Raw genomic sequence first — 43,944 nt, 5'->3', positions numbered from 1 at the left:
CGCGCCAGCGCCTCCAGCAGCACGCCAGGCGCGAGCCGTTCGGCGGCGCGGATCGCGGCCTCGTCGGCACGCCGCGCCTCGGGCACCTGCCACGCATGCGCCAGCACCAGGCGCGTGCCGGTGTCGATGTCGGCCATCACGAGGGTGGTGCGGCGCGCCTCGCCGTCGCGCTGCGTGCGCGCGCCCAGGCACATCAGCCTGACCCGGTCCAGCGCGGTCTCTCCCGCCTGGCCGATGCCCAGCACGGCGCCGGCATGGCCAGGCAGGCCGCCCGCGGCCTGCCGCAGGCCCAGCTCGGCCAGCAGGTCGACGCCCTGCGCGGCGTCGTACAGCGCGCGGCGCTTCGCGTAGCCCTCGCCCCAGGTCTCCAGGTCGGCGAGCAGCAGCGACAGCCAGGCCGCTTCGGTCGCGGCGATGCGTGCGGTCGACAGGCCTTGCATCCATGCATCGGCGCCTTGCGACACGCCGTGCCGCGCGATCGCCTCCACCAGCTGCTCGAACGGCGCGCGCTCGACCGCGTGAGCCTGGCCTGCCGAGCCCAGCCGCACCGTGAGCTGCGGTGCCGCTGCATCCTGTTCGCGTGCGGCGCGGAACGCCCACACGCCCAGCGCGACGTGCTCGCAGGCCGCCGCGCGCACGCAGTCGCAGCGCGCGGTCTCGAGTGCGGCACCGCCCCAGTAGCGCACGGTCGCGCTCGGCAGCCGCGCGGTGTCGCACGGGTCGCCGCCGCCGCGCTGCCGCACCTCGATGCTGATGCCGGCATCGCGCAGCAGGCCGGCCTGCGTCAGCAGCGTGGCCGGCACGACGCGGGCCAGCGCCGCATCGTCGGCATCGGCCACGGGTGCTGCGACCGGCAGCGGCGCGGCCGCCTGTTCCGCCTGTGCCGAAGCCGATTCGCGGTACGCCAGCGCCGCGATCACGCGGTGCCGGCACACGCCGGCCGCGTTGCAGCTGCAGCGCGCATCCTGGATCGCCACGCCCGCCGGCCAGCGGCACGACACGCCATCGTCGAACACCGCCTCCAGCAGCCCCTGCGCGTCCACCGACAGCCGCGGCCGGTAGCCGCCGGCCAACTCGCGCACCGCACGCTTGACGATGCCGGCATTCGCCGCATGCGACAGCGCCTCGGGCGACAGGTGCAGCAGGTCGTCGCGGACGATCGCCCCCACCGCGCTCACTTCAGCTTCTCCGCGAGCCAGGCGGCGAGCTGCCCCGGCGTCATCGCGCCGACCTGCGCGCCGGCCTCCACCAGCCGGCCGGCCAGCTCCTTGTCGTAGACCGGGTCGGCCCGCTCGTCGAGCGCGGCCAGCCCGAGCACGGTGCTGCCCTGCGCCACCAGCGCGCGCACGTGGCCGATCAGCACGTGCTCCGGCATGCCCTCGTAGAAGTCGCTGACGATCACGACCACCGCGCGCCGCGGCACGCTGATGCGCTCTGCCGCGTAGCCCACCGCCTTGCCGATGAAGGTGCCGCCGCCGAGCTGCACGCCCATCAGCACCTCGACCGGGTCGGTGACGCTGTCGCTCAGGTCGACCACCTCGGTGTCGAACGCGATCAGGTGCGTCTTGATGCCCGGCAGGCCCCACAGGCAGGCGGCCGTCACCGCCGAATGGATCACCGAGTTCAGCATGCTGCCGCTCTGGTCGACCAGCAGGAAGACCTGCCAGGGCTCCAGCACGCGCCGCGTGTTGACGTGGAACAGCGGCCGCTGGATCACGAGCCGGCCGCGCTGCACATCGTAGTGGCGCAGGTTGCGCTTCAGCGTCTCGCGCGCGGCGAACTGGCTGACTGCCCCCTGCAGGCTCAGCTGCTGCGGCTTGCGCGCGCCGCTGAAGGCGCGCTGCACCTGCTTCGCGAGCTTCTCGACCAGCTCGCGCACCACCTTGTCGACCAGCTTGCGCGCCATCGCCAGCACCTGCGGATTCATCAGGTGCTTGGTGCGCAGCACCGCCTGCAGCAGCGCCGGGTTCGGCGTCGCGCGCTCCAGCACGTCGAGGTTGGTCACCACCTCGTCGATGCCGTAGCGCTCGATTGCGTCGCGCTCCAGGCGTTCGATCGTCTCCTTCGGGAACAGCTCGTGGATGCCGTTGATCCACTCCGGCACCGTCAGCTGCGAGGCTTCGCTGCCGCCGTGGCGGTCGAGCGCGTCGTCGGCGTGCCGGCCGTCCTGCGACGGGTCGTCGCGGCCGTACAGCCACGCGAGCGAGCGGTCCATCGCGGCCGCGTGGCCGCCGGCCGCGCCGAGGCTCGCGTCGGCGGCCTCGCCGAGCAGCAGGCGCCAGCGCTCGGCGGCGTCGAGTTCGGGCAGCGGCTTCGTCATGACAACCCCTCGCTCGATGAGTACATCGATCGATCCCCCGAGGGGATGCGGGCCGGCTTGGGAGCGGCCCGGCGCTCGGCCCGCCTCATGTCAGCAGCCCGATCTGGTTCGCCCAGGCCATCGCCTGCGCCTCGACGCGGCGCGCATCGAGCAGTGCCTCGGTGCCGTCGTGCAGCCTCAGCAGGCGCTGCCGCTGGCCGGCGTCGAGGCCGAGCAGCCGCGCGACGTGGGCCGCCAGCGCGCCGCGCTCGCGCGGCGGAAACCAGCCGAGCGCCGAGCGCAGCGCCGGCAGCGCGACCAGGAAATCCTCGACGCCCATGCCGTCGAGCGCCGCATGGATGGCGCGCACGATGCCGTCGCTCTCGCTCGCCAGCGCCCGCGCGCACGAGAACAGGCCGTAGAGGAAATCGCCGAGCGCGTCGCGCGGCGGCATCGCACGTGTGATCGCGATCACCTCGTCGCGCGCGGCCTGCGCGCCGTCGGCCCTGGCGTCATCCACCAGCGCGTCGTGCTGGAACGCGACACCGAGCGCCGCGCCGCGCAGTGCCGGCGGCTTCGAGGGGCTGCGCGCGAGGCGGGCCATCGTCTGCCGCACGAAGCCGCCGTCGAGCGCGGGCAGGTGCAGCCGCAGCAGCGTGTCGAACACGGCAGCCGCGTGCACGTCGGCCTCCAGCAGCTGCGGGCTGCCGGCGCCGTCGCGGCCTTCGAGCAGCCACAGCAGCTGGCCGGCCATCAGCGCCAGCGTGTCTTCGAGCAGCGCGCGCGGGTCGTCGCCCCAGAAGCCGGCCTCGACGATCGCGGCCAGCGACTGCGCGGCACGCGCGAGCGCGCCGTGGTCGTGGCTGCTGCCGATCCCTTCGCGCAATTGCTGCGCGAGCTCGTGGCCCATGTCGAGCAGGCCGGCGCGGATCGCCTGCATCAGGCACTGCGCCAGCACCGTGGCGTCTCCCTGCGCATCGGCCACCTGGCGCAGCAGTGCCTGGCGTGCCGCGGCCTCGAGCGTCGCGCCATGCATCGCGGCCTCGATCAGGTCGGGGTACCAGCGCTCGGTCTGCTGCAGCCGCCAGTGCTCCTCGTAGGCCAGCTCGCGGGCCAGGCCGCGCGCGGCACGCGGTGCCTTCGTCTCGACCAGCTGCACGCCGCTGACCTGCAGGCAGCGCAGTTGCCACAGCAGGTGCGCGCGCGGGGTGTCCTCGGCGCGGCGGCGGTCGAGCACGAGCTGGTGGGCGGTGCGTTCGATCTGCAGGTTGAGCGCGGCCAGCCGTTGCCGCACGTCGTGCAGCAAGGGCGGCAGCGGCGTGTCGCCATGCAGGCGGCCGGCACCGTCGCCGGTCAGCGCGAGCAGGGCCTCGCGCAGCACCGGGTGGTGGTGCGCGCCGAGGCGGCGGTCGTTGCTCCACGGGGCCGGTACCTCCAGCGCCTCCTTGACGACGGCCGATTGCAGTGCATCGAGCAGGTCGACGCGCAGCGGCACCGCGTGCCCGCGCAACGCGGCCAGCGCGGCGGCGCTGCGCTCGAAGGCCAGCAGGTCGGCGGTCGACAGCGGCACCTGCGCACGGCGCAGCCGCGCCACCATCGTCGCGACCGCGCGGTCGCCGGCCGGCCGCAGCCCGTGCTGCCACACCCACTGGTAGTACATCGGCGACGGCAGCCCCGCGGCATAGCCGCCGAGCGCATCGACCTGGCGGAACTCGAACGGCACCAGGTAGCAGCCGGCGGCGCGGTCATCGGCGGGTTGCGGCACCTCGGGCTCGCCCCCCCGTTCGCCCTGAGCCTGTCGAAGGGTCCGCTCCAGCGCCGGCTTGTGCCAGCCGCCGCACACCACCAGCACGCGCTCGAAGTTGGCGGCCGCCCACGCGATCCACTGCGCCATGTGGGCCTCGCGCGCCTGGTCCTGCGGGGTGCCGGCCTCGTCGCCGCGCAGCTCGGCGAAGTACAGGTCGAGCTTGCGCGACAGCTCGTCCGGCGACGCGTCGGCGGGCTGCGATTCGAACAGGTGATCCCACAGCGCGTCGTCACTGTCACAGCCGAAGCGGCGGCACAGGTGGTCGACCACCTGCGYGTAGCGCGAGCGGGCATTGCGCCGCCCGGCGGTGCGGCGCTGCGCATCGGGCAGCGCGCGGTAGCGCCAGTGCGGCAGGTCCATGAAGCGCAGCGCCGCGCCCACTGCCCGGCCTTCGCGCAGCGCCACCCACTCCGGCGAATGGTCGAGCAGCGGGAACCAGCACTGCGCCGCCTGCCCGTCTTCGTTGGCATAGCTGTACAGCGCGAGCGGCAGTTCATGGTCGAGCAGCAGCTCGCCGAGGCGCGGGTTGAAATCGCTCGGGCCTTCGATCAGCACGGCCTGCGGCCGCTCCTGCGCGATGACCTGCGCCACCAGCCGCGCGCAGGCGGGGCTGTGGTGGCGCACGCCGACCACGCGGACGGGGCCGGTCGGCATCATTCCGGCAGCAGGTGCCGCGCCGCGTGGAAGGCCTGCCAGTGCTCGCCCTTGCGGCGGCTGGCGCGCTGCTCGATGTAGCGGCGGATCTTCTTCAGGTCGTCGGCGTTGTCCTTCGCGGCGGCGCCGGCCAGCGCCTCGACGATGTCGGCCGGCTGGCCGGCATCGCCGCGCAGGTAGTGGCCGCGCAGCGCGACCGCATGCGCGACGCTGACCGCCTCGGCGGTGCTGACGACGGTCGACAGCCGCTCGCCGGCATTGCCGTCCTTGTCGAGCCCGGTGCGCAATTCGCGGAACGTGGTGACCAGCACCTCCAGCACGTCGTCGGACGGCTGCACCGCGATCTGGTCCTGCGCCAGCAGCCGCGCCAGCTCGGCGCGCACCAGCGCGAGCTCTTCGTCGTAGTCGGCGATCGGGAACACCGTCTCGAACGCGAAGCGCCGCTTCAGCGCGGCCGACATCTCGTTGACGCCGCGGTCGCGGGTGTTGGCGGTGGCGATCAGGTTGAAGCCCTGCGCGGCGAACACCGCGTTGTCGTCGGCGAGCTCCGGCACCATCAGCAACCGCTCGGAGAGGATCGACAGCAGGCCGTCCTGCACCTCGGGCGGGCAGCGGGTGATCTCCTCGAAGCGCACGATGCGGCCGTCGCGCAGCGCGCGGTACAGCGGCGACGGCACCAGCGCGCGCGGGCTCGGGCCGTCGTTGAGCAGCAGCGCGTAGTTCCAGCCGTACTTGATCTGGTCCTCGGTGGTGGCGGCGCTGCCCTGGATGGTCAGCGTGCTGGTGCCGCTGATGGCCGCCGCGAGCAGCTCCGACAGCAGGCTCTTCGCGGTGCCCGGCTCGCCGACCAGCAGCAGCGCACGGTTCGACGCCAGCGTGACCATCGCGCGCTCGAGCAGGCTGGGCGCGCAGACGATCTTGCGGCGGATTCCCGGCGCGCCGCCGATGAAGCGCATCACCGCCTTCATCGACAGGCGCCAGCCTGGCGGCACCGGGCCGCTGTCGTGCTTCGCGAGCTGGGCCAGCTCGTCGGCGTAGAGCAGCTCGGCGGGCGGGCGCTGGCTGCGGATGGCGGTGGTGCGGTCGGTCATGGCTGAGGCTGTGAAAGGGCAGGGTTCAGCAGGTCGATGTCGCGCAGCATCTCGCTGGCGGACACCGGGTCGAGTGCGTCGAACGATAGCGCTTCGACGGTGCCTTCGGCCGAGCGGCGCGCGAGCGTGAGCCACTCGAGCGACTGGCGCGCCTCCAGCACGCCGCCGGCGACGAAGATGCCGGGGCTGAAGCGCAGCGTGATGCGCAGGCCGCCGGGCGCGTCGCGCGCGTACTCGCGGACCATGCCGCCGTCTTCCGCGCCGCCGCGCTCCCAGCCCTTCTGGTCGAGGCCGATCACGGCGCCGGTCGCGACATCGCGGTTCTCGAAGCGCTTGACCGTGCGCTGCTGCTTCTCATGCGGCGTCAGCGCGTAGGTCTCGCGCTGCAGCTGCTTGAACGGCTGCAGGATCTCGTAGTCGCCGAACAGCTGGCCGAGCTGCGCCTTCACCGACGCGTCGAGTTCGAGCACGTGCAGGATGCCGATCTGCGCGGCCTCGGGCAGCGCGAGCTGTTCGTCCGCCGCATCCGCGAGCGTCCAGTCCTCGGCCACGCGGAAAGGCTGGCGCAGCGTGCCGCCGTCGTAGGTGGCCCAGGCCAGGCGCGTCGCCAGGTGGCGCATCAGCGGATGGGCGAGGAAGAAGCGCCGGAACTCGGGCAGCGGCCAGCGACGGGCGTTGCGCATCGCGCGCTCCAGCCGCGTGATCTCCAGGCTGGCGATGGCGCGCACGTCCTTCTTCAACTGCTTGAAACGCTCGGCCGCCGGGCCGGCGAGCGTGGCGTCGTCGCCCTTCAGCGGCTTGGGCAGGTCTTTCAGTCGCAGGCTGCGTGCGTCGCGCACGACGGGCTTCAGGCTTTCGTCGAAGCTGAGGGAGAACTTGCGCGAGCCGAAATCGAAGATCGCCGCATCGGGTTCGTCGAGGCCGAGCGTCGGCGCCAGCCGGTCGCCGAGTTCATCGAGCGTGAGCCCGCGCGCATCGGCCACCGTCGCGATCATCCCGGCGGCGCGCAACTGCACGCGCTTGTGCCGGCCCTTGGTGGCCTGCGTGTTCAGCAGCATCAATGCCACGTCGGTGCCGATGGCGGCCAGCAGGTCGAGCGCGGATTCGGCGCGGCCGCGGGTGCCTGGCGCGCTCGCCCAGTCGTTGATGCGCGGGATCAGGCGGCGGGCCGTCTCGTCGTTGCCCAGCAGGCCCAGCGTGCGGAAGGCCCAGCCGTCCTTGCTGGGTGCGCCGGCGCCGGCCCAAGCCTCATGGAGGTCCCAGGCGAACTCGGCCAGGCTCGCGGGTGTGCACGCGGCCTGCACGAGCGCGACGCCAGGGTAGGGCGCATCGGGCTGGCCGATCATCAGCATGCGCACCAGGTGCCCGGTGGCGGCAACGCTGAGTGCGCCGCCGGCGAGCAGGTGCGGGCGGCGCATCGTGGCCACCTCGCAGAAGGCCGGCACCGGCGGCATCTCGCCCGGCAGGATGTCCAGCGGGTCGGTGGCGAGCAGCGCGGTGGCGGCCTGGGTCATCGCCTCGCCATAGGCTGCAGCGGCTTCGAGCAGCGCGGTGCGCCCGCCTGCCTGCTCCGCCATCCAGCGCAACGTGTAGCGCGCGTCGTCGCGCTCCGCGCTGTGCTGCGCCGAGAACGCCGCGGGCAGCGCATGCGACAACACCGTGCGGGGGAACTTCGCGATCCACTCGGCGGCGGCGCTGCGGTGCACACGCGCTTGCCGCAGCAGCTTCGCCATGCGCGGCACCAGCAGCGGCGTGTCCATCAGCAGCGCGATGCGCGGGCCCTTGCCCTGGTGGGTCGACAGCACCGCGACCATGCCGGGGATCGCTGCCACGCCGAGGCGGGCCAGCACCTGTTCGGCGTCGAGGCTCCAGGGGCTGAGCATCCAGCGCTCGGGCGGGAAGCTGTTCCACAGCGTGAGCTGCGCGGCCTGCGGCGCGTCGAACAGCAGCGACATCGAGGCATAGGTCGCCGAGGTGTCGCCGTCCTGCAGCGGCTGGCCCGCCAGCAGGCGCTGCGCGCCCGCATCGGTGAGCTTCAGCTCGGCTGGAAAGCCGTGTGCATCGCGTTGGGGGTTCAACTGGCGCGGCGCGGACTTCAGGCGCTCCAGCAGATCCTGCCGCCATGCCAGCGCCTCGGGCGTCGCGATGGCAGCAACCTCCAGCACCGGCAACTGCCCCGGCCGATCGGCGCGCAGCCACGGTGGTTCGCGCAGGATCGGCGGCACGGCCTCGTCGGGCGCTTCCACCGGATTCAGCGCCGCCACCGCGCCCTCGAAGCGGGTGCGCAGCGCCGGCTCCAGCGCATCGAGCGCCGCAGGCAAGGCCTCCGGCCACTCATGCGCCAACCGCAAGGCCCAGGTCTCGGCGGCCCGGCTGCGCCCGGCCATCGCCTGGCGGATCACCGTGAACAGCACCGCCACCGGATGGGTCTTCGCCAGCTTCTCCAGCGCGTCGCGCACCTTCTTGTGGTCCGATTGCGCCGCGAGCAGCGGCAGCAGGCCGGGCACCTTCATCTGCGCCGCGAGCTTGAGGGCCTGCGTCCCGATCTTGGGATCGCGCGAGCTCAGGCGCGTGCGGATGAACCACGCCAGCACCTCCAGCGCTGCCTCGCCATGCAGCTTCAACTGCAGCAGCACGCCCTTCGTCAACGTGGCGTGATCGAGCCAGGGGTGTGCCGCGGCATGCGCGAGAAAGTCGGCCGGCTGCATCGCGGACCAGCACAGCACCGCATGCCCCCAGGGCTCCTTGCCGTGCGCGGCCAGCCATTCGGCCGTCCACTCGCCGAGGTGCGGGAAGACGAAGGCGCAGGCACGGGCGGCCGGCGAAGAACCCGTTCTGCCGCGCTGCGCCACCGCGAGCGCGGCTTCGTACGCGGCCTCGTCGGCGCAAGCGACCGCGTCACGCAGCGGCTCGAAGCGCGCGAACCACTCCGCGTGGGCCTGGGGCAGCGGGTTTCCCAACGCGGCTTCCAGCGCGGCGGCAGGGCTCTGCGGGGCCGACGGTGCGGATGAAGGCAGGTGAACGCCGCGCATCACCGGCAACAGCGCCAGCCACTCGGGCGTCCACTGGAAGCCGCCGGTGGGCCAGACCAAGCCGAGGGGTGCCTTCTTCATGGCAGCGGCGCCAGCAGGTCGGCGTCGCGCAGCACCTCGCTCGCGATGATCGGGTCGAGCCGCTCGAATTTCACATGGCCTTGCTGGGCCCAGGTGCCGGCCTCGCGCAGCACGATCTTCGGGATGCGCTGCTTCGGCTCGTAGCTCAGGCCGCCGATCACGGTGCCGGGGTCGAGTTCGAGCTCGACCTCCAGCCCGCCGGCCACGCGCTTCGTGAACCAGCCGACCCAGCCGCCGTCCTGCGCGGCACCACGCTCCCAGCCGCGGTTGACCAGGCCCATCACGCTGCCGGTGGCCACTGTCTTCTGCTCGAAGCGCTTCAGCTCGGTGCCTTGCAACTCGTCGGGCGTGAGCCGGTAGGTCTCGCGGCCGAGCTGCTTGAACGGCTGCAGGATCTCGTAGTCGGCGAACACCTGGCCGAACGCGGCCTGCATCGCTGCCGGCATCTCCAGCACGTGGACGATGCCGACGTTGGCCTCGTCGGGCAGCGTGGTCTGCACGTCGTCGCCGTCGGCGAGCGTCCAGTCCTCAGCGACGCGGAAGGCGCTGGCCAGCATGCCGGCCGGATCGCCCTCGCGGGCTTCGTACACGCCCCACACCACGCGCGCCGCCAGGTGGCGCATCAGCGGGTGATCGAGGAAGAACAGCTTGAAATCGACCGCCGTCCAGCGGCGCCGCTCGACCATGCTCATCTCGAGCCGCGTCACCTGCAGGCTGGCGATGGCCTTGGCGTCCTTCTTCAGCTGCTTGAAGCGATCGGTTGCCGCCTCGGCCAGCGCGGCGTCGTCGCTCTTGATCGGCTTCGGCAGGTCTTTCAGGCGCACGCCCTGCGCATCCTTCACGAACGGCTTCAGCGTCTCGTCGAAGCCGACGAAGAAGCGGCGCGGCCCGAAATCGAGCGCCAGCGCGCCGTGCTCGTCGAGCCCCAGGTCGGGCACCAGCCGGTCGGCCAGCTCGGCGGCGGTGAAGCCGCGCACCTCGGCCACCGCGGCGATCTTCTCCTTCGCGCGGTCCTGCAGCGCCTTGAACTTGACCTTGCCGGCGATGCCGTTCAGGTGCATCAGCGCGACATCGCTGCCGATCGCGGCCAGCAGGTCCAGCCCGGTGACCGCACGCTGGTGCGCCGATTCGCCGGGCCACTCGCGGATGCGCGGCGCGAGCCGGCGCGCGGTCTCGTCATCGCCCAGCAGGCCGAGCGCGGCGAAGGCCCAGCCGTCCTTGCTCGGCGCGCCGGCGGCGATCCAGGCCTCGAACAGGTCCCAGGCGAACTCGGCCAGCGAGGCCGGCGTGCAGAGCTCCTTGACGATCGCGAGGCCGGGGTAGGGCGCCTCGAGCCGGCTGATCGCGAGCATCGAACCGATGTGCTCGATGGCGCTGGTCGGCAAGGCCTCGCCGCCGTCGCGCAGCAGCGGGCGGCGCAGCGCAGGCGCGACGAAGAACACCGGCAGCTTCGGCATGCGCGCCGGCAGCACCAGCAGCGGGTCGGCGTCGAGCAGGGCTTGCAGTGCCTGCTGCATCGGGGTGCCTTCCGTCGTGTCGTACGACTCGGCGATCTTGCGGGCCTGCGCCTCGAAGCCGTTGGCCATCAGCCAGCGCAGGCCGAACTGTGCGTTCTCGCGTGCCGTGCGGTCCTTGCCGAAGGCGAGCGGCAGAGCCTGTGTCAGCGCGGTGTCGGCGTGCGCGCGCAGCCACGCGATGGCCTGCGCCTTGGCCTTCTTCAGGTTGCGCAGCGCATGCAGGGCAATCGGCACGAGCTGCGCGCTGTCGACGTCGATCGCGAGCGACAGCCCGCCTTCCGGATACGACTGCACGTAGCCGACGAAGCCCGGCACCGCGGCCTCGCCGTGGCGGGCGAGGATGGCGCGAATCGGCGCATCGACATCGCTGTACGAATACCAATGCTTCGATGGGTAGCTGTTCCACAGCGCGAGTGCGGCGGGCTCGGGGAACAGCAGCAAGAGGCCGGGCGCCTGGCCGTAGAAGTACTGCTTCGTGATCTTGAAGTCCTCGGGCAGCAGCGGCTGGCCGGCCATCACGCGCGCCTGGCCTTCCGCCGTGATCTGCATCTCGGTCATCGCATGCGCGGTCGGGCTCGGCAACTGCTTGGTGTACCAGGGATTGACCTGGAGGGAGGCATGCCGCTTGCGTTCATCGGCGGTCCATTCGATGCGATCGGGCGTCGTGCGGGCCACGATGTCGAGCGTTGGCAGATCCGTGGCGCGCGCCTTGCGCAACCACGGCGGCTCGCGCAGCAGCGGCGGCAACTGCTCGGGCGCGGCCTCGGCGCTCTGCAGCGCATCGAGCAGCGCCTGGAAGCGCTCGCGCTCGCCGTCGGCCAGCGTGGGCAGGGCCTGCGCCAGCGCGGCGGGTTCTCTCAGCGCGAGCCGCACCGCCCAACCTTCGGCGAGCCGAGAGCGCGTGGCGAGAGCATGGCCGATCACGCACTGCAGTGTGGCGGCCGGGTAGCGCTCAGCCAGCTTGTCGAGCGCGGCGCGTGCCTCCTTGCGCTCGATCAACTCAGTCAACAGCGCGATGCTCTGCGGCACGCGCATGCGCAGCACCAGCGCGATGTATTTCTCACTGTTGTCGCGGTCGCTGGCTCGGCGCAGCAGGTCGGCGAGCAGCTCGAAGGCATCGACGCCGTGCAGGCGGATCTGCAGCAGCAGGGCGTCTTTCAGCGCGTAGAAGTACGGCGCGACCGGCTTCAGATAGCGCCGCATCGCGTCGGCCGGCACCACGCAGTCGCGCAGGAAGGGCCAGTCGCTGCCAGGAGCGTCGGCCATCGCGGCGAGGGCCCAGTCGGTGCGATGCGGGCACAGCACGGCACGCAGCAGCCGGTCGAGCGGCGTCGAGCCGGCCTGGCGCTCCAGCGTGGCGACGGCCGCATCGTGTTCGGCCTCGTCGGCCGCGGCGATCACGTTGCGCAGCGCCTGGAACTGCGACTGGATGACGCGGCTCAGCGTGTACTCGTGAGGGTGCACGCCGCGCGCGAGGTCGAGCGCGATCTCGAGCATGAACGGCACGCCGTGCAGCGCGATGCCGACGTAGGTGCTCCAGTGCAGGCCGTGGTTGCCGTAGTGGTCGCCCTGGTGCAGGACGTTGGCGTGCAGGCTCTGCGCACAAAGCTCCAGCCAGGCATCCGGATCGGCCTGCGCCAGCTGCGCGGCCTGGGTCTTCTCGGCGAAGGTGGCGGCGCTCCACGGCGACCAGGGGCGGTTCAGGCGCGTTGCGAGTTCGGCGAACTCCTGCTTGCCGTGGGAGTACTGGGTCTCGTAAACGCTGAAGGGCGAGGCCAGCAGCACGTGGCCGTCGATCGGTGTCGGCGCATGGACACCGCGTACCACCGGCACGTCGCTGCGCAAGGCATCGTTCCACTCGAAGCCGCCGTGCGGCCACTCGATCGGCGCGGCATCTGCGGTGGGGGCGGCTGCAGGCGGCGGGGCCTTGGGTGCCGCGGCCGGTGGCGGCGCGACGGGGAGTGTCGCTGCCACGGCGGCCTTCGGTGCCGCAGGCGCCGCAGCGGCTGCCGCGACCGCTGCCAGCGTCGCCCCCGCGGCCACGCCGGCCTCGCGATAGCCCTTGCCGGTCTTCTCCTTCACCAGCGCATCGTGCTCGGTCTGCGCTGCCGCGGCGCTCGCGAACGATTTGGTCTTGGTCTGGCCGTTGGTGCCGATGCGGCCGAAGCGCACCGTCACGTCGCTGCCGGCCACGGCCACCTCCCAGAACTTGCTCGATGTTCCCTCGACCAGCTCGAATCGGCGCATGCCCCGCGTCCTTCCTGTCTGCTGCGTACAGCAGAGGACTATATCGGGGCACTACCTCACGGCGAGTGCGTAGCGCAGCTCGGACTTCGCGACGTTGTACACGCCGAAGTCGCAGCTGTAGACGGCCCAGGCTTCGCTGCTGTCGGCGGCGCTCGTGGTCGACGACCAGTAGTAATCCGAGACGATGAAGTTGTCGAACACCGCGGGGCCGGTGACCGCCGAGCCGGCCTGGTACTGGCCATTCAGGTACGAGGCCTGCGGGAAGGTCGGCGCGCGGTCCGACAGGCTCAGCATCTCGGCGCGGTTGGGCAGGCGCCACTGTCCGGCGACCGATCCGTCGGCGAGGCCGCATTGGCCGCTCGCGAGCGCGTTCACCGCCGCCAGTGCGCCCGACCAGGGCTGCTGGATGCAATCGGCCTTCTTCAGCCAGGTGAGGCCCGTCACCGTGTCGGCCAGCGTGCCGTCGCCGTTGTCGATGAAGCGCGGCGAGGTGAGGGGCGCGCCGGCCTGCAGGGCGGCGTCGTCGGCGGTGCCGAACGAGCCGCCGCCGATGCCGGCGTACACGCCGGTGGCCAGCAGCTGCACGGCGCCGGCGGCGCCGGAGCGCACCGCCCACAGCGAGTTCACCGAACCGGCCTTCACGTTGCTCATGCCGCCATCGGCTGCATTCGCGCCGTTGATCCAGCGCCCGTCGCTGAAGCGGATGGCCATCGCGCTGCTCGTCAACGCCATGTAGGTGGTCGAGCTCCAGTACGCGTTGGCAACGGCGATGCCGGTGAACGGATGGCCGCTCGCCACCGCCGGGCCGGCCTGCGACACGTCGACCAGGCTCTCCAGCTCGTTCGCGTTCGGCATGCGCCATTGCCCTGCGGCCGAGCCGTCGCTCAGGCCGCAGGCGCCGCTGGCCAGTTGCGCGGCCGCGGCGAGTGCGGTCGGCCAGTCGGTCGCGTTGAAGCAGCCGGCGTTCTTCAGCCACACCAGGCCGGTCAGCGCATCGGTGACGGTGCCGTCGGCGTTGTCGATGAACCGGGTGCCGGGCCACGCGACGCCATGCGCGAGCGCGCCGTCATCGCCGGCCGCGAAGCTCGTTGACTGCCCGGTGCGCGGCAGGCTCGCCATCCGGTCGCCCGCGCGCGAGGCTGTGAAGTCCGCGTTCGCGACATCGTGCGTCGGCAGTGTCGCGAAGCGGATCACGGTGCGGTAGAGCCCGTTGAAATCCATCTTCGTGACCGAGCCGGCCGCGTCGCCGATCGACGGGTAGAAGGCGAGCCCGGCCTGCTGCGCGTAGACCGCGTAGTCCGCATTGACGCCGGCGCTCAGCCCGGTGATCGCATAGCGGCCGTCGACGCCGGTGGTGGCGGTGCGGGTCGTGTGGTCGTTGTGATGGAACACGGTGACCAGCACGCCCTGGATCGCCACGCCGTGCTTGTCGGCCACCACGCCCGACACGGTGCTCGTCGCGGGTGCGTTGCCGATCGAGTTGCCGGTCATCGCGGTCGTGGTGCTGCCGCTGCCACCCCCACCCGAGCCGCCGCACGCGGCCAGCACGCCGATGGCGGTGCCGATCAACAACTGCCTGATCCGTGTCATCGCCGCTTCCCTTGTGTGCACAGGTGCCCGCGTCCGGGAATGGACGGGGGCTGCGGACATATCGGCCGTTTCGGCCTGCGGCTTGATCGACAAGCGGCACACGGCGTGAAGCGCGTCACCAACTGCGCAGCGGCGTGGCCGGCGCCCGACCGACGGTCGCTCGCTCCTCTCGGTTGATGATGGAAGTGCAGGCGTGTGCTGACTAATCTGTGGAGGCTCCTACCGGCAGCATCCAGGAGATTCGCATGGGCACGTCACGCAGCAGTCATGGTGGTGGATCGACGTCTCACGGCAAGCCGATGGCCAAGCCCTTGTGCAGCACGCCGCCGCGGCCCAGGCCGAAGTTGTCCGATGCGGTGATGGCCGATCCGCGGCGTGCCGCGGCGATCCTGTCCGGTCGCTCGAAGTGGGCGAACCGCACGGTGCTGCACTATTGCTTCTTCAGCGGCGGGTCGCACTATGCGGTGCCGAAGTCGCAGGCCGATGCGGTGCGTCCCGCCTTCGACACCTGGAAGGCGGTCGGCATCGGCCTGGAGTTCGTCGAGGTCGATTCGCTGAGCGAGGCGGAGGTGCGCATCGGCTACTCGCTGGCCGACGGCATTTCCGCATCGGCGGTGGGCCGCGACGTCCTGAAGATCCCGCTCACCGAGCCGACCACCGTCTACGGCTGGGACCTCACGACGCCGTACGGCAGGGGCACGGCATTGCATGAGCTCGGCCACGTGTTCGGCATGGAGCACGAACACCAGAACCCGTTCGCCGGGATCAGGTGGCACGAGGAAGCGGTGTATGCCTCGCTGGCGGCACCGCCGAACAACTGGTCGCGCGCGACGACCTTCCACAACATCCTCGAGAAGCTCGACACGCAGCAGGTGCAGGGCTCGGCCTGGGATCCCGATTCGATCATGGAGTACGAGTTCGAGCCCGGCCTGATCGACGAGCCGCAGAAGTACGACCTGGAGGGCCTGGTGCCGCCGGGCACGCTGTCGAGTGCCGACAAGGCCTGGGTCGTGAAGTGGTACCCCGGCAATGCGCCGGTGCCGACGGTGCTGCAGCCGTTCCAGTCGATCGCTGCCGACCTGGCGGCCGGCCAGCAGATCGATTGCACCTTCAAGCCGACGGTGTCGCGCAAGTACACCATCGCGACCAAGGGCGCGACCGACACCTTGCTCGCGCTGTTCGAGGAGATCGGCGGCAAGCCGAGCTTCCTGGCCGCCGACGACGACAGCGGCGAAGACCGCAACGCGAGCATCACGTACAAGCTCTTCAAGGGCCGCACGTACCACGTGCGCCTGCGGCTGTACCAGCCGGGGCAGTCGGGGACGACGTCGCTGATGGTGACCTGAGCGCGGGGCCTCGACGATCAGGTGTCGGTGAGCTTGCTCAGTAGTAGACGTACACCGTCACCGTGGCCACGACGGCTGCGTCGTAGGTGGAGGTTGCGGTGAAGGTCAGTGCGACCGGCGTGCTGAAGGCACTGGTGTCGAAGGTGTCGACGAGGATGCGTGATGCGCTGATCGTGTCGATGGTGACGCCGATGCCGCCGTAGTACACCGTGGTGCCGCTGCCGCTGACCGAGGTGCCCGCGACCTGCAGCGACCACACGACCGGCTCGCTGGCATCGAGCTGCAGCGAATCACCGGCCCAGACCGAGATGCTCTGCGACGAGCCGGAGTGGATGTACCCGCTGCTGAGCGGCTGGCCCGCGACGATGACGCCGATGTCGAACGTGACGCTGCCGTCGTCGCCACCGCCACCGCAGGCGGTGAGGGCGAAGGCCAGGCAGGCCGCGGCGGCGAGCCGCGACAGGATTCGGGTGACGGGGTGCATGGGCGCATCCGGAGTCGTTGATGGGACATCCAACGGCTCGGGTGGCTGGTGTGTTGACCGGCGAGGTGTAACGCTTGGAAGGGCGAGGTTGTCGGATCGCTGCACCACATCATCGTGATGAACGCGCGGTCCAGTTCCGCCTCGCCGGCCAGGTCCTCCTGCGTCATGCCCAGCTCCTGGCGACGTTCCTTCAGAACGACGCCGAGGGCTTGCACGAGGAGGGCATTCCCACCCCACGCACCGCGCGATCACCCACGTCGGCCTGATGTTCACCCGCGTCGGCTCGCTGATGTGGCAGCTGCCCGTGGCCGCCGCCATCGAGCTGATCGAAGCCGGCGCGCAGCGCCTCTACTTCATCGACCCGATCTCCTGTCGCCGTCGCGAGGTGGCCGTCGAGCGCTCCCGCGGCCGCCGACCGCACCTGCGTGCCCGCAACCGGACAGGCTGGACCGACGACCTGCTGAACCTGCCCGTTTTCGTCTACCCACCGCACTGCGAGGGCGTCTTTGCGCCGCCGCGGCCCACACCGCGCGCGCCTTGCAACGAACGGAACATTGCGTAGCAACCTCGGCGGGTCGCCGCCGCTAGCATCCATCGAAAACACAGGGAGGACCGTGCCATGGCACTGATGGAAGAGATCACGCTGCGCAAGCTGGAGATGCTGCTCGCCTACATGGAGAGCAGCAACCTGCGGCGCGCCGCCGAGCAACTGGATGTGAGCACGGTCAGCGTGCACCGCGCGCTGCACTCGCTGGAAGACGCGCTCGACTGCGCGCTGTTCCGCCACGAGGGCCGTGATCTGCTGCCCACCGAGGCGGCCCGCGTGCTGGCCGATGCGGCGCGCAGCGCGCTGAAGCTGATCGACGACGGCGTGCAGGCCGCGCGGGCGGCCGGTGGCTGGTCAGGCGCACGCATCCGCATCGGCTCGCTCTTTTCGCTGGGGGTCGAGACAGTGCCGCGGCTCGTCGCCGACATGCGGCAACTGCGCCCGGACTTGCAGGCCGAACTGGTGATGGGCTCGAATGCCGAGCTGCTTGCGCAACTGCGCGCGGGCACCACGGATGCCGCGCTGATGGCGATCCCGCCGGCCGAGCCGGACATCGAATCGCTCGCGCTGTTCGAAGACCCGATGTATTTCGCGGCGCCGATCGGCTCGCGCCATGCCCGCCTCGGCGCGGTCGACCTGCAAGCCTGCGCCAATGAGCGCCTCATCACGCTGCGCAAAGGCTTCGTCACGCGCGACGGCTTCGACGCCGCGTTCCGCAACGCCGGTTTCGTGCCGAAGCTCGCGATGGAGGTCGGCGACATCTTCACGCTGATCAACCTGGTCGGCGGGGGCCTCGGCTGCACGCTGCTGCCGGGCCGCGTGCGCGACGTGCTCGGCGGCAAGGTGGAACTGATCCCGCTGCAGTCGCGCTACCAGGTGCGCCAGCGCATCGGGCTCAACTACCTGCGGGCGAGGCAGCGCGACCCGAACCTGGTCGCGCTGGCCTCGGCCTGCCGCCCGGTGCCAAGCCTCGCGGCCTGACGAACAGCGCGGCCCGGTGGGCGGAGCTCAGTTGGCCGTGCGGGCCGACGGGGCTTGCGCCGTCATCGACTTGTCCTGCAGGCGGGCCAGTTCGGTGCGGTATTCCGCGCCGCTGCGCCATTGCTTGTACTGCGCCAGGCGGCTGGCGATGTCGGGACGCGTCGGGTCGAAGCTTTCGCGGCCGGCGGCGGCTTCCAGGCCGGCACGCTGCCACAGCGCCAGGTCGGCCTGCACTTCGGCGCGCGTCAGCGTCGACGGCGTGTTGTAGGCCCGATCGGCGGCGGTGTCGGTGTCGGCGCGCGCGGCTTGCGACAGCACGGTGAGGCCCAGGGCGGCGATGCTCAGTGCGAGGGTTGCTTTCATGATCTCGGTACCTTTCACGAATGGGTTGGGAGTGAAGGCATCTTAGAAATCGGCCCCGCACAGGACCCTGTCGCGCAGATGACGTTTTTGTCAGGTGGCGGTCATGTGGCCGTCAGCGTGAACCCGAAGGTGTTGCGCCCGGCCTGCGAGCGCGCGAACACCGAGCCGCGGTGCATCAGCGCGATCGCCTTGACGATCGCGAGGCCCAGCCCGTGGTTGCCACCCGGATTGCGGCGCGCGCTGTCGACGCGGTAGAAGCGGTCGAACAGGTGCGTGAGGTGCTGCTCGTCGATCGGGCCGCCGGGGTTGCTGACCGCCACGCGGATCTGCTCCGGCGCGTCGAGCAGGCGCGCGATCTCGACGACGATCTCGTCGCCGTGCTTCGAATGCTCGATCGCGTTCTGCAGCAGGTTGCCGAGCGCGCGCCGCAGCAGCGCCGTCTCGACGCAGCCGCGCTCGTCGCCCTGCACGCGGATGCGCACGCCGCGCTCGTCGAGCAGCGCATCGAGGTAGTCGGCCACCTTGTGCACCTCGTCGGCGATCGAGGTGTCGGCATGGCGCGACGCGGCCGCGCCCTGGTCGGCGCGCGCGAGGAACAGCATGTCGTTGACGATGCCCTTCAGCCGCTCCATCTCCTCGAGGTTGGAGCGCAACACCTCCTCCAGCTCGCCGGCGCTGCGCTCGCGCGTCAGCATCACCTGGGTCTGGCCGATCAGGTTGGTGAGCGGCGTGCGCAGCTCGTGCGCCACGTCGGCATTGAAGGCCTCCAGCTGCTGGTAGGCAGTCTCCAGCCGCGCCAGCGCGCCGTTGAACGAGGCGGTCAGGTCGCACAGCTCGGCGGGCATCGGCTGCAGGTCGAGCCGCTGCTCCTGGTGGTTCGGGTCGAGTGCCTGCGCCTGCCGGCTCAGCCGCTGCAGCGGCCGCAGCCCCACGCGGGCGATGCCGTAGCCGAGGAAGGCCACCGCCAGCACGCCGACCGCGCCCAGCCCGATCAGCGCGAAGCGGAAGTCCTCCAGCGTCTGCAGGAAGCGCAGCGGGTCCTTCACGAGCACCAGCGTCACCGCCGGCCGGTCGCCGTCGGCGGGCAGGTGGCGGGTCCAGGTCAGCAGCTTGCAGGGGTGGCCGGGTTCCTCCAGCTCGCCGAAGCCGCCGGCCATCGCCAGCGCCTCGATGTCGGCGCGCCGCGGGCCGTAGCGGAAGGTCGAGACGTCGCTGATGACCCACAGCCGCACGTCGCTGCGCTCCATCTCCAGCGTGTTGAACTTCGGCGTGAGCCACAGCCGCCACTGCGATTCGTCCTGGACGCGCAGCACGATCGATTCGGCCCAGCCGGCGCGCAGCCGCATCTCGCCGCGCACCTGCTCCATCATCCCGCCGTTCAGCATGCGGTGCAGCGCCCAGCCGCCGACCAGGAACACCACCGCGGCGCAGCCCGCGAACATCAGCGTGAGCCGCACGGCGAGCCGGCGCGTCATGCCGTGCCCTCCGCCGCGCGCGCCTCGAGCACGTAGCCCATGCCGCGCATCGTGTGCAGCAGCTTGAGCGGGTAGGGGCCGTCGAGCTTGGCGCGCAGCCGCTTCACCGCGACCTCGACGACGTTGGTGTTGCTGTCGAAGTGGATGTCCCACACCAGCTCGGCGATCTCGGTGCGCGACAGCACCTGGCCCGGCCGGCGCGCCAGCGTGGTCAGCAGCGAGAACTCCTTGGCGGTCAGGTCGATGCGGTCGCCGCCGCGCTGCACCTTGCGGCCCAGCAGGTCGAGCACCATGTCGCCGATCGTGATGGTGGTCGGCTCGGTCTGCCGGCTGCGGCGCGAGAGGGCATGCAGCCGCGCGCTCAGTTCGAGGAACGAGAACGGCTTGACCAGGTAGTCGTCGGCGCCGTCCTGCAGGCCGCGCACGCGGTCCTCGATGCCGTCGCGCGCGGTCAGCATGATGATCGCCACCTGCTTCACGCGGCGCACGTCGCGCAGTATCTCGAAGCCGTCGATGCCGGGCAGCATCGCATCCAGCACGATCACGTCGTGCCGGCCCTCCAGCGCCGCGTGGCGGCCGTCGATGCCGTTGTGCTCGACGTCGACGACGTGGCCTTGCTCGGTCAGCCCGCGGCGCAGGTAGTCGGCGGTTTTCGGTTCGTCTTCGATGATCAGGACGCGCATTCCCGGGAGTTTAGTGACGAGGCCCGGGCCGCTGGCTGACGTGCAGATGACAAATCTGTCATCTGCAGGGGCTTCGACAGGCTCAGCCCGACCCTTCGACAGGCTCAGGGCGAACGGAGGGGCGTCAGGGCGTCCCGAACGTGACCTGYGTCGCGACGATCCGCGTGCCGTCCAGCGACGGCACGCCGGTCACGGTGGCGCGCCGGCCGTCCACCAGGTCGGCTGCCACCCCGCCGCTGAACGTGGTGCCATCGTCGAACACCACCGGCGTGTTGCGGATCCGGAAGCTGCGCGCCGCCGCATCGAGCTCCTGCACCGCGCCGACCAGCGCGAAGCTCGCGATCGCCGGCACGCTGTCGTCGTGCACGATGACGCGCGCCGCCACCAGCGTGCCGGCCAGTGTGGCGCCGAACACGCCGACGCGCGCGCCCAGCACCACCTTGGCCTCGTCGCCATCGAAGTGCGCACCGACGGCGTCCACCGCGATGCCGTTCACCTTGAAGCTGCGCGAGCTGACGATCTCGGTCACCGTGCCCTCGACGCGCGCCACCGGGTGGTCGGCGAGCATCAGGTCGGCGGTGCGCACCGAGGTGGCGGCCAGTTGCGCGTTGTCCGGCAGCAGCCGCACGCTGAGGAAATCGCCGATGTCCGCCGGCGGCACCGCGTTGCCGGCCACGCTGCCGACACCGATCACCTCGCTGCCCAGTGTCAGGCTCGGGGCCTGCGGATCGCGCGCCGCGACCACGCCGCGGATCTTGTAGAACGACGCATCGGGCAGTTGCTCGACCCGCGTGGCCGCGTACTGGCGCGTCAGCGGGTCGTACTGCGAATACACCTGCACCGTCATGCCCGGCACCAGCGCGCTGAAGCCGCCGGTCAGGCTGCCGTCGTACAGCGTGCGCGCGCCGACGATCACCGTCTGGCCGAGCACGACGAAGCTGCCGCCGACCGCATCGACCGATGCCACCGGGCCGACCAGGTCGCTGACGACGCGGATCGCCAGCGCCGTCGAGGTGGCCTGCGTGCCGCTGGTGTCGAGCGTGCCGCCCTCGACGATCACCGTCATGCCGAGCTTCAGCTGGTCCTTCGTGAGCAGCGCGCCCTGCTCGTCGCGGATCTCGGCGCTGTCGTCGTCGAAGCGCACGTCGTTGACGAAGATCGAGCCGAGCCCGCTGATCGGGCCGGACGCGATGATGCCGGTGCCGCCGCTGTCGACGCCGCCGCCGCAACCGGCCAGGTGGGTGATCAGCAGCGCGGCGGCCAGGAGCCCCGCGGTCAGGCGGCGGCGGCGCGAGTGGCTCGAGGGGCGGTTGTTCACGATGGGTCGGGCTCGTCGGGTGAAGGGGCTGCCGCCGCGGGCGCGTCGGCATGGAAGGTGTACAGGCCGATGCGCGCCCGGCGCAGCGGCGGGTCGCCGGCCTGGTGCGCGCGCTCGTCGGCGTCGATCATGTCGGTGAGCTGCGGCACCAGGGCGGCCATCAGCCCGCGCCATTGCTCGGTGACCAGCCCGCGCAGCTGCGCGACCGAGTCGGCACTGAGGCCGTCGGCGAACAGCGCCTGCTCGAAGTGGGGCGGCTTCTCGCCGGCGCTGCCGGCCGCGAGGTTGGCGACCGCGGCCGCCAGGTGGTCGCCGACGTTGTGGCCGACGAAGCCGAGCAGGCGCGACTGGTCGGCGCTCGGCACGAAGGAATCGCGCTCCAGTGTCACGGTGTCGGTCACCGGGTCGAAGCTCGCGAGGCCGAGCCGGCACAGCTCCTCGAGCAGGCTGCGCGGGTGCACGTCGCGCGTCACCGAGCGCGCCAGCTCCTCGAAGCTTGGCGCCTTGCCCTGGCGCGGCAGCGCCTTCGGCCGGCCGTCCTTGTCCTGCAGGCGCCGGCTGCCCATCCACTTCGTGAAGACCTGGGTGGCCGGCGAGCTGCGCGCGGGCACCTCGGCCGGCGGGGCGTGCGTGATGCGCGTCACCTCGCGGCGCGTCAGGCCGGTGGTGGTGCTGATGCGGCTGATGTCGCGGCTCGCCTGCGCGCCGGAATGCGCCTCGCGCGCGGCGGCGACCAGCGATCGCTTCAGCGCCTCGGCCAGCAGCGGGAAGCCGTGGCCCCGGTCGAGACACAGCTGCGCCAGCGGCAGCAGCAACCGCTCGAGCGCCTGCTGGAAGGCGGCCTCGGTGTCGTCCGGCGTCGTCATGGCTTCAATGTGCAACATGCACATTTGATCACGCTTTCGCAATCCCCGGTTTCCCGGGGCTTGTCATCGTGTGTCATGGAATCTACAGTGAATGTGCTAATTGCACATTTGCACATTCACTGGAAAAGCTTCGATGAACACCTTCTTCACCCGCCGGGCCATGGCGGCAGCGACCCTGCTTGCAACACTGGTGGCCGCCGTGGCGCTGCCCGGCTGCGGCGGTGGCTCCGGCGACGACGGCGGCGGGACCGGCCGGGTGCGCCTGGTCAACGCGACGACCGACTACGCGGCGCTCGATTTCTACGCCAACGATGTGCTGCAGACCAAGGACACCGCGTCGTTCACCGCCGGCGCGTACTCGCCGGAGATCGGCGCCGGCACGGTGACGATGGCGCTGAAGCGCAGCGGCTCGGCCTCCACCGCCGTGAGCGTGAGCCGCACGGTGGCCGGGAACGGCAACCACACGCTGGTGGCCTACAGCACCGAGACCTCGCTGCGCGCGATGTACCTGAACGACGCCGAAGCGGCGCCGGCAGCGGGCCAGGCGAAGCTGCGCCTGTTCAACGGCGCGGTCGAGGCCGGCGCGCTCGACCTCTACGTGTTCCCGGCCGATGCCAGCCTGGCCGACCAGAGCGCGGCGCTTTCCGCGATCCCGACTGACACGCTGAGCGTCTACAAGGAGTTCGTGAAGGGCGCGTGGCGCATCGTCGTGACGGGCGCCGGCAACAAGGCCGACGTGCGGCTGGACCTGCCGTCGGTGACCTTGGCCGACCAGCAGATCGTCACGCTGGTGGCCACCGCCACGCCGGGCGGCGTGCTGGTGCACGGCCTGCTGCTGAACCAGCGCGCCGAAGCGGTGGCGCAGAAGAACACGCTGGCCCGCGTGCGCGTGGTGGCGGGCGTGGCGGCCGGTGGCGCGGTCTCGGTGCAGGCGAACGGCGTCGCGCTGGCGAGCGGCATCACGTCGCCGGCGATCGTGCCGTACACGACGATGCCGGCCGGTGCGGTGACCGGCGAACTGCGCGTGAATGGTGGGACCGCCATCGCGCTGCCGGCGTTCACCGCGCAACCCGGTGCCGACGTGACGCTGATGGTGCTGGGCACGGCGGCCGCGCCGAGCGCCTTCGTGCTGCAGGACAACAACAAGCCGGCCGGCGCCGGCAACGCGAAGCTGCGCCTGGTGCACGGCGTGAACGGCCTGGGCGGCAACGCGACGCTGACCGCCGACTACGGCCTGGTCGCGAGCGACATCCCGTTCGGCCAGGCGTCGGTGAGCGCGAGCCTCGTGGTCGGCAACCCGATCCGGCTGGAAGTGACTTCGCCGGCCTCGGCCGCGCGCTTGTTCCTCAACGACGAGGCCAACCTGCAGGCGACCAAGGTCTACACGGTGTTCATGCTCGGTGACGCCGCCGCACCGGTCGGGACGCTGGTGCGCGATCGCTGAGCCCAGTGCGACAGCGGCTGTCGCCATCCGGTGACAGCCAAAAAGTCGTTGCGCGACAGGCACTTGGCGAAGACGCTGGGTTGCGCTGTCGCTGCATGGCGACAAAAACACCGGTCCGGACGACCGTTTGAGCGTCAGATACGGGCAAACCCTTTGTTACTCGCGGCAAGTCGTTGATAGCAAACGACTTTTTCTGCTGGCACGCGCGTTGCGCTGTCATGGCATCGCAGCCGTTTTCACGGCCTTGTTTTGCCAGACAGGAACCTCGTTTTGTCCGTTGCCCGCCGTCTCCCCGCGTTCTTCGCCCCCGCCATTCGCCGATCCGCGACAGGGGTGCGCGCGCTGCTGCTGCTCAGCCTCGCCGGCCTGGCCCACCAGGCCCATGCCTTCGGCTTCGACGATGTCGCCGAGCGTGCCCGCCAGGCGGCCACCCGCGCCTACGCGCCGGTCACGGTCAAGCTGCCCGATGAGCTGAAGAACCTCGACTACGACCAGTACCGCGACATTCGCTTCAACCCGCAGAAGGCGTTGTGGCACCGCGAGAACCTGCCGTTCGAGCTGGCCTTCTTCCACCTCGGCAAGTTCCAGACGCAGCCGGTGTCGATCAACGAGATCGCGCCGGATGGCCGCGTCAACCACATCGCGTTCGACCGCAACGACTTCGACTACGGCAAGAACAAGCTGACGCAGAAGGGCTGGGGCGACCTCGGTTTTGCCGGCTTCCGCGTGCACTACGCGCTGAACAACCCGGCCTACAAGGACGAGCTGGTCGTCTTCCTCGGTGCGAGCTACCTGCGCGCACTCGGCAAGGGCCAGCACTACGGCATGTCGGCGCGCGGGCTGGGCATCGACACCGTCGGCGGCAGCGGCGAGGAGTTCCCGCGCTTCAGCGAGTTCTGGATCGAGCGCCCGGCGCCGCAGGCGACCACGCTGGTGATCCACGCACTGCTCGATTCGCCGCGCGCGACCGGGGCGTACCGCATCACGCTGCGCCCCGGGGAAGAAACAGCCATCGACGTGCAGGCCCGCCTGTTCCTGCGCGCCGGTGTCGCGACGCTCGGCTTGACGCCGCTGACCAGCATGTTCGCGCACGGCGAGAACCAGCCGAAGGCCGGCGACTTCCGCCCCGAGGTGCACGACTCCGACGGCCTGATGCTGGCCACGGGCGACGGCAAGGGCGGCGGCGAATGGCTGTGGCGCCCGCTGGTCAACCCGAACCGCACGCTGGTGACCTCGTTCTCGATGGCCGAGCTGAAGGGCTTCGGCCTGATGCAGCGCGACCACGCCTACACCAGCTACGAAGACACCGAGGCGCAGTACGAGCATCGCCCGAGCGTGTGGGTCACGCCGCAAGGCAAGTGGGGCCCGGGCCGTGTCGAGCTGCTGCAGCTGCACACGCCGGACGAGACTGACGACAACGTCGTCGCCTACTGGGTGCCGGACAGCGTGCCGGCGCCGGGCCAGCCGATCGATTTCTCTTACCGCATGCAGTGGCAAGGCGAGCGCCAGCAGCGCCCGCCGGCCGGCTGGACGGTGCAGACCCGGCGCGGCCACGGTTTCGTCGACCGCAAGACGGTGCTGGATCCGCGCGAGGTGCAGTACGTCGTCGACTTCGACGGCCCCGCACTGCGGGCACTGCCGGCCGATGCGACGGTGAAGGCCGTCGTCAGCGCCGGCAGCAACGCAAAGATCGTCGAACGCAACGCCTATCGCAACCCGGCGACCGGCACCTGGCGCATGACCGTGCGCGTCAACCGCCTCCAGCTCTCGCAACCCGCCGAGCTGCGAGCCTTTCTCCAAACCGGCGACAACGCCTTGACCGAAACATGGACCACGATCATTCAACCCGAGTGAGCGCCGACCGATCCGCACCGGGCGCCAGCATGCCGCGCATGAACCGCGGCTCGATGGTGGCTCAGCCGTGGCGTGGTTTCACGCGCAGCCTGGGCGACCTGCTGGTCGGCTCGCTGGCCGGCCTGGGGCGCCTCGTTCAACCCGGCGCACGCGCCGTCGCGGCTGAGCCGCCGGCGGCCCCCGAAGCCTGGGAGCTGGCTGCCAAGGCGCGCCGCCGCGTGCTGCTCGGCCTGGTCGCGTTGTCGGCCGCCGGTGCCACCGCGCTGCTGGCCACCGTGCTGCCGCAGCACGAGAGCGCCTGGCTGCGCAACCTGCAGATCGGCCTGTACGCGCTGCTGTTCGCCTGGGTGTCGGCGGGCTTCTTCACCGCGATGATGGGCTTCTGGGTGCTGTGGCGCGGCGACCGGCATGCGATGTCGGCGGCCTCGGTCGGCAACGAGCCGATCCACAAGGGCGCGCGCACCGCGATCATCATGCCGATCTGCAACGAGCAGGTCTCCACCGTGTTTGCCGGCCTGCGCGCGACCGTCGAGTCGCTGGCCGCGACCGGCGCGTCGAGCCTGTTCGACGTCTACGTGCTGTCGGACACCAACGACCCCGAGATCCGCGCTGCCGAGCTGGCCGCCTGGGCCGAACTGCGCGCCGAGAGCGGGCTGGCCGATCGCATCTACTACCGCTGGCGCACCATCCGCACCAAGCGCAAGGCCGGCAACGTGGCGGATTTCTGCCGCCGCTTCGGCCGCGACTATCGCTACATGGTGGTGCTGGATGCCGACAGCGTGATGAGCGGCGACTGCCTCGTGAAGCTGGTGCGGCTGATGGAAGCCAACCCTAACGCCGGCATCCTGCAGACCGCGCCGCAGGCCTGCGGTCTCGACACGGTGCATGCACGCTCGCAACAGTTCTCGGGCCGCGTCGCGGGCCGGCTGTTCACCGCCGGCATGCAGTACTGGCAGCTGGGCGAATCGCACTACTGGGGCCACAACGCGATCATCCGCGTCGAGCCGTTCATGAAGCACTGCGGCCTCGCGCCGCTGAAGGGCCATGGCGGCCTGAGCGGCGAGATCCTGTCGCACGATTTCGTCGAGGCCGCGCTGATGCGCCGGGCCGGCTACCACGTGTGGCTGGTGCACGACCTGCACGGCAGCTACGAGCAGCAGCCGCCGAACCTGCTGGAAGAGCTGCAGCGCGACCGCCGCTGGTGCCAGGGCAACCTGCAGAACGCCCGCCTGATCGCCGAGCCCGGCCTGCACGGCGTGCACCGCGCGATGCTGCTGACCGGCGCGCTCGCCTACCTGTCGGCACCGCTGTGGCTGGCCTTCGTGCTGCTGGGCGCGGGGCTGTGGATGTTCGGCGGGCACCCGGTGTTCGGCGCGGCGCGCGAGCTGCCGGTCGAGATGGCGCTGCTGTGGTTCGCCACCGCGGTGATGCTGGCGATGCCGCGCGTGATGGGCGTGGCCGCGATCGTGATGACGAAGCAGCAGCACCGCTATGGCGGCACCGCCGCGTTGATCCAGGGCGCGCTGCTGGAAGGCGGACTCTCGGTGCTGCAGGCGCCGGTGCGGATGATGGCGCACACGCTGTTCGTGATCGTCGCGCTGACCGGCCTGAAGCTGGACTGGAAATCGCCGCCGCGGGAAGCGAGCGACATCGGCTGGGCCGATGCGGCGCGCCGCTTCATGTTCATCAGCGGTGGCGTGGCCTTGCTGTCGGCGCTGGTGCTGTGGGTGCAGCCGCAGGCCACGCTGTGGCTGGCGCCGATGGGCCTGCCGCTGTTGCTGGCGGTGCCGCTGGTGGTGCTGACGAGCCGTTCCGGCCTCGGCCAGCGCCTGCTCGCGAACAAGCTGCTGCTGACGCCGGAAGAGCATTCGGCACCGACCGTGCTGCGCCGGGCCTGGGCCCATGCGCGCCGCGCAGCGCCGCTGCGTCAGTTCCGCGATGCGTTGAACGACCCGTGGCTGTTCGACGTGGTGCGCGGTGCGATGGGCCCGCGCAATACGGGCTGGGGCAGCCGTGGCAAGGCGCGTCGCCTGCTGGTGAAGGGCCTGCTGGCCGACCAGGACACCGAGCGCCTGAGCAAGGCCGACCGGATGCGCCTGCTGAGCGAGCCGCAGACCATCGTGCGGCTGCGTGATCAGCTGGCGGCGAACGCGAGCCTCGTTCGCACCGAACGGCGCGCCTGATTCACCGCCGGGCGGCGCGGGGCGTGCCTTCGAGGTGCCGCCCCCACGCCCGGCGCAACTGCAGGTCCGACGCGAACCCCGCGTGCTCCGCGGCCCGCGTGACGCTCGCGCCGCCCGACAGGGCCTGGCGCGCCCGCTCGAGGCGGATCTTCTCCACATAGGTCATCGGCGACACCGCCGCATGCTCGGCGAACAGCCGCAGCAGGTGGCGTGTCGTCACATGCGCGGCGTCGGCAAGCGTGCCGAGCGTCCAGTCGTCGCCAGGCCGCTCGCACACCGCATCCTGCGCGCGGTGCAACGCCGGGTGGATGTGGTGCCGGTGCGCGAGCAGCGGCGACAGCTCGGGGTCGTTCTGCGTGCGGCGCAGGTAGACCACCATGTCCTTCGCGACCCGCGCGGCCAGCGCATCGYCGCAGGCCAGCGCGATCAGGTGCAGCGCGAGGTCGATGCCGGCCGTCACGCCGGCGCTGGTGGCGAGCGCGCCGTCGAGCACGAACACGCGGTTGTCGACCACTTGCGCTTCGGGCGCGAGGCGGCGCAGCATCTCGATGAACGCATGGTGCGTGGTGCAGCGCCGCCCGCCGAGCAGGCCGGCGCGGGCCAGCAGCAGCGTGCCAGTGCAGACGCCGACGAGGCGGTGGTCCTCGCCCGGTTGCAGCAGCGGGCCGATGTCGCGGCGCAGCCAGTCGACGGTGGCCAGCGTCGCCGCATCGGGCCGGCCGAGGGCGGCGGCGGGCTGGCCGACCACCATCAGCCAGGTCGGCGCGGCGAAGCGGTCGGGCAGCGGTTCGAGCCCGGCGACCTGCAGCCCGACCGAACTCGCGGCCTGCGCCTGCGGCCCGACGAAGCGCAGCCGGAAGCGTTCTGGCCGGCCCTGGTCCGCGAGGTGCGTATCGGCCAGCCGGAAGGCCTCGGCCGGCCCGGCGACATCGAGCAGCAGCGTGCGCGGCGGCACGACGATCGCGATGTCGACGCGGGTCATCGCTGTTCGGGTGGCACGCCGCGCAGGCGTTCACGCAACGCGGCCTGCGTGGCGGGGTCGACCGGGCGGTGCTTCACCATGGTCTCGGCGGGGTAGCGGGCCAGGTGGTTGCTGCCCTTCCAGTCGTTCACCGGCCGCACCGGGCGCGGCACGAAGCCGCCGCCGCAATTCGGGCAGACGTTGCCGAGCACGTTGTCGACGCAGTTCGCGCAGAAGGTGCATTCGAAGCTGCAGATGCGCGCATCGATCGATTCCGGCGGCAGCGCGGTGTTGCAGTGTTCGCAGGTGGGGCGGAGCTGGAGCATGGCGGGCTTTCGTGGCGGGAGGATGCCACGATAGGCCGGCAGGCCCGATTCGTCGCCGCGTCCGCCGACCTGGATCGATCAGTTCCGGACCAAACCCGCTGCCAGTCCCCGCACCGCCGCCCCCGCCGCATCGCGCGCCTGCTCCCACACCTGCTGCTTCCACTGCGGCGTGTCGACGTAGAACGCGTCGCGCGTCTGCTGCTTGATCTGCGCGCGCTGGTCGGCCGGCGCCTCGGGGTGGTTCTCGACCCACTGGTCGGCCCGCAACGCCTCGATCATCTGCATGATCGGCAGCGTCCCGTACTCGAGCGCGATGCCGGTGTACTCGGCCTGCGGGCATTCGTCGTAGGCGGCCGACCACATCAGCCCGGTCAGCAGCGGCGAGCTGGAGCTGCCGTCGTAGATCGACGTGATGCCGTCGCCCCACCAGGCGCGGGCCCGCTGCAACGCTGCCGCATCGTCGCGGCACGCGAAGATGCGCTCGCCGACGCCGGTCGGCCCGAGCCCGGTGTGCAGGTCGATCCAGCCGAGCCGTGCAGCACGCCGCCCGTGCTGCTGCAACACATGGCGCAGCGTGACGTGGCTCCAGGTCGGGTTGCGCCCGCCGTAGAACAGGCCCTCGGGGTGGTCGTACTGGCCGCCCGAGACGGCTGCCTGCAACGCCTCCATGCCGCGCTGCTGCACGAACTGGCCGACGCGCATCATCACCTCGGGCGACGGCGGCCACATCGGCGGCACCAGCAGCCCGGCCAGTTCGTCGTAGCCCGGGTTGGCCGGCAGCGGCCGGCTGAAATCGTGGAAGTTGCGGTTCAGGTCGACGTTCTCGTGCGTCGTGCGGCGCCACCACGAGAAGCCGTAGGGGTTCAGCGCGTGGATGTAGAGCACCGCCACGCCGGCCGCGTGCGCCGATGCACGCCACGCCGCATCGCCGAGCAGCCCGACCTGGATGCCCGAGCCGCAGAAGCCCTCGACGCCGTGGCAGGCGCTGCTGATGATCAGCAGCCGGCTCGCATCGGCCGGGCCGTCGCGCACCACGTCCATCGCGAGCGTCTCGCCGTCGCGGCCGAGCAGCGGGTGCACATGGGTCTCGACGTCGAGCTTGGCCGCTTCGGCGGCGGCCAGGAACTTGCCGCGCGCCTCGGCGTAGGTCTGCGCGAACAACGCTTCGGTGTTCATCGTGCCGGCCTCAGCGCCGCGGCTGCGAGAGCCATTGTTCGGCCAGGCGCACCCACAAGGTGGCGCCGAGCGGAATCAGGTCGTCGTTGAAGTCGTAGCTCGGGTTGTGCAGCATGCACGGGCCCATGCCGTGGCCGCCGATGCGGTGGCTGCCGTCGCCGTTGCCGATCAGGAAATAGCAGCCGGGCTTCTCGAGCAGGAAGTAGCTGAAGTCCTCGGCGCCCATCGTCGGCTCGAACTCCTGCACGTTCTCGGGCCCGACCACGTCGGCCATCACGCCGCGCACGAACTCGGTCTCCGCCGGGTGGTTGATGGTGGGCGGGTAGTTGCGGGTGAACTCGAACTCGCAGCTCGCATCGAACGCGGCGCACAGGCTCTCGCTCACCTCCTTCATGCGCTTCTCGATCAGGTCGAGCACCTCGAGCGTGAAGGTGCGCACCGTGCCCTGGATCTCGACGCTGTCGGGTACCACGTTGGTGGCCTCGCCGGCATGGATCATCGTCACCGAGATCACGCCGGCATCGATCGGCCGCTTGTTGCGCGTGATGATGGTCTGGAAGCCCTGCACCAGCTGGCAGGCGATCGGCACCGGGTCGATGCCGTTGTGCGGCATCGCGGCATGCGAGCCCTTGCCGCGGATCACGATGCGGAACTCGTTGCTCGACGCGAAGCACGGGCCGTTCTTCAGTGCGAACTGGCCGACCTTCATGCCGGGCCAGTTGTGGGCGCCGAACACCGCCTCCATCGGGAACTGCTTGAAGATGCCGTCCTTGATCATCTCGCGTGCGCCGCCGCCGCCTTCTTCGGCGGGCTGGAAGATCAGGTAGACGGTACCGTCGAAATGGCGGTTCTTCGAGAGGTGCTTGGCAGCCGCCAGCAGCATCGCGGTGTGGCCGTCGTGGCCGCACGCATGCATCTTGCCCGGCGTGGTGCTGGCGTGCGCGAAGGTGTTCTTCTCGGTCATCGGCAGCGCGTCGATGTCGGCGCGCAGGCCGACGGCCCGGTCACTCGTGCCTGCGGTGCCCTTGACGATGCCGACGACCCCGGTGGTGCCGAGCCCACGGTGGATCGGAATGCCCCAGTCGGTGAGCGCCTTCGCGATCACATCCGCGGTGCGCTTCTCCTCGAAGCAGAGTTCGGGGTGGGCGTGGATGTCACGTCGGATCGCCGTGACGGCCGCGGCATCGGCCAGGATGGACTCGATCAACTGCATGGAAGCGCTCCCTCAGAAGGAGCAAAGCAGTTTACAGGCCTGCCGTAGCCCGGATGCCAATCCGGGGAAGAGTCCGACCGACGCGCACCCGGATTGGCATCCGGGCTACCAGACTCAATGCCGGACTTTGCCTTCCGCCGTCAGGATCGTCATGTCGACGTACTTCGAGCCGGCATGCGACCTGTCGTTGAAATCGATGAAGAAGCCGCCGAGGTTCAGCTCGGGCATGTTCTCCAGCGCCGTCACCAGCGTCTCCGGCGTTGCGTTGCCGCCGGCCGCGCGCAGGCCCTCGATCATCGTGCGGGCGGCGACGAAGCCTTCGATGCCGCCGTAGTTGGGCTCGAACTTCGCGCCCAGCGCCTTGCCGGCCGACAGGTAGTCGGCCGAGATCGGCACGGTGGCGCTGAACGGCAGCGGCATCACCTGGCTGATCGCGACGCCGCGGGCGTCCTGGCCGAGCTCGGCGGCCAGCGCCTGCGTGCCGACGAACGAGACGTTGTAGAAGCTGCCACTGAAGCCCTGCTTGCGCGCCTCGCGGATGAACGCCGCGCACGACTTGTAGGCGCTGATCAGCACGATCGCATCGGGTTTGTCGGCCAGGATGGTGCCGACGCCGGCCGCCACGTTCACCGTGTTGCGCTCGACCGTGCCCAGGCCCACCGGCTTCAGCTTGTGCGCCGTCAGCGCCGCCGTCATGCCGTCCAGGCCGGCCTTGCCGTAGCTGTCGTTCTGGTAGAAGACGCCGATGCGCTGCATGCCGATCGAGGTGATCTGCTTGACGATCTCGGCGGTCTCGTCGTTGTACGACGCACGCACATGGAAGGCCATGCGGTTGAACGGCGAGCGCAGGGCCTCGGCGCCGCTGAACGGCGCGAAGAACGGCGTGCGCGCCGCGGTGGCCAGCGGCAGCGCGGCGACCGACGTGGGCGTGCCGATGTAGCCGAACAGCGCGAACACGTCGTCTTTCAGCAGCTTCTGCGTGTTCTCGGCGCAGCGGTCGGGCTCGTAGCCGTCATCGACGCTGCGCAGCTCGATCGTGCGGCCGTTGACGCCGCCGCGCGCATTGACGCGCTCGAAGGCGAGCAGCGCGCCTTCCTTGAAGCGCTCGCCCAGCGCGCTGGCCGGGCCCGAGAACGCGGCCGACTGGCCGAGCACGATCTTGGTGGAGGCGGCGGTCGCCAGCTTCGGGAAGGCCAGGGCCACCGGTGCAGCAGCACCCAGGCTCAGGAAATGACGAMGTTTCACACTAACTCCAATTCGATGGGAACTACAACTGAGGAGCTCGGCACAACGTGCCCGAGCCCATCAAGCGGACGCCGTGGAACCGGCTTTGCCGGGCCACTGGCGGCGCCCCCTTGAGGGGGAGGCGCGCAGCGCCTCGGGGGTGGGCCTACCGGCGGACTTTTCCGTCTTCGGTCAGCATGGACACGTCGACAAAACTGGAGGCGACGTGGTCCTTCGCACCGAAGTGCACATTGAAGCCGCCGAAGTTCGCGTTCTGGATCGACTCCAGCCCGGCGATCAGCGCATCGCGCGACGGCGCGCGGCCGGCGCGCTTCAGGCCTTCCGCGAACACCTTCGCGGCCAGGTAGCCTTCCATGCTGGAGTAGTTCGGCGTCGCGTCGCCGCCGGCCTTCGCCACCGCATCCAGGTACTCGCGCGAGATCGGCGTGGTGGTCGAGAACGGGAACGGCATCACCTGGCTGATCATCACGCCGCGGCCTTCCTTGCCGAGCTCGTCGGCCAGCGCCTGCGTGCCGACGAACGACACGTTGTAGAAGGTGCCGCCATAACCGGCCTTGCGGGCCTCGCGGATGAACGCGGCGCACGACTTGTAGGCGCTGATCAGCACCACCGCATCGGGAAACTTCGGGACGATGTCCTTCACCGCCTGGCTGACCGCGACGGTGTTGCGCTCGACCGTGCCCAGCGCCACCGGCGCGAGGGTCAGCGGCTTCAGTGCGCGCGTCACGCCTTCCAGGCCGGCCTTGCCGTACGCGTCGTTCTGGTAGAACACCGCGACCTTGTTCAGGCCGAGCTGTGTCAGGTTCTTCACGATCAGCGCGGTCTCGTCGTAGTACGAGGCCCGCACGTGGAAGACCGATTTGCTGAACGGCTCGCGCAGCGCCTCCGCACCGGTGAACGGCCCGAAGAACGGCATCTTGCTGTCGTTGACCAGCGGCAGCGCGGCCAGCGAGGTCGGCGTTCCCACATAGCCGAACAGCGCGAACACGTCTTCCTTGATGAAGCGGTCGGTGTTGGCCTTGCAACGGTCCGGCTCGTAGCCGTCGTCCAGCGTCTTCAGCTCGATGGTGTGGCCGTTGGCGCCACCGGCGGCATTGAAGGCATCGAAGAACACGCGGGCACCGCGGTTCATCTGGATGCCCAGCTGCGCCGCCGGGCCGGTGAAGGCGGCGGACTGGCCCAGCACGAGCCGGCGGTCACTTTGAGCCAGCGCAGGCAGCGCCAACACAGCGCTGCCGGCGGCGACGCTCTTGAGAAGTTCACGACGTTTCATGGGGCAAGTTCCGTTGACAAATTTGTTGCAGCTTGTTACGACTCAGCGGGCCGTTTGCTGGGCCGTAAGGATATCCGTCGATATCGGTACAAAACTTACGGTTCATGACCTAGCGGGCACATACATCCGGAAGCATGTGCAATAGTTCCGCGATGAGTTACCGAACTGTTGCGGCAGCGTGCCCGCATGACTGTCCAGACACCTGCGCCATTCGCGTGACCGTTGAGAACGATCGTGCGATCCGCATCCAAGGCGACCCCGATCACCCGACCACGCATGGTGCGTTGTGCACCAAGGTGTCGCGCTACACCGAGCGAACCTACAGCCCCGATCGCGTGCTGCATCCGTTGAAGCGGGTGGGGCCGAAGGGCAGCGGGCAGTTCGTGCCGGTGAGCTGGGACGAGGCGCTGTCGGACATCGCCGCGCGCCTGTCCGAGATCGCGTCGCGCGCGCCCGAGGCCATCGTGCCGTACAGCTATGCCGGCACGATGGGCCTGCTGCAGGGCGAGAGCATGGCCGGGCGCTTCTTCCACCAGCTGGGCGCCTCGCTGCTCGATCGCACGATCTGCGCGTCGGCCGGTGCCGAGGCGCTGATGGCAACGTATGGCGGCAAGGTCGGCATGCACGTCGAGCATTTCGCCGAGAGCAAGCTGATCGTGATCTGGGGCAGCAACTCGATCGCGTCGAACCTGCATTTCTGGACCTTCGCGAACGCGGCGAAGCGCAACGGCGCGAAGCTGGTCTGCATCGATCCGCGCAAGACCGAGACGGCCGACAAATGCCACCAGCACATCGCGCTGCTGCCGGGCACCGACGGCGCGCTCGCGCTCGGGCTGATGCGCGAGCTGGTCGTCAACGACTGGCTGGATCCTGACTACATCGAACGCCACACCGAAGGCTGGCCGGCGCTGCGCGAGCGCGCGATGGCCTGGACGCCCGAGCGCACCGCCGAGACCTGCGGCATCAGCGCCGACGAGGTGCGTGGCTTGGCGCGCGACTACGGCACGACCAAGCCGGCCGCGATCCGCCTGAACTACGGCATGCAGCGCGTGCGCGGCGGCGGCAATGCGGTGCGGCTGGTGGCGATCCTGCCGTGCCTGACCGGCGCGTGGCGGCAGCGCGCGGGCGGCATGCTGCTGTCGGCGTCGGGCTGGTTCCATCCCGACAAGGCCGCGCTGCAGCGGCCCGAACTGCTGGCCGGCCGGCGCCCGCGCACCATCAACATGAGCACCATCGGCGACGACCTGCTGCGCGAGGGCTCGGCGGCATTCGGCCCGAAGATCGAGGCGCTGGTGGTCTACAACAGCAACCCGGTCGCGGTGGCGCCCGAATCGCCGAAGGTGGTGAAGGGCTTCGCGCGCGAGGACCTGTTCACGGTGGTGCTCGAGCACTTCATGACCGACACCGCCGACCACGCCGACTACGTGCTGCCGGCCACCACGCAGTTGGAGCACCTGGACGTGCACACCAGCTACGGCCACACCTACGTGCTGATCAACGAGGCGGCGATCGCGCCGGTGGGCGAGGCGAAGCCGAACACGCAGATCTTCCGCGAGCTCGCGGCGCGCATGGGCTTCGATGCCCCGTGCTTCAGCGACAGCGACGAAGCGCTGGCGCGCCAGGCCTTCCGCCGCGATGTCGTCGACTTCGACGAACTGCGCGAGAAGCACTGGGTGAAGCTGCAGATCGCGGAAGCACCGTTCGCGAACGGCGGCTTCCCGACCGCGAGCGGCCGTTGCACGATCGATGCGCCGGGCTGGGGCGTGCCCGACCACGTGCCGAACTACGAATCGGCCCGTTCGACGCCCGAGCTCGCGAAGCGCTATCCGCTCGCGATGATCTCGCCGCCGGCGCGCAATTTCCTGAACTCCAGCTTCGTCAACGTGCAGAGCCTGCGCGACATCGAGGGCGAGCCGGTGCTGGAGATCCATGCCGACGATGCGCAGCGCCGTGGCATCGCCGGCGGCGAGTTGGTGCGGGTGTTCAACGACCGCGGCGAGTACTGGTGCAAGGCCGTGGTCAGCCAGCGCGCGCGGCCCGGTGTCGTCAACGGCCTGGGCATCTGGTGGCGCAAGCTGGGGGTGCGTGGCAGCAACGTCAACGAGCTGACGCACCAGCGGCTGACCGACCTGGGGCGCGCCCCGAGCTTCTACGACTGCCTCGTGGACGTGTCGCGGGAATGACGCAGGCCGGCCGCGCGGCCGGTGACGGGCTTCACGATTTGCAGCGATGTCTTTGGCGGTGTCGCCCCCGGGACAGATGTCCATCGAGGCTGCCCCCAGAGTGGCTGCTTTCGCCTGGAGTCGTTGCGATGAAGCGTCGGTTGTTCTTGCGTTCGTGTGTGCAGGGGATGGCGGCAGCGAGCGGCGCCGCGTGGGTGCAGGTCGCGCGCGCGGCCGACGAGGGGCTCGGGGCCACGCAGGTCACGCTCGGCAGTTCGGCCGCGCTGAGCGGCATCCTGGCCGGCGCCGGCCGCGACCAGAACTCCGGCATCTCGGCGGCCTTCGCAGCGATCAACAAGGCCGGCGGCATCCACGGCCGCGAGTTGCGCCTGCTGATGAAGGACGACGGCTACGTGCCGGCGCGCACCGTCGAGAACGTCAGGCAGATGCTCGAGGGCAACACCGCGTTCGCGTTGATCTCGTGCATCGGCACCGCGAACAATGCCGCGATCATCCCGGCGATCGAGCAGGCGGGCGTGCCCTATGTCGGGCCGATCACCGGGGCATCGTCGCTGCGCCAGCCGGGCCAGCGCAACGTCTTCCATGTGCGCGCGAGCTACACCGACGAGGTGACGCGCGTGACCCAGCAACTGGTCGCGATGGGCCTGAAGGACATCGCGCTGGTCTTCCTCGACAACCCGTTCGGCAAGGAGGTCGCGAAGGACGCGACCGCCGCGTTGCAGGCGGCCGGGTTGCAGGCGGTGGCGACCGTGCCGGCAGCCGTGGACGGCTCCAACGTGGCGCAGGTCGTCGACCAGTTGCTCGCGGCCAAGCCCAACGTGGTGTTCTTCGGCACCACCGGCACGACCAGCACGGCGCTGATGCTGCAGCTGCGCGCACGCATGGCCGGCCTGCCGATGGTCGGGCTGTCGGTGTCGGTGATCTCGTCGGAGCTGGCCAAGCTGGGGGCCGCGTCGCAGGGCATCGCGTTGTCGCAGGTGTTTCCGGATGCGCTGTCGCAGAAGCTCGAATCGGTGCGCAACTACCAGGCGGCGATGCGTGCGATCGGCCGCGATGACTTCGGCGCCAGCAGCTTCGAAGGCTACGCCAACGCGATGGTGGTGGCCGAGGGCTTGCGCCGCGCCGGCCGCGACGTGACGCGCGACAAGCTGCGCCAGGCGCTGACCGGCCTGAAGCAGCTGAACCTGGGCGAGTCTTCGCTCGGCTTCGGCGGTGCGGCGCCGTACGTCGCATCGCGCTATGTCGGCCTGGCGGTGCTGGGGGCCAATGGGCGGCGGCTGAGCTGAGCCTGCATGGCTCGCCTAGACTCGCGTGATGCGAGTCTCGGTGAAGAAAAGATGGTGGGTGGCAGTGGGCGTGGTCGTGCTGCTGGGTTCGCTCAGCGGCTGCGGTTCGGTGCGCTACCTGGCGCAATCGGTCGGCGGCCACCTGAGCCTGCTGAACCAGGCCAAGCCGGTCAGCGACTGGCTCGCCGACCCGGCCACCTCCGACCCGTTGCGCGAGCGCCTGCAGCTGACGCAGCGCATGCGCGACTACGCGGTCAGCGAGCTGAAGCTGCCGGACAACGCGAGCTACCGGCGCTACGCCGACCTGCACCGCAGCGCCGCGGTGTGGAACGTGGTGGCCGCGCCCGAGCTGAGCCTGCAGTTGAAGACCTGGTGCTACCCGGTGACCGGCTGCGTCGGCTACCGCGGCTACTTCGACCAGGTGGCGGCCGACGAGCAGGGCGATGCGCTGCGCACCGAAGGCCTGGAGGTCAGCGTTTACGCGGTGCCGGCCTATTCGACGCTGGGCAAGCTGCCGGGCGGCTTCTTCAGCGACCCGCTGCTGAACACCTTCATCCGCTGGCCCGAGGGCGAGCTGGCGCGGCTGATCTTCCACGAGCTGGCGCACCAGGTGGCCTTCGCGAAGGACGACACGATGTTCAACGAATCGTTCGCGACCGCGGTGGAGCGCATCGGCGGCACGCGCTGGCTGGTCGAGAAATCGACCGCCGCGGCGCGCGACGAATACGAGCGCTACGACAAGCGGCGCCAGGAGTTCCGCGCGCTGACGATGCAGGCGCGCAATGACCTGGATGCGATCTACCGCAGCGGCCGCAGCGACGCCGACAAGCGCGCCGCGAAGGCCGAACGCATGGCGACGCTGCGCGCCGACTACGCGGCGCTGAAGGCCGGTGCATGGCAGGGCTACGCCGGCTACGACAGCTGGTTCGCGCGGGCGAACAATGCATCGCTGGGCGTGCTGGCGGCCTACAACGAGTTGGTGCCGCAGTTCGAGCGGCTGTTCGAACGCGAGGGCCGCGATTTCGACCGCTTCTACGCCGAGGTGCGCCGCATCGCCGCGTTGCCGCGCGACGAGCGGCGCGCGACACTGCAGGCGGCCGGCGCCACCGTTGCCGCCACCACAGCGACCCCATGAGGACCCGAGGAGACCGACATGCCCGACATCCACATCCACCGCGACCACGACCTGGGCCTGGCCCGCGCGCGCGAGATCGCGTGGAAATGGGCCGAGGAGGCCGAGAAGAAGTTCGAGATGGAATGCACCGTGATCGAGGGCGAGTACAGCGACACGGTGGAGTTCAAGCGCTCCGGCGTCAGCGGCGAGCTGGTGGTCGCGGCCGACCACTTCGACCTGCAGGCGAAGCTCGGCTTCCTGATGGGGGCGTTCGCCGGCACGATCCAGGGCGAGATCGAGAAGAACCTGGATGCGCTGCTGGCGGGGGGCAAGGCGCCGGCGAAGAAGGCGGCGGCGAAGAAGACCAAGGGCGGGTGAAGCTCAACCGGCCCCGACCGGCGCGCTGCGCGACGCCATCTTGTCCGCATCGAACTGTCGCGGCACCCACCGATCCCGCAGCCGCATGAGCGGCGTCTCGACCAGCTTGAACAGCAGCCAGCCGCCCAGCAGGCAGGCGGCCGAGATCACGACCACCAGCAGCGGCGCCGGCAGCGCCCACGGCTTCAACTGCCGGTTCACGATGAATGCGATCGGCTTGTGCGTCAGGTACAGCGCGTACGACCGCAGCGCGAGCGAGGCAGCACCCGGCACCTGCCAGCGCTGCAGCGGCGACCCTTGGCTCAGCGCCCCGAGCAGCAGCAACGCCCAGGCCATCGCCATCAGCGAGTAGCCGAAGCCGCTCATCAGGTAGCCGTACCCGTAGCCGTCGATCTCGTAGAAGTTCATCAGCCCCCACAGCATCGCGAGCGTCGCGGCCAGCCCGAGCCCGAACAGGGCCTTGCCGTGCTGCATCAGGCGCGCCCACACCTGCGGATGGCCATTCTTCAGCAGCGCGAGCGCAACGCCGGGCAGGAACTCGTCGAGCCGCGACAGCGAGCCGTAGTACACCGTCGGGTAGTAGCGCTCGATCGCGCCGCCGGCCTCGCGACCGTACTGCAACCACAGCGCGCTGCGCCACGCGATGGCCGCCAGCACCAGCGCGGCGATCAGCGCCCAGGCCAGCGCAAGCCGGTGCCGCAGCCGCGTCACGCCCCACAGCGCCAGCGGCAGCCCGAGGTAGAACTGCTCCTCGATGCACAGCGACCAGGCATGCGAGAAGGCGGTGCCGGGCTGCAGATCGATGTTCTGCGTGAAGGTCAGGAAGCGCCACAGCGGCGGCGGCTCGCGCCCGCCCATCACCGCCGGGAGCAGGAAGTACAGCGCCAGCACGACCCAGAAGTTCGGCAGCGTGCGCAGCGCACGCCGCGCATAGAACGCGCCGAACGACAGCCGGCGCTCCTGCAGCAGCCCGCCCAGCAGCTGGTTGGCGATCAGGTAGCCGCTGAGCACGAAGAACAGGTCGACGCCGGTCCAGCCGATCGCGCTGGCCCAGCCGAAGGTGTCCTGCCCGCTGACGAACACCCGGTAGTGGTAGGCGAAGACCAACAGGATCGCCAGGGCCCGCAGCGTGTCCAGCCCGGGCTGGCGATCGCGGGTCATTCCTTCAGCGATTCGATCAGGTCGACGTACTCCTGCATCGCCTCGTCGGACGACTTGCCCTTGACGGCATCCCAGGCGTCCCACTTGGCGCGGCCGACCATGTCGGTGAAGCCGGGGCGCTTGCCGTCGACGTCGCCGCTGCTCGCCTGCTTGTACAGCGCGTAGATCTTCAGCAGCGTCATGTTGTCGGGCTTCTCGGGCAGGTTCTTCGAGTCGGCCACGGCGGCTTCGAACAGGGACTTGAGGTCGGCCATGAATGTCTCCGGGGATGCTTGGGTGAAAGTCGGCATTGACGCGGCGAATGTTACCCATCATCGTCGCTCGCACAACAAGATTCATCCCCCAGGAGACCTCGACGATGCCCACCTCCCCCCACGTCAGCGCCCAGCGCATGTCGCGCGTCGACACCGCCTGGCTGCGCATGGACAACGACGTGAACCTGATGATGATCGTCGGCGTCTGGCTGCTGCAGCCGGCCATCACGCACGCCGCGCTGTGCGAGCGCGTCGAGGACAAGCTGCTGAAGTACGGGCGCTTCCGCCAGAAAGTGGTCGAGGACGCGATGGGCGCGAGCTGGGTCCACGACCCGGCCTTCGACCTGCAGCGCCACGTGCTGCACGAGCCGCTGCAGCGCGCGCGCGGCCAGTCGGCCCGCCAGGCGCTGCAGGAACGCGTTGCCGAGCTGAGCACCACGCCGCTAGCCCGCGCACACCCGCTGTGGCAGTTCCACCTGATCGACGACTACGAAGGCGGCAGTGCGCTGATCGCCCGCGTGCACCATTGCATCGCCGACGGCATCGCGCTGATCTCGGTGATGCTGTCGATCACCGACGGCGGCCAGGATCCGCCGCCGCGCCGCACGCGCGGCAAGGCGGATGACGAGGAAGGCGATGCCGATTGGCTCTCCGACGCGGTCGTCAAGCCGCTGACCGACCTGACCGTCAAGGCGATCGGCATGTACGGCGGCGGCATCGCGAAATCGATGGAGATGCTGGCCCATCCGCAGCAGCCGCTGCTGGGTTCGCTCGACATGGCGCGCACCGGCTACCAGGTGCTGAGCGACGTCGCCGCGCTCGCGCTGATGCCCGACGATTCGCCGACCTCGCTGAAGGGCACGCCGGTCGGCCGCAAGCATGTGGCCTGGGGCGAGCCGATCCCGCTCGACCAGGTGAAGGCGATCGGCCGCGCGCTGAACTGCTCGGTCAACGACGTGCTGCTGGCCTGCGTGGCCGGTGCGATCGGCGGCTACCTGCGGGCGCGCGGCGAGAACCCGGACGGACAGGAGATCCGTGCGATGGTGCCGGTGAACCTGCGCCCGCTCGAGAAGGCGCACCAGCTCGGCAACCGCTTCGGGCTGGTGCCGCTGGTGCTGCCGATCGGCATCGGCAACCCGGTCGAGCGCGTCTACGCGGTGCGCGCGCGCATGACCGACCTGAAGGGCAGCTACCAGCCGCTGCTGGCGTTCGCGGTGCTGTCGGTGGCCGGGCTGCTGATCAAGCCGGCCCAGGATGCACTGCTGAACCTGTTCGCGAAGAAGGCGACCGCGGTGATGACCAACGTGCCGGGGCCGGCCGTGCCGCTGAAGTTCTGCGGCTCGACGCTGCGCCAGACGATGTTCTGGGTGCCGCAGTCGGGCCACATCGGCGTCGGCGTCAGCATCCTGAGCTATGGCGGCGGCGTGCAGTTCGGGCTGGTCACCGACGATGCGCTGTGCAACGACCCGCAGGCGATCGTCGAGCGCTTCGAGCCGGAGTTCGAGAAGCTGCTGATGGTGACGCTGATGCTGCCCTGGGAGTAGGCCGGCTGCATCACCTGCGGAACTTGCCGTCGTTGCCGATGATGGACAGGTCGGCGAAGTCGAGCCCGGTGTGGTCGGTGGCGCTGTAGCTGATCTCCATGCCGCCCATGTCGTAGCGGGTCAGGCCGTTCAGTGCGGCCACCAGCCGCTCGCGCGTCGGCGCCGGGCCGGCGCGGCGCAGGCCCTCGACCAGCACCTTCGCGGCAGCGAAGCCTTCCATCATCGCGGGCGAGATGCCGTCGAGCTTGCGGGCCCGCGCGAGTTCGAGCGCTTCCTTGACGATCGGCGACGCGATCGAGCGCTCGTACGGGAACACCTGCGAGACGATGGTGCCGCGACCGTTGACCCCCATCATCTTGATGAAGCCGCTGGCCGCGTTGTTCGACAGCGTCACCACCTGGGCGGCGGAGCCGGCATTGCGCAACGCCATCGTGCCCTCGGCAACCGCACTCGACGAGCCGATGAACAGCACCGCCTGTGCGCCCGATGTCGCGACCTTCGGCGCCAGCGTGCTGAAGTCGGGCTTGCTGCGATCGAACTTCGCAAGCATCACCGGCTTCTTGCCGATCGCATCAAAGCGGCCATCGCGCCCTGCACCGCATCGGCGCCGAAGCTGTCGTCGGCCTGCAGCACCGCGATGCGGTCGACGCTGACCAGGCTCAGGTGGCGGATCGTGCGCTCGGCCTCGCGCTGGTAGGTGGCGCGCACGTTGAAGACGTAGGGCTGCAGCGGCTTGTGCAGGGCCATCGCACCGGTCGACGGCGCGATCATCGGCACCCGGTGTTCGTTCAGCAGCGGCAGCACGGCCTGCGCATTCGGCGTGCCGCGGCCGAGGAACAGCGCCAGCACGTTCTTCTCGACGATCAGCTTCTTCGCGTTCTCGGCGCTGAGCTGCGGCTCGAACTTGTCATCGAGCGAGACCAGCTGGATCGGCTGCCCGTGCACGCCGCCCTGCGCATTGACCCAGTCGAGGTAGAGCTTCGCACCGTCGGTGTTCTCCTTCACGCCGGCCGCCGCCGGGCCGGTGAAGCCGGAGGTCTGTCCGACCAGGAGCTGGGCTGCGGCAGGGGCGCCGATCGACATCATCGCGGCCGCCAGGGCCAACGCACCGAGGTACTGCTTCATCACGTGTCTCCGCTCTGTCTGTGAACACAAGGAAATCCATGGTTTCACGGGCAGGGCGGGCGTGCCTGTGTGCAGTACGCCTGTCTGCGTGTCACGCCATCAATGGCGTGACGTGGTGCGCGAAGCGCTCAGCGACGGAACTTGCCGTCGGATCCAATGATGGAGAGATCTGCAAAATCGAGACCGGTGTGGTCGCTCGTGCTGAAGCTGACCTCCATGCCGCCGATGTCGTACTTGTGCAGGTTGTTCAGTGCCGCGAGCAGCTTGTCGCGCGTCGGCGTGCCGCCGCCGCGGCGCAGGCCTTCGACCAGCACCTTCGCGCCCGCAAAGCCTTCCATCATCGCCGGCGACACCGCATCGAGGCCCTTGGCCTTCGCGAGCTCGGTCGCTTCCTTGACGAGCGGCGACGCGATCGAGCGCTCGTACGGGAACACCTGCGTGACGATCACGCCGCGCGCGTTGTCGCCCATCAACGTGATGAAGCCGCTGGAGGAGTTGTTCGACAGCGTGACGATCTGCGCCGGGCTGCCGGCATCGCGCAGCGCCTTCGTGCCTTCGGCGACGACGGCCCCGGAGGCGATGAACAGCACGGCCTGCGTGTTCAGCTTGATCAGCTTCGGCACGATTGCGCTGAAGTCGGGTTTCGCGCGGTCGAACTTCTCGACCGCTGCCGGCTGCTTGCCGACCGCGGTGAAGCCGGCCGCGGCGCCGACGACGGCATCGACGCCGAAGCTGTCGTCGACATGCAGCACCGCGATGCGCTCGATGCCGATCAGGCTCAGGTGGCGGATCGCGCGCTCGGCCTCGCGCTGGTAGGTGGCGCGCACGTTGAAGATGTACGGG

34 protein-coding genes and 1 pseudogene are annotated in these 43,944 nt (G+C 70.2%); 11 read left to right on the top strand and 24 right to left on the bottom strand.

Going from position 1 to position 43,944, the window contains the following annotated elements:
* The 7 genes and pseudogenes from AC1D1T_RS08510 to AC1D1T_RS08480 all read right to left on the bottom strand — a co-directional run.
* Positions 1-1,178, bottom strand: a pseudogene (locus AC1D1T_RS08510) (hypothetical protein); the annotation flags it as partial.
* On the bottom strand, positions 1,175-2,320 hold the full coding sequence (locus AC1D1T_RS08505; RefSeq protein ID WP_477991764.1) for a VWA domain-containing protein: 1,146 nt from the start codon (positions 2,318-2,320) through the stop codon (positions 1,175-1,177). The gene AC1D1T_RS08505 and the pseudogene AC1D1T_RS08510, both read right to left, overlap by 4 nt.
* A gap of 85 nt (positions 2,321-2,405) precedes the next feature.
* The gene (locus tag AC1D1T_RS08500) at positions 2,406-4,760 is read right to left on the bottom strand and encodes a DUF5682 family protein (RefSeq protein ID WP_477991763.1); all 2,355 of its coding nucleotides are present in this window, start codon (positions 4,758-4,760) and stop codon (positions 2,406-2,408) included.
* Positions 4,760-5,851 carry an ATP-binding protein gene (locus AC1D1T_RS08495; RefSeq protein ID WP_465110861.1) on the bottom strand — a complete coding sequence of 364 codons (1,092 nt, stop codon included), beginning with the start codon at positions 5,849-5,851 and terminating at the stop codon, positions 4,760-4,762. The genes AC1D1T_RS08500 and AC1D1T_RS08495 overlap by 1 nt, the downstream gene beginning before the upstream one ends.
* Positions 5,848-8,964 (bottom strand): DUF4132 domain-containing protein, encoded by a 3,117-nt coding sequence (locus AC1D1T_RS08490; RefSeq protein WP_477991762.1) that lies wholly within the window; start codon positions 8,962-8,964, stop codon positions 5,848-5,850. The genes AC1D1T_RS08495 and AC1D1T_RS08490 overlap by 4 nt, the downstream gene beginning before the upstream one ends.
* Positions 8,961-12,728: a DUF4132 domain-containing protein gene (locus AC1D1T_RS08485; RefSeq protein ID WP_477991761.1), complete on the bottom strand. Its 3,768-nt coding sequence runs from the start codon at positions 12,726-12,728 to the stop codon at positions 8,961-8,963. The genes AC1D1T_RS08490 and AC1D1T_RS08485 overlap by 4 nt, the downstream gene beginning before the upstream one ends.
* Positions 12,729-12,779: 51 nt before the next feature.
* On the bottom strand, positions 12,780-14,318 hold the full coding sequence (locus tag AC1D1T_RS08480) for an Lcl domain-containing protein (RefSeq protein WP_477826622.1): 1,539 nt from the start codon (positions 14,316-14,318) through the stop codon (positions 12,780-12,782).
* Between the two features lie 245 nt (positions 14,319-14,563).
* Between AC1D1T_RS08480 and AC1D1T_RS08475 the strand changes: the two genes are divergently transcribed.
* Positions 14,564-15,664 carry a zinc metalloprotease gene (locus AC1D1T_RS08475; protein ID WP_477991760.1) on the top strand — a complete coding sequence of 367 codons (1,101 nt, stop codon included), beginning with the start codon at positions 14,564-14,566 and terminating at the stop codon, positions 15,662-15,664.
* Between the two features lie 37 nt (positions 15,665-15,701).
* Here the strand turns inward: AC1D1T_RS08475 and AC1D1T_RS08470 are convergent, their stop codons facing one another.
* A complete protein-coding gene (locus AC1D1T_RS08470; protein WP_465110866.1) occupies positions 15,702-16,148 on the bottom strand; it encodes a hypothetical protein in 447 nt (148 codons plus the stop codon).
* Between the two features lie 265 nt (positions 16,149-16,413).
* Between AC1D1T_RS08470 and AC1D1T_RS08465 the strand changes: the two genes are divergently transcribed.
* Together AC1D1T_RS08465 and AC1D1T_RS08460 are read left to right on the top strand one after the other, a co-directional pair.
* Positions 16,414-16,710 carry a hypothetical protein gene (locus tag AC1D1T_RS08465; RefSeq protein ID WP_477826624.1) on the top strand — a complete coding sequence of 99 codons (297 nt, stop codon included), beginning with the start codon at positions 16,414-16,416 and terminating at the stop codon, positions 16,708-16,710.
* 57 nt (positions 16,711-16,767) lie between these two features.
* Complete coding sequence (locus AC1D1T_RS08460; protein ID WP_477826625.1) at positions 16,768-17,676, top strand: LysR family transcriptional regulator; 909 nt, start codon at positions 16,768-16,770, stop codon at positions 17,674-17,676.
* 27 nt (positions 17,677-17,703) lie between these two features.
* On the opposite strand, the gene AC1D1T_RS08455 is transcribed toward AC1D1T_RS08460, so the two are convergent.
* From AC1D1T_RS08455 to AC1D1T_RS08435, 5 genes are all read right to left on the bottom strand, one after another.
* Positions 17,704-18,039, bottom strand: coding sequence for a DUF4148 domain-containing protein (locus AC1D1T_RS08455; RefSeq protein WP_052211205.1), 336 nt, complete (start codon positions 18,037-18,039; stop codon positions 17,704-17,706).
* 101 nt (positions 18,040-18,140) lie between these two features.
* Positions 18,141-19,514 carry a heavy metal sensor histidine kinase gene (locus tag AC1D1T_RS08450; protein WP_465110868.1) on the bottom strand — a complete coding sequence of 458 codons (1,374 nt, stop codon included), beginning with the start codon at positions 19,512-19,514 and terminating at the stop codon, positions 18,141-18,143.
* Positions 19,511-20,197: a heavy metal response regulator transcription factor gene (locus AC1D1T_RS08445; RefSeq protein ID WP_047500027.1), complete on the bottom strand. Its 687-nt coding sequence runs from the start codon at positions 20,195-20,197 to the stop codon at positions 19,511-19,513. The genes AC1D1T_RS08450 and AC1D1T_RS08445 overlap by 4 nt, the downstream gene beginning before the upstream one ends.
* A 124-nt stretch (positions 20,198-20,321) precedes the next feature.
* Positions 20,322-21,515 carry a DUF5666 domain-containing protein gene (locus AC1D1T_RS08440; RefSeq protein WP_477839967.1) on the bottom strand — a complete coding sequence of 398 codons (1,194 nt, stop codon included), beginning with the start codon at positions 21,513-21,515 and terminating at the stop codon, positions 20,322-20,324.
* Positions 21,512-22,381, bottom strand: a complete 870-nt coding sequence (locus tag AC1D1T_RS08435; RefSeq protein ID WP_477826683.1) for a DUF6502 family protein — start codon at positions 22,379-22,381, stop codon at positions 21,512-21,514. The genes AC1D1T_RS08440 and AC1D1T_RS08435 overlap by 4 nt, the downstream gene beginning before the upstream one ends.
* Before the next feature lie 133 nt (positions 22,382-22,514).
* Here AC1D1T_RS08435 and AC1D1T_RS08430 point away from each other — a divergent pair, with 133 nt between their 5' ends.
* The 3 genes from AC1D1T_RS08430 to mdoH all read left to right on the top strand — a co-directional run bounded on the left by AC1D1T_RS08430 (position 22,515) and on the right by mdoH (position 27,862).
* On the top strand, positions 22,515-23,825 hold the full coding sequence (locus AC1D1T_RS08430; RefSeq protein ID WP_477826684.1) for a DUF4397 domain-containing protein: 1,311 nt from the start codon (positions 22,515-22,517) through the stop codon (positions 23,823-23,825).
* Positions 23,826-24,158: 333 nt separating this feature from the next.
* Positions 24,159-25,679, top strand: coding sequence for a glucan biosynthesis protein G (locus AC1D1T_RS08425; RefSeq protein WP_477826685.1), 1,521 nt, complete (start codon positions 24,159-24,161; stop codon positions 25,677-25,679).
* Positions 25,680-25,708: 29 nt separating this feature from the next.
* Positions 25,709-27,862 carry a glucans biosynthesis glucosyltransferase MdoH gene (gene mdoH / locus AC1D1T_RS08420; protein ID WP_477991759.1) on the top strand — a complete coding sequence of 718 codons (2,154 nt, stop codon included), beginning with the start codon at positions 25,709-25,711 and terminating at the stop codon, positions 27,860-27,862.
* Position 27,863: 1 nt separating this feature from the next.
* Here the strand turns inward: mdoH and AC1D1T_RS08415 are convergent, their stop codons facing one another.
* The 6 genes from AC1D1T_RS08415 to AC1D1T_RS08390 form a co-directional block, all read right to left on the bottom strand.
* Positions 27,864-28,844 (bottom strand): GlxA family transcriptional regulator, encoded by a 981-nt coding sequence (locus tag AC1D1T_RS08415; RefSeq protein ID WP_477991758.1) that lies wholly within the window; start codon positions 28,842-28,844, stop codon positions 27,864-27,866.
* Complete coding sequence (locus AC1D1T_RS08410) at positions 28,841-29,149, bottom strand: DUF1272 domain-containing protein (RefSeq protein WP_477991757.1); 309 nt, start codon at positions 29,147-29,149, stop codon at positions 28,841-28,843. The genes AC1D1T_RS08415 and AC1D1T_RS08410 overlap by 4 nt, the downstream gene beginning before the upstream one ends.
* A gap of 78 nt (positions 29,150-29,227) precedes the next feature.
* Positions 29,228-30,325, bottom strand: a complete 1,098-nt coding sequence (locus AC1D1T_RS08405) for a M14 family metallopeptidase (RefSeq protein WP_477828027.1) — start codon at positions 30,323-30,325, stop codon at positions 29,228-29,230.
* Positions 30,326-30,335: 10 nt separating this feature from the next.
* Positions 30,336-31,538 (bottom strand): M20 aminoacylase family protein, encoded by a 1,203-nt coding sequence (locus AC1D1T_RS08400; protein ID WP_047500051.1) that lies wholly within the window; start codon positions 31,536-31,538, stop codon positions 30,336-30,338.
* A 114-nt stretch (positions 31,539-31,652) separates the two neighbouring features.
* Positions 31,653-32,783 (bottom strand): ABC transporter substrate-binding protein, encoded by a 1,131-nt coding sequence (locus tag AC1D1T_RS08395; protein WP_477991756.1) that lies wholly within the window; start codon positions 32,781-32,783, stop codon positions 31,653-31,655.
* 145 nt (positions 32,784-32,928) lie between these two features.
* Positions 32,929-34,056 (bottom strand): ABC transporter substrate-binding protein, encoded by a 1,128-nt coding sequence (locus AC1D1T_RS08390; RefSeq protein WP_047500054.1) that lies wholly within the window; start codon positions 34,054-34,056, stop codon positions 32,929-32,931.
* 134 nt (positions 34,057-34,190) lie between these two features.
* On the opposite strand from AC1D1T_RS08390, the gene AC1D1T_RS08385 reads away from it, so the two are divergent.
* The 4 genes from AC1D1T_RS08385 (at position 34,191) to AC1D1T_RS08370 (ending at position 39,017) form a co-directional block, all read left to right on the top strand.
* Complete coding sequence (locus AC1D1T_RS08385; RefSeq protein WP_477991755.1) at positions 34,191-36,239, top strand: molybdopterin-containing oxidoreductase family protein; 2,049 nt, start codon at positions 34,191-34,193, stop codon at positions 36,237-36,239.
* Positions 36,240-36,367: 128 nt separating this feature from the next.
* Positions 36,368-37,525 carry an ABC transporter substrate-binding protein gene (locus AC1D1T_RS08380; RefSeq protein ID WP_477991754.1) on the top strand — a complete coding sequence of 386 codons (1,158 nt, stop codon included), beginning with the start codon at positions 36,368-36,370 and terminating at the stop codon, positions 37,523-37,525.
* A gap of 28 nt (positions 37,526-37,553) precedes the next feature.
* Positions 37,554-38,660, top strand: a complete 1,107-nt coding sequence (locus AC1D1T_RS08375; RefSeq protein ID WP_477825952.1) for an aminopeptidase — start codon at positions 37,554-37,556, stop codon at positions 38,658-38,660.
* Positions 38,661-38,678: 18 nt separating this feature from the next.
* On the top strand, positions 38,679-39,017 hold the full coding sequence (locus AC1D1T_RS08370) for a polyhydroxyalkanoic acid system family protein (RefSeq protein ID WP_477825953.1): 339 nt from the start codon (positions 38,679-38,681) through the stop codon (positions 39,015-39,017).
* A gap of 3 nt (positions 39,018-39,020) precedes the next feature.
* Here AC1D1T_RS08370 and AC1D1T_RS08365 read toward each other — a convergent pair whose 3' ends face one another.
* Together AC1D1T_RS08365 and AC1D1T_RS08360 are read right to left on the bottom strand one after the other, a co-directional pair.
* Positions 39,021-40,178, bottom strand: coding sequence for an acyltransferase family protein (locus AC1D1T_RS08365; RefSeq protein WP_477825954.1), 1,158 nt, complete (start codon positions 40,176-40,178; stop codon positions 39,021-39,023).
* Entirely contained in the window at positions 40,175-40,432 is a 258-nt protein-coding gene (locus tag AC1D1T_RS08360) for an acyl-CoA-binding protein (RefSeq protein ID WP_047500068.1), read from the bottom strand. Before AC1D1T_RS08360 ends, AC1D1T_RS08365 begins: the two co-directional genes overlap by 4 nt.
* Before the next feature lie 104 nt (positions 40,433-40,536).
* On the opposite strand from AC1D1T_RS08360, the gene AC1D1T_RS08355 reads away from it, so the two are divergent.
* Positions 40,537-41,976: a wax ester/triacylglycerol synthase family O-acyltransferase gene (locus AC1D1T_RS08355; RefSeq protein ID WP_477825956.1), complete on the top strand. Its 1,440-nt coding sequence runs from the start codon at positions 40,537-40,539 to the stop codon at positions 41,974-41,976.
* Between the two features lie 10 nt (positions 41,977-41,986).
* On the opposite strand, the gene AC1D1T_RS08350 is transcribed toward AC1D1T_RS08355, so the two are convergent.
* From AC1D1T_RS08350 to AC1D1T_RS08340, 3 genes are all read right to left on the bottom strand, one after another.
* Positions 41,987-42,526 (bottom strand): ABC transporter substrate-binding protein, encoded by a 540-nt coding sequence (locus AC1D1T_RS08350; protein ID WP_477825957.1) that lies wholly within the window; start codon positions 42,524-42,526, stop codon positions 41,987-41,989.
* Positions 42,526-43,101: an ABC transporter substrate-binding protein gene (locus tag AC1D1T_RS08345; protein WP_477991753.1), complete on the bottom strand. Its 576-nt coding sequence runs from the start codon at positions 43,099-43,101 to the stop codon at positions 42,526-42,528. Before AC1D1T_RS08345 ends, AC1D1T_RS08350 begins: the two co-directional genes overlap by 1 nt.
* Before the next feature lie 128 nt (positions 43,102-43,229).
* The coding region (locus AC1D1T_RS08340) for an ABC transporter substrate-binding protein (protein ID WP_477991752.1) at positions 43,230-43,944 on the bottom strand (715 nt) is incomplete at its 5' end.

The organism is Rhizobacter sp. P2_H3, from assembly GCF_056403355.1.
Note: the sequence above shows the minus strand (reverse complement) of the source record. Positions and strands in the feature narration are given on the sequence as shown.

Coding starts and splice junctions, on each gene's coding strand:
- AC1D1T_RS08505 (WP_477991764.1), bottom strand. CDS start 2,320: ATGACGAAGCCGCTGCCCGAACTCGACGCCGCCGAGCGCTGGCGCCTG.
- AC1D1T_RS08495 (WP_465110861.1), bottom strand. CDS start 5,851: ATGACCGACCGCACCACCGCCATCCGCAGCCAGCGCCCGCCCGCCGAG.
- AC1D1T_RS08490 (WP_477991762.1), bottom strand. CDS start 8,964: ATGAAGAAGGCACCCCTCGGCTTGGTCTGGCCCACCGGCGGCTTCCAG.
- AC1D1T_RS08485 (WP_477991761.1), bottom strand. CDS start 12,728: ATGCGCCGATTCGAGCTGGTCGAGGGAACATCGAGCAAGTTCTGGGAG.
- AC1D1T_RS08480 (WP_477826622.1), bottom strand. CDS start 14,318: ATGACACGGATCAGGCAGTTGTTGATCGGCACCGCCATCGGCGTGCTG.
- AC1D1T_RS08475 (WP_477991760.1), top strand. CDS start 14,564: ATGGGCACGTCACGCAGCAGTCATGGTGGTGGATCGACGTCTCACGGC.
- AC1D1T_RS08470 (WP_465110866.1), bottom strand. CDS start 16,148: ATGCACCCCGTCACCCGAATCCTGTCGCGGCTCGCCGCCGCGGCCTGC.
- AC1D1T_RS08465 (WP_477826624.1), top strand. CDS start 16,414: ATGTTCACCCGCGTCGGCTCGCTGATGTGGCAGCTGCCCGTGGCCGCC.
- AC1D1T_RS08460 (WP_477826625.1), top strand. CDS start 16,768: ATGGCACTGATGGAAGAGATCACGCTGCGCAAGCTGGAGATGCTGCTC.
- AC1D1T_RS08455 (WP_052211205.1), bottom strand. CDS start 18,039: ATGAAAGCAACCCTCGCACTGAGCATCGCCGCCCTGGGCCTCACCGTG.
- AC1D1T_RS08450 (WP_465110868.1), bottom strand. CDS start 19,514: ATGACGCGCCGGCTCGCCGTGCGGCTCACGCTGATGTTCGCGGGCTGC.
- AC1D1T_RS08445 (WP_047500027.1), bottom strand. CDS start 20,197: ATGCGCGTCCTGATCATCGAAGACGAACCGAAAACCGCCGACTACCTG.
- AC1D1T_RS08435 (WP_477826683.1), bottom strand. CDS start 22,381: ATGACGACGCCGGACGACACCGAGGCCGCCTTCCAGCAGGCGCTCGAG.
- AC1D1T_RS08430 (WP_477826684.1), top strand. CDS start 22,515: ATGAACACCTTCTTCACCCGCCGGGCCATGGCGGCAGCGACCCTGCTT.
- mdoH (WP_477991759.1), top strand. CDS start 25,709: ATGCCGCGCATGAACCGCGGCTCGATGGTGGCTCAGCCGTGGCGTGGT.
- AC1D1T_RS08410 (WP_477991757.1), bottom strand. CDS start 29,149: ATGCTCCAGCTCCGCCCCACCTGCGAACACTGCAACACCGCGCTGCCG.
- AC1D1T_RS08405 (WP_477828027.1), bottom strand. CDS start 30,325: ATGAACACCGAAGCGTTGTTCGCGCAGACCTACGCCGAGGCGCGCGGC.
- AC1D1T_RS08400 (WP_047500051.1), bottom strand. CDS start 31,538: ATGCAGTTGATCGAGTCCATCCTGGCCGATGCCGCGGCCGTCACGGCG.
- AC1D1T_RS08390 (WP_047500054.1), bottom strand. CDS start 34,056: ATGAAACGTCGTGAACTTCTCAAGAGCGTCGCCGCCGGCAGCGCTGTG.
- AC1D1T_RS08385 (WP_477991755.1), top strand. CDS start 34,191: ATGTGCAATAGTTCCGCGATGAGTTACCGAACTGTTGCGGCAGCGTGC.
- AC1D1T_RS08380 (WP_477991754.1), top strand. CDS start 36,368: ATGAAGCGTCGGTTGTTCTTGCGTTCGTGTGTGCAGGGGATGGCGGCA.
- AC1D1T_RS08375 (WP_477825952.1), top strand. CDS start 37,554: ATGCGAGTCTCGGTGAAGAAAAGATGGTGGGTGGCAGTGGGCGTGGTC.
- AC1D1T_RS08370 (WP_477825953.1), top strand. CDS start 38,679: ATGCCCGACATCCACATCCACCGCGACCACGACCTGGGCCTGGCCCGC.
- AC1D1T_RS08365 (WP_477825954.1), bottom strand. CDS start 40,178: ATGACCCGCGATCGCCAGCCCGGGCTGGACACGCTGCGGGCCCTGGCG.
- AC1D1T_RS08360 (WP_047500068.1), bottom strand. CDS start 40,432: ATGGCCGACCTCAAGTCCCTGTTCGAAGCCGCCGTGGCCGACTCGAAG.
- AC1D1T_RS08355 (WP_477825956.1), top strand. CDS start 40,537: ATGCCCACCTCCCCCCACGTCAGCGCCCAGCGCATGTCGCGCGTCGAC.
- AC1D1T_RS08350 (WP_477825957.1), bottom strand. CDS start 42,526: ATGCTTGCGAAGTTCGATCGCAGCAAGCCCGACTTCAGCACGCTGGCG.
- AC1D1T_RS08345 (WP_477991753.1), bottom strand. CDS start 43,101: ATGAAGCAGTACCTCGGTGCGTTGGCCCTGGCGGCCGCGATGATGTCG.